The sequence below is a fragment of the Sinanaerobacter sp. ZZT-01 genome, assembly GCF_035621135.1.
Classification (GTDB): Bacteria; Bacillota; Clostridia; order Peptostreptococcales; family Anaerovoracaceae; genus IOR16.
The window spans coordinates 461,372-519,042 of sequence record NZ_CP141728.1 but is presented as its reverse complement, the minus strand read 5'-3'; the positions used below and the strand labels follow the sequence as shown (position 1 = coordinate 519,042).

Annotated in this window: 56 protein-coding genes, 2 pseudogenes and 1 riboswitch (2 of these 59 running past the window's edge); of the genes and pseudogenes, 44 read left to right on the top strand and 14 right to left on the bottom strand. The window is 44.7% G+C overall.

The window, feature by feature from the left end; all coding sequences use genetic code 11:
• The 12 genes from U5921_RS02490 to U5921_RS02435 form a co-directional block, all read left to right on the top strand.
• On the top strand, positions 1-919 hold the 3' portion of the coding sequence (locus tag U5921_RS02490) for a peptidoglycan DD-metalloendopeptidase family protein (RefSeq protein WP_417765067.1). The gene continues 512 nt to the left of window position 1, outside the view; the window shows 919 of its 1,431 coding nt (coding positions 513-1,431); the start codon falls outside the window, past its left edge; it ends in the stop codon at positions 917-919.
• 22 nt (positions 920-941) lie between these two features.
• Positions 942-1,712, top strand: a complete 771-nt coding sequence (locus U5921_RS02485) for a DUF6329 domain-containing protein (RefSeq protein ID WP_324824942.1) — start codon at positions 942-944, stop codon at positions 1,710-1,712.
• Positions 1,713-1,866: 154 nt separating this feature from the next.
• Positions 1,867-2,217 carry a DUF6103 family protein gene (locus U5921_RS02480; protein ID WP_283675501.1) on the top strand — a complete coding sequence of 117 codons (351 nt, stop codon included), beginning with the start codon at positions 1,867-1,869 and terminating at the stop codon, positions 2,215-2,217.
• Between the two features lie 30 nt (positions 2,218-2,247).
• Entirely contained in the window at positions 2,248-3,129 is an 882-nt protein-coding gene (locus tag U5921_RS02475; protein ID WP_283675500.1) for a ParM/StbA family protein, read from the top strand.
• A gap of 4 nt (positions 3,130-3,133) precedes the next feature.
• A complete protein-coding gene (locus U5921_RS02470) occupies positions 3,134-3,418 on the top strand; it encodes a plasmid segregation centromere-binding protein ParR (RefSeq protein WP_324824941.1) in 285 nt (94 codons plus the stop codon).
• A 145-nt stretch (positions 3,419-3,563) separates the two neighbouring features.
• A complete protein-coding gene (locus tag U5921_RS02465; RefSeq protein ID WP_283675498.1) occupies positions 3,564-3,743 on the top strand; it encodes a DUF6103 family protein in 180 nt (59 codons plus the stop codon).
• Positions 3,744-3,938: 195 nt separating this feature from the next.
• Entirely contained in the window at positions 3,939-4,961 is a 1,023-nt protein-coding gene (locus U5921_RS02460; protein ID WP_283675497.1) for a hypothetical protein, read from the top strand.
• A 384-nt stretch (positions 4,962-5,345) separates the two neighbouring features.
• Positions 5,346-5,768: a hypothetical protein gene (locus tag U5921_RS02455; RefSeq protein ID WP_024345918.1), complete on the top strand. Its 423-nt coding sequence runs from the start codon at positions 5,346-5,348 to the stop codon at positions 5,766-5,768.
• 2 nt (positions 5,769-5,770) lie between these two features.
• Positions 5,771-8,812 (top strand): MobP3 family relaxase, encoded by a 3,042-nt coding sequence (gene mobP3, locus U5921_RS02450; RefSeq protein WP_324824940.1) that lies wholly within the window; start codon positions 5,771-5,773, stop codon positions 8,810-8,812.
• Between the two features lie 176 nt (positions 8,813-8,988).
• Entirely contained in the window at positions 8,989-10,428 is a 1,440-nt protein-coding gene (locus U5921_RS02445; protein WP_324824939.1) for a DUF3991 domain-containing protein, read from the top strand.
• A 13-nt stretch (positions 10,429-10,441) separates the two neighbouring features.
• The gene (locus tag U5921_RS02440; protein ID WP_283675493.1) at positions 10,442-12,259 is read left to right on the top strand and encodes a VirD4-like conjugal transfer protein, CD1115 family; all 1,818 of its coding nucleotides are present in this window, start codon (positions 10,442-10,444) and stop codon (positions 12,257-12,259) included.
• A gap of 4 nt (positions 12,260-12,263) precedes the next feature.
• Positions 12,264-12,530: a helix-turn-helix domain-containing protein gene (locus U5921_RS02435; RefSeq protein ID WP_024345854.1), complete on the top strand. Its 267-nt coding sequence runs from the start codon at positions 12,264-12,266 to the stop codon at positions 12,528-12,530.
• 429 nt (positions 12,531-12,959) lie between these two features.
• On the opposite strand, the gene U5921_RS16180 is transcribed toward U5921_RS02435, so the two are convergent.
• From U5921_RS16180 to U5921_RS02420, 3 genes are all read right to left on the bottom strand, one after another.
• Entirely contained in the window at positions 12,960-13,133 is a 174-nt protein-coding gene (locus U5921_RS16180) for a YbaK/EbsC family protein (RefSeq protein WP_367401713.1), read from the bottom strand.
• A gap of 184 nt (positions 13,134-13,317) precedes the next feature.
• Positions 13,318-14,067: a hypothetical protein gene (locus tag U5921_RS02425; protein ID WP_024345853.1), complete on the bottom strand. Its 750-nt coding sequence runs from the start codon at positions 14,065-14,067 to the stop codon at positions 13,318-13,320.
• Between the two features lie 300 nt (positions 14,068-14,367).
• On the bottom strand, positions 14,368-15,249 hold the full coding sequence (locus U5921_RS02420; RefSeq protein WP_324824938.1) for a LysR family transcriptional regulator: 882 nt from the start codon (positions 15,247-15,249) through the stop codon (positions 14,368-14,370).
• Between the two features lie 185 nt (positions 15,250-15,434).
• Between U5921_RS02420 and U5921_RS02415 the strand changes: the two genes are divergently transcribed.
• The 26 genes and pseudogenes from U5921_RS02415 to U5921_RS02290 all read left to right on the top strand — a co-directional run bounded on the left by U5921_RS02415 (position 15,435) and on the right by U5921_RS02290 (position 40,470).
• A complete protein-coding gene (locus tag U5921_RS02415) occupies positions 15,435-16,013 on the top strand; it encodes a LysE family transporter (RefSeq protein WP_324824937.1) in 579 nt (192 codons plus the stop codon).
• A 101-nt stretch (positions 16,014-16,114) separates the two neighbouring features.
• Positions 16,115-17,143, top strand: coding sequence for an epoxyqueuosine reductase (locus U5921_RS02410; RefSeq protein ID WP_324824936.1), 1,029 nt, complete (start codon positions 16,115-16,117; stop codon positions 17,141-17,143).
• A 94-nt stretch (positions 17,144-17,237) separates the two neighbouring features.
• A complete protein-coding gene (gene asd, locus U5921_RS02405) occupies positions 17,238-18,323 on the top strand; it encodes an aspartate-semialdehyde dehydrogenase (protein WP_024345849.1) in 1,086 nt (361 codons plus the stop codon).
• Between the two features lie 17 nt (positions 18,324-18,340).
• A riboswitch (cyclic di-GMP riboswitch) is annotated at positions 18,341-18,430 on the top strand.
• A gap of 418 nt (positions 18,431-18,848) precedes the next feature.
• Positions 18,849-19,298 (top strand): sigma-70 family RNA polymerase sigma factor, encoded by a 450-nt coding sequence (locus U5921_RS02400; RefSeq protein ID WP_324824935.1) that lies wholly within the window; start codon positions 18,849-18,851, stop codon positions 19,296-19,298.
• A 563-nt stretch (positions 19,299-19,861) separates the two neighbouring features.
• Positions 19,862-20,248 carry a recombinase family protein gene (locus tag U5921_RS02395; protein ID WP_324824934.1) on the top strand — a complete coding sequence of 129 codons (387 nt, stop codon included), beginning with the start codon at positions 19,862-19,864 and terminating at the stop codon, positions 20,246-20,248.
• 30 nt (positions 20,249-20,278) lie between these two features.
• Entirely contained in the window at positions 20,279-20,506 is a 228-nt protein-coding gene (locus U5921_RS02390; protein ID WP_324824933.1) for a hypothetical protein, read from the top strand.
• A 33-nt stretch (positions 20,507-20,539) separates the two neighbouring features.
• On the top strand, positions 20,540-21,064 hold the full coding sequence (locus U5921_RS02385) for an LPD28 domain-containing protein (protein ID WP_324824932.1): 525 nt from the start codon (positions 20,540-20,542) through the stop codon (positions 21,062-21,064).
• A gap of 8 nt (positions 21,065-21,072) precedes the next feature.
• Complete coding sequence (locus tag U5921_RS02380; RefSeq protein ID WP_324824931.1) at positions 21,073-21,345, top strand: hypothetical protein; 273 nt, start codon at positions 21,073-21,075, stop codon at positions 21,343-21,345.
• Positions 21,342-21,545, top strand: a pseudogene (locus U5921_RS02375) (DUF4314 domain-containing protein); the annotation flags it as partial. The gene U5921_RS02380 and the pseudogene U5921_RS02375, both read left to right, overlap by 4 nt.
• A 42-nt stretch (positions 21,546-21,587) precedes the next feature.
• The gene (locus tag U5921_RS02370) at positions 21,588-22,079 is read left to right on the top strand and encodes a hypothetical protein (RefSeq protein WP_324826036.1); all 492 of its coding nucleotides are present in this window, start codon (positions 21,588-21,590) and stop codon (positions 22,077-22,079) included.
• Positions 22,079-22,846: a hypothetical protein gene (locus tag U5921_RS02365; protein WP_324824930.1), complete on the top strand. Its 768-nt coding sequence runs from the start codon at positions 22,079-22,081 to the stop codon at positions 22,844-22,846. Before U5921_RS02370 ends, U5921_RS02365 begins: the two co-directional genes overlap by 1 nt.
• 41 nt (positions 22,847-22,887) lie before the next feature.
• Positions 22,888-23,478: a hypothetical protein gene (locus U5921_RS02360; protein ID WP_324824929.1), complete on the top strand. Its 591-nt coding sequence runs from the start codon at positions 22,888-22,890 to the stop codon at positions 23,476-23,478.
• Between the two features lie 165 nt (positions 23,479-23,643).
• Positions 23,644-24,024: a resolvase gene (locus U5921_RS02355; RefSeq protein ID WP_324824928.1), complete on the top strand. Its 381-nt coding sequence runs from the start codon at positions 23,644-23,646 to the stop codon at positions 24,022-24,024.
• Positions 24,025-24,060: 36 nt separating this feature from the next.
• Positions 24,061-24,222 carry an SHOCT domain-containing protein gene (locus tag U5921_RS02350; RefSeq protein ID WP_195841212.1) on the top strand — a complete coding sequence of 54 codons (162 nt, stop codon included), beginning with the start codon at positions 24,061-24,063 and terminating at the stop codon, positions 24,220-24,222.
• Positions 24,223-24,300: 78 nt separating this feature from the next.
• Positions 24,301-25,908, top strand: coding sequence for a recombinase family protein (locus U5921_RS02345; protein ID WP_324824927.1), 1,608 nt, complete (start codon positions 24,301-24,303; stop codon positions 25,906-25,908).
• A gap of 4 nt (positions 25,909-25,912) precedes the next feature.
• Positions 25,913-26,818 carry a recombinase family protein gene (locus tag U5921_RS02340; protein WP_324824926.1) on the top strand — a complete coding sequence of 302 codons (906 nt, stop codon included), beginning with the start codon at positions 25,913-25,915 and terminating at the stop codon, positions 26,816-26,818.
• A 20-nt stretch (positions 26,819-26,838) separates the two neighbouring features.
• Entirely contained in the window at positions 26,839-28,482 is a 1,644-nt protein-coding gene (locus U5921_RS02335; protein WP_324824925.1) for a recombinase family protein, read from the top strand.
• A 164-nt stretch (positions 28,483-28,646) separates the two neighbouring features.
• Complete coding sequence (locus tag U5921_RS02330; RefSeq protein WP_324824924.1) at positions 28,647-29,105, top strand: helix-turn-helix transcriptional regulator; 459 nt, start codon at positions 28,647-28,649, stop codon at positions 29,103-29,105.
• Between the two features lie 86 nt (positions 29,106-29,191).
• Positions 29,192-30,088: a hypothetical protein gene (locus U5921_RS02325; protein WP_324824923.1), complete on the top strand. Its 897-nt coding sequence runs from the start codon at positions 29,192-29,194 to the stop codon at positions 30,086-30,088.
• 11 nt (positions 30,089-30,099) lie between these two features.
• Positions 30,100-31,242, top strand: coding sequence for an ATP-binding protein (locus U5921_RS02320; protein ID WP_324824922.1), 1,143 nt, complete (start codon positions 30,100-30,102; stop codon positions 31,240-31,242).
• A 73-nt stretch (positions 31,243-31,315) separates the two neighbouring features.
• The gene (locus tag U5921_RS02315) at positions 31,316-33,229 is read left to right on the top strand and encodes an ATP-dependent nuclease (RefSeq protein ID WP_324824921.1); all 1,914 of its coding nucleotides are present in this window, start codon (positions 31,316-31,318) and stop codon (positions 33,227-33,229) included.
• A 3-nt stretch (positions 33,230-33,232) separates the two neighbouring features.
• Entirely contained in the window at positions 33,233-35,161 is a 1,929-nt protein-coding gene (locus U5921_RS02310; protein ID WP_324824920.1) for a UvrD-helicase domain-containing protein, read from the top strand.
• Positions 35,162-35,253: 92 nt separating this feature from the next.
• Entirely contained in the window at positions 35,254-36,453 is a 1,200-nt protein-coding gene (locus U5921_RS02305; protein ID WP_324824919.1) for a hypothetical protein, read from the top strand.
• A 40-nt stretch (positions 36,454-36,493) separates the two neighbouring features.
• Positions 36,494-37,075, top strand: a complete 582-nt coding sequence (locus U5921_RS02300; protein WP_283675625.1) for a YecA family protein — start codon at positions 36,494-36,496, stop codon at positions 37,073-37,075.
• Between the two features lie 109 nt (positions 37,076-37,184).
• Positions 37,185-38,498, top strand: coding sequence for a hypothetical protein (locus U5921_RS02295; protein WP_283675624.1), 1,314 nt, complete (start codon positions 37,185-37,187; stop codon positions 38,496-38,498).
• 508 nt (positions 38,499-39,006) lie between these two features.
• Positions 39,007-40,470 carry a hypothetical protein gene (locus U5921_RS02290; RefSeq protein WP_324824918.1) on the top strand — a complete coding sequence of 488 codons (1,464 nt, stop codon included), beginning with the start codon at positions 39,007-39,009 and terminating at the stop codon, positions 40,468-40,470.
• A gap of 94 nt (positions 40,471-40,564) precedes the next feature.
• Here U5921_RS02290 and U5921_RS02285 read toward each other — a convergent pair whose 3' ends face one another.
• The 11 genes and pseudogenes from U5921_RS02285 to U5921_RS02235 form a co-directional block, all read right to left on the bottom strand.
• Positions 40,565-42,133 carry a recombinase family protein gene (locus tag U5921_RS02285; RefSeq protein ID WP_324824917.1) on the bottom strand — a complete coding sequence of 523 codons (1,569 nt, stop codon included), beginning with the start codon at positions 42,131-42,133 and terminating at the stop codon, positions 40,565-40,567.
• The gene (locus U5921_RS02280) at positions 42,120-42,551 is read right to left on the bottom strand and encodes a recombinase (RefSeq protein ID WP_324824916.1); all 432 of its coding nucleotides are present in this window, start codon (positions 42,549-42,551) and stop codon (positions 42,120-42,122) included. Before U5921_RS02280 ends, U5921_RS02285 begins: the two co-directional genes overlap by 14 nt.
• Positions 42,552-44,114, bottom strand: a complete 1,563-nt coding sequence (locus U5921_RS02275) for a recombinase family protein (protein ID WP_324824915.1) — start codon at positions 44,112-44,114, stop codon at positions 42,552-42,554. It lies immediately after the preceding gene.
• A 50-nt stretch (positions 44,115-44,164) separates the two neighbouring features.
• Complete coding sequence (locus tag U5921_RS02270; protein ID WP_324824914.1) at positions 44,165-44,386, bottom strand: SHOCT domain-containing protein; 222 nt, start codon at positions 44,384-44,386, stop codon at positions 44,165-44,167.
• 163 nt (positions 44,387-44,549) lie between these two features.
• Positions 44,550-45,695, bottom strand: a pseudogene (locus tag U5921_RS02265) (hypothetical protein); the annotation flags it as partial.
• A 64-nt stretch (positions 45,696-45,759) separates the two neighbouring features.
• Positions 45,760-45,945 (bottom strand): hypothetical protein, encoded by a 186-nt coding sequence (locus U5921_RS02260; RefSeq protein ID WP_092639084.1) that lies wholly within the window; start codon positions 45,943-45,945, stop codon positions 45,760-45,762.
• A 20-nt stretch (positions 45,946-45,965) separates the two neighbouring features.
• Complete coding sequence (locus tag U5921_RS02255) at positions 45,966-46,541, bottom strand: DUF2815 family protein (protein ID WP_324824913.1); 576 nt, start codon at positions 46,539-46,541, stop codon at positions 45,966-45,968.
• Positions 46,534-47,673: a DUF2800 domain-containing protein gene (locus U5921_RS02250; RefSeq protein ID WP_324824912.1), complete on the bottom strand. Its 1,140-nt coding sequence runs from the start codon at positions 47,671-47,673 to the stop codon at positions 46,534-46,536. The genes U5921_RS02255 and U5921_RS02250 overlap by 8 nt, the downstream gene beginning before the upstream one ends.
• A complete protein-coding gene (locus tag U5921_RS02245) occupies positions 47,663-47,977 on the bottom strand; it encodes a DNA ligase (RefSeq protein ID WP_324824910.1) in 315 nt (104 codons plus the stop codon). The genes U5921_RS02250 and U5921_RS02245 overlap by 11 nt, the downstream gene beginning before the upstream one ends.
• A complete protein-coding gene (locus U5921_RS02240) occupies positions 47,913-48,179 on the bottom strand; it encodes a hypothetical protein (RefSeq protein WP_324824909.1) in 267 nt (88 codons plus the stop codon). Before U5921_RS02240 ends, U5921_RS02245 begins: the two co-directional genes overlap by 65 nt.
• Before the next feature lie 93 nt (positions 48,180-48,272).
• Complete coding sequence (locus U5921_RS02235) at positions 48,273-48,776, bottom strand: bacterio-opsin activator (protein WP_324824908.1); 504 nt, start codon at positions 48,774-48,776, stop codon at positions 48,273-48,275.
• A 663-nt stretch (positions 48,777-49,439) separates the two neighbouring features.
• Here U5921_RS02235 and U5921_RS02230 point away from each other — a divergent pair.
• The 6 genes from U5921_RS02230 to U5921_RS02205 all read left to right on the top strand — a co-directional run.
• Positions 49,440-50,048 (top strand): NBR1-Ig-like domain-containing protein, encoded by a 609-nt coding sequence (locus U5921_RS02230; RefSeq protein ID WP_324824907.1) that lies wholly within the window; start codon positions 49,440-49,442, stop codon positions 50,046-50,048.
• Positions 50,049-50,276 (top strand): helix-turn-helix domain-containing protein, encoded by a 228-nt coding sequence (locus U5921_RS02225; RefSeq protein WP_169008394.1) that lies wholly within the window; start codon positions 50,049-50,051, stop codon positions 50,274-50,276.
• Between the two features lie 89 nt (positions 50,277-50,365).
• On the top strand, positions 50,366-51,982 hold the full coding sequence (locus U5921_RS02220; protein WP_324824905.1) for a class I SAM-dependent DNA methyltransferase: 1,617 nt from the start codon (positions 50,366-50,368) through the stop codon (positions 51,980-51,982).
• A complete protein-coding gene (locus U5921_RS02215) occupies positions 51,975-53,135 on the top strand; it encodes a restriction endonuclease subunit S (RefSeq protein ID WP_324824904.1) in 1,161 nt (386 codons plus the stop codon). Before U5921_RS02220 ends, U5921_RS02215 begins: the two co-directional genes overlap by 8 nt.
• Before the next feature lie 12 nt (positions 53,136-53,147).
• The gene (locus tag U5921_RS02210; RefSeq protein WP_324824903.1) at positions 53,148-56,366 is read left to right on the top strand and encodes a type I restriction endonuclease subunit R; all 3,219 of its coding nucleotides are present in this window, start codon (positions 53,148-53,150) and stop codon (positions 56,364-56,366) included.
• A gap of 19 nt (positions 56,367-56,385) precedes the next feature.
• Positions 56,386-57,671, top strand: partial view of a Hachiman antiphage defense system protein HamA gene (locus U5921_RS02205; protein ID WP_324824902.1) — the 5' portion only. It continues 208 nt past the right edge of the window; the window shows 1,286 of its 1,494 coding nt (coding positions 1-1,286); its start codon is at positions 56,386-56,388; its stop codon lies off the right edge, out of view.

Sequence of the window (57,671 nt, the reverse complement as noted above, 5' to 3'; positions counted from 1 at the left end):
CCGGGCATTGCATGGAACTGGCGCACCCGGTGAAGGCGATGGTTTTGACCAGTGGGCAGACTGGATGCCGGACCAGCTCTCTGGTCTGACCTATGATTTGCCTGTGGGTGAGACTGGAGCTGGGGCTGTTCAGCTTGCACTGTCCCGTCTGGGAGATCCCTATTCACAGGAGCGTCGTGGGCAGGGCGATTATACGGACTGCAGCTATTTGGTGCAGTGGGTATACCGCCAGTTGGGAGTTAAGCTCCCCGGTACCGCTGCCGAGCAAGGTAAATACTGTGTGAACAATGGACTTACCATTTCAAAGTCCAACCTGGCATCTGGTGATCTGGTGTTCTGGAGCCATAAGGTAAATGGACGTTATCTCAATATTACCCATGTCGGCATCTATGCAGGTGATGGCAAGGTAGTAGATGCCTCCTCCTCTCGAGGACAGGTGGTATACCGGAATTTGTTTGATGCAGATAAGCAGGTGCTGTATGCAAGACCCTATGTTGAAAATAAAGCTCAGGCATCTTCCTCTGGTTTGCACTCCCCGTTGGGAAACGGCTGGCGCTCCATGGTCACTTCGGAGTTTGGCGGAAGAACAGATCCCATCACCGGAGCATGGTCGGGACATTCCGGACTTGACCTGGGGGCGTCTAAGGGGACTCCAATCCGTGCAGCTGCCGCTGGAACCGTACAGACGGTTAGCTATGGCAGCACCGGATACGGATATTATTTGACCATTGACCATGGCGGAGGAGTGGTCACTCTGTACGGACATTGCTCGGACTTGCTTGTTACGCAAGGACAGACGGTAAAGGCCGGAGAAATTGTGGCGAAGGTGGGCTCAACCGGACGAAGCACCGGGAACCATCTGCATTTTGAGGTGCGGATAAACGGAACGGCCCAAAACCCAAGAAGCTATCTGCCATAGGCAGAAAAGAAAGGAGTACGCTATGTTGAAGCTACAGGCAATATTTGAACGAAAGGTATCAGAGTTCCCTTTAAGGGAGTGTGTGATTGAAAAGGCAGTGGAGCTTCCGGAAGCGGAATATACCCGTTTCCGTTCCGGATTGCTTCGGGACGCTCCCTTTATTTCAGAGAGTACCGATTCCATGTACATGGAGAAAAACGGAACATACCATTGTCTTCTGGTGTTGGGAGAAAACCAATCTGATGGTGTTCTTGTTGAAGCAGAGGGATTTGGCTATGCCAGGTATTCCAGTTATCTTCCGGGGGCAAGAGATTATCTGACCACCCAATTAAATGAGCTTGCGAACCAGATTATTCGGGAAGGTACTCAAAGCACCTCCAATGGCACATGGGCCATTTATTTTGATGAGATACAAGAGCAGCATGGTGTGAATCTAAAGGACAGCGATTACATCAGCACGATGCTGTGTGACCTTCTCTCGGTTCGGCAGGAAATGGCTGAAATTGAACCATTGGAGGACGGTCTCGACATGACCTTCTATCTGGATTACTGCCCAAATCTGGAGAATGACACTTTGAGTGAAGGGGATGCCGGAGATCAAACATTGCGCTTAAAGGAGCTGATCCGTGTACCTTTTGAAAACCTCCATCTTGTGCATCACGAGGTGGATATGGACCCTTCCACCATTGTGTATCTTGACTCTGCCACCTTGACAGAGGAAGGAAAACAGGCATGGGAGGATGTGCTGAATGCACAGGTACTTAGAGTGTTTCACGGAATTTATGGCATGTAGGCGGAGTGTGCGGGAGTATCCTCTCAGCGCCTGACTGAATTCGCCCGGATGCTTGCCGGGGATTGTCCCTGTGAGGATTATGACCGCTGGGTCAGAGAGCCGGAGGATACTCCCGGCATGGAACTGAAATTGTAAAAGAAGGAGGAATTAACCCATGAGTACAACCGAATTGAAGCTGTCCTTCCCAACGGAAAAGCTGGAAGCCCTCCGCTTTTTCATGGATAAAAAGGAGCTTACCATTGAACAGGAGCTGCAGGATTATCTGGATAAAACCTATGAAAAGGCAGTTCCGACGCAGGTGAGGGAATATGTGGAGAGCCGCATGGAGCAGACGCCCGCAACACAGGAACCACCGGGGGCTCCCGCAGTTAGAGAACGTCCGGTACGCCAAAGCCGCCGCCAGAGAGAGCTGGCTGCTGCTGAGCCTCAAATGGACGCTCCCCCTCAAGAAGAACCCTCGGAGGATTCGCCTCAGGAAAACCAGAGCATGAACATGAGTATGTAACAACAGAAAAAGAACAAGGAGGTGTTAGCCATGATTAAGCTTGGCATAGACAATGGAAATTACAATACAAAATCCTCGGAGGGGATGCTTTATGCCTCCGGCTTTGCGGTCAGCGACCGGGAATTCATTACACCGGAAATGCAGCTGTTCTATGAGGGCAGCTATTACGCGATTGGAGAACGTCGCCTGCGCTTTCAACAGGATAAAACCAGAGAGCAGGATGCGTTTATTCTTACCCTGCCGGCCATTGCGGAAGCCATGAAACGCGTGGGTGTGAGCAGTACCGACATTATGCTGGGTGTGGGGCTTCCCATTGACAGCTATGGTACACAAAAGGAGGCGTTCCACCGGTATTTTCTGCGGGAAGATGTCTCCTTTGTGTTTGAGGGCAGACCTTACCAGTGTCGTATTACAGACTGTAAGGTGTTCGCACAGGGACATGCGGCGTTGTGCCGCTATTATCCTCAGCTGAAGGAATACCGCAGTATTACCCTCGTTGATATCGGCGGATATACGGTGGATGTTCTTACCGTCCACAATTTCAGACTGGATAGAGCCAGCTGTGCCAGCCTTCGGATGGGAATCATCACCTTATACAGCCGCATTCAGGATACCCTTCAACGAAGCGGTATCCTGCTTTCAGACACCTTAATAACCGATGCTATCCAGGGCAATATTCAGCATACTGCCAGCAGGCAGATCGAAGAAGCTGTGGAGCAAGAGGTCTTGGCCTACTGCAAAGAGCTGTTTAATGCACTCCGGGAACGAGGGCTTGATCTGCGGCTCCCCACTGTGTTTGCGGGCGGTGGTGCTGAACTTCTGGAATCCCGGCTGCGCGGGGATGGACTCAATACTGTGGCGGTGCTGAACCGGTTTGCAAATGCAGACGGATACAAGCTTCTGCTGGGTTAGGAATATGCGCAAGCGTTACTATCTGTCCTTTGATATGGACGATCCCAGACACCGGGAGGCCGAGCGGCTGTTCACGCAGCAGGCCAGCCGCCAGCGCACAGAATTTGTGGTGTCCAGTATTCTCGCCTTAGAGCAAAATGTTCAGCTGGAACAGGTGGTGCGGCAGGCTGTTCGGGAAGAACTGAATCAGCTCCGGGTAACAGTCCCTTCTTCGACAAATGTCCCGGAGGCCGTTGTGCATCTGGAAGAGCTTCCTGACAGCCTGATCCACGCGTTGGAGGAATTGTAGCGGCTCCACTTCCCTGCCTAATACCTGTTGAGGAAAAAAATAACTTGCACCAATTTGGCGCAGTTTTTCGGTATGGGTGTAAACGGTATGCACCAACTTGGCTCACTTATTTATTCAATAATTCTATGAAAAGGAGATGTTATCTATGAAAACAGCGGTAATTTCTGTTTGTTACAGCACAGAAAGGCTGGAGGCCCTCCGGCAGTATCGAACTGAAGCAGAGCTGCAGGAAGGACTGGAATCGGTGCTTCCTGCACTTTATGAAAAGTATGTTCCCTCTGAAGTGCGGGAACGAATTGAAGCAGCGGTGGAAGGTGGCGCGTAGTGTGAGCGCTGCCTCTTTTTTTCTCTGAGGTTCGCGCTGCGAAAATCAGTGTGTGGATGGAAGGAGGATCAAAACGAAAAGGTCTTTCTATCCCGGATTGAGAGTATCTGTGAATTCGGCTCTTATGAATCCTCGCAGGGCGAAGAGCAGGTACCCGGCATGAATCTTAAACTCTAAAATGACAGGAGGATTGAAATGGGTGACGAATCAATCGAGCTTTGGCTCAATAAATACCAATATACCGCACTGTCGGATATCCTTTATGAAAAAGGCACTGATATAAAAGCTATCATGCAGGAAAAGCTGGTGGAGCTATATATACAAACCGTTCCCGAACAGGAGCGAATTGAAATTGAGAACCGGATCAATGCAGAACGCCTTGCTGCTGAGCAGCGCGCACAGGAGATGCGACGGTTTTCCGTATACCATGTGACAGAAAACGGCGACAGCCATTGCTTCGAATCGGATTATTGCCTGGAGCTGATGCAGCTGGCGTTGTTGGTACGCAGATACCAGCGCGGTGAGCTAAAATATCAGCCGGAGAGCTTTACAGCTCTGTTCCGGAATTCTGTTTCCATCAACGCCGTACAATTTGAAGAAAACGTAAAAAATCGGATGGACAATACCGGTCAGATCACCGGCGTGTTTGACATTGACTTTGACCGGCAAATGATTTCTGGAGTCAATATCATGGATGGTTGGAAGGCTTACTCCATGAAGGACACCGGCACTGCAGCCTATTACGCCTACCGTGCCAATTATCTTCCAGAGGATAAGCGCTGGCCTATTTTTCTTGAACATCTCGAAGGTCGTGAGCTGACACAGCCTGCTCCACTGATCACGGCAGGCTGCCGCAAGCTGGAGGAAGGTGATATCTCCTTTTCAGACGAGATCATGGAAACGGATGGGCGCCTCAATTTTTATGTCAATGTCCCCTTCAACGTGGACGAGATATTCGGAACCCATGTGGAAACAGCGAATAACGATGACTGGATCAATGTCTATGCCAACTATGATACCGTTCATGGACAGGTGTATGATACCTTGGGCATTGTCCTGAATCGTGGGAATGGCTCCTGCGAAGAACTGGCCTATCAGCTGGATGATCATGAAAAGGAGCTTTTGCTGAGCAAAATGCAGAACTATTGCCTGAAGCAGGAGGGTATGACACTGGAGGAATCCGAGCCGCTGACAGGCCCAGACACGCAGCAGATGTAGATACGCCACGTTACCGCCCGTGTGCCCCAGTGTCGCGTTCTTCCGGCTGGTGTGGCAGCGTTACACCATAAGGGTCTGTAGCCCCTTGTTGGAGCCGTGTGCGCACAAGCTTGACGGCTGGCGAAACAAGGAAAGTCGTGATGAACCATGGGGTCGAAAACGATGCGGGTTAAAGGAGCGGGGTCGTAAACGCCCCGCTCCGGCTCAAATCTCCCCGCAATGCGGGGAGAAAAACGGTTTTTCACCGGGGTCGTAATAACACCCAAGGAGTTGCCTCCGGGGTTGTAAGGGAAACAGAATACCGATAAAGGCGGGAAATAACGGCTTTTCATAGGGGTTGCGACAGGTGTTGCAGCTCTTTTTTGATAGAAACGGAGGTTTGTTATGTCAGAAGAAGAAAAAATCAAAAAAAAGTTCCCTTTGTGGATGTATCCGGAAACCAGACAGCTGGTGGCAGACTGGTACAAAAGAGATAACTGCCAGAGCCAGAGTGAATTCATTGAAAAGGCGATTAAATTCTACTGCGGCTATATCTCAGCAGAGGAAGGCGTCCGGTTCCTCCCTGCAGCAATTACTTCGGCCATGACCGGCATGGTGGATGGTCTGGAAAACCGCATGGCACGGCTTACCTTCAAGCTGGCGGTGGAAATGAGCATGATGATGAATATCCTTGCCGTCAATGCAGATTACGATGAAAACACGCTGCGCAAGCTCCGCGGCAAATGTGTGGAGGACGTGAAGCGGTCAGTGGGCTCCGTAACCTTTGAGGATGTAGTAAGCTTTCAGAAGCGGGAAAGGCGTGACTGATCATGCCGCGAATTATCTTTAAATGCCGTTACTTAAAAAATGCGGCGGCTCATGCGGAAAATCTGGTAACCTATGTTGCCACACGGGATGGTGTAGAAAAGCTTCCGGAGCGGATGCGAAACCGTCCTGTCACGGAAAAGCAAAAGCTGCTGGTATCGGATATTTTGGAGCAGTTTCCGGATTCCACCGGGCTGTTCGAGTATGAGGATTATCTGGCGAAGCCTACCATGGAAAACGCCTCTGAATTTATCTCCGCTGCCTTGGATCAGAATCTTGACCAGCTGGCACACAAGGAAGTCTATGTCAACTATATTGCTACCCGCCCTCATGCTGAACGACTGGATACCCATGGCCTTTTCTCCGATGAGGATATTCCGCTGGTATTGTCACAGACAGCGCAGGAGGTGGCGGAACATACCGGAAACATCTGGACGCCCATCATATCGTTGCGGCGGGAAGATGCCGCCCGGCTGGGGTATGACAATGCCGCCGCATGGATGGCGCTGCTGCGTAAGCAGCGGAATGTCTTTGCCCAGCAGATGAAAATCGAACCGGAGAACCTGCGGTGGTATGCTGCCTATCACGATGAGGGACATCACCCTCACTGCCATATGATTGTGTATTCGGTTGATCCCCGTGAGGGCTTTGTAACAAAGCCGGGCATTGAAGCCATGCGAAGCAGTCTGGCGCGGGAAATCTTTCAGCAGGATCTGCTCCAGATTTATGCAGAGCAGACAGAGCGTAGAAATGCACTGACATCGCAGAGTCGGGATGCCCTGCAGGTACTTCTGGTACAAATGCAGACCGGTGCCTGTGACAATCCCGTGCTGGAGGAACTACTTTCTCAGCTGGCAGAACGGCTTCGGCACACCACCGGTAAAAAGCAGTATGGCTATCTAAAAGCACCAGTTAAGGAACTGGTGAACCGGATCGTGGATGAACTGGCGAAGGAAGAACGTGTGGCAGCGGCTTACGCCCAATGGTACGAGCTTCGCAATGAGGTACTGCGTACTTACAGAGATGAGCTTCCGCCACCACTCCCTCTTTCTCAGCAAAAGGAATTTAAACAGATAAAGAATATGGTAATTGCGGAAGCAGTCCGGCTGGGCAATCAGGAGTTCACCTTTGAGGGGGATGATCAGGCGGAACCGCCTCTGGAGTATGAACCTATCATGGAGGAAACGTTCATTCCGGAGGATCTGGAAGTGATGCCAGATACGGAGCCTGACGAGGAATTGACTGGGGAAGCAGAAGACGATCGGTCCGAGCCTGACAACGATCATGACTTCGAATCGACCAACGTACATTCCGGCAGTACGGATACAGTGTCATCCAGCGGTGAACCACATATCGCATGGAACAGCCGCTATAAGCAGGCCCGAGCATTCCTATACGGCAGTGATCTTTTAGAGCCGGACTTTGAACAGGCCCTTGCCCTATTTCTGCTGGAAGCGGAAGACGGCAATGCCCTTGCCATGCATGATCTGGGAAGAATGTACACAGACGGTCTGGGTACAGAGATTGATGCAGATACTGCCTTTGTCTGGTACGGAAAGGCTCTTACCGCTTTTATGGCGATTGAAGCCAAAAAGGAACATCGGTATATAGAATATCGTATCGGTAAGCTTTATGCAGCGGGACTTGGCACGGAGCAGAACTACGCAGAAGCGGCAGACTGGTTTCAGCAAGCGGCTTCCAAGCGTCACAAATACGCCCAATATTCCCTTGGCGGTTTATATTACCGGGGCCAGGGTGTGGAGCATGATTTTCAGACGGCATTCAGCCTGTACCAACGCTCCGCTACTCAGGGAATGCCCTATGCGGATTATGAGCTGGCAAAGATGTATCGGGACGGAGTTGGAACAGCGCCAAACGCTGACGAAGCGGACCTGCACTTTGAGGCCGCCTTCCAGGGCTTTTTGCAGGTGGAACGGCAAAGTCGTGATGACAAGCTGCAATACCGCCTTGGACAGATGCTTTACACCGGAACCGGAACAGAAAAAGATGTGGACGAGGCTCTTCGCTATTTTGAAAAATCTGCCCGGCTGGGGAATGTCCACGCACAATATATGCTGGGGAAAATTTATCTGGATGCGGACAGCGGGCATTTTAACGCGGAGAAAGCCATCCTATGGCTCACAATATCAGCGGACAACGGCAATGCGCTGGCACAATATGCTCTCGGAAAGCTTTTCCGGGACGGAAATCATGTAGAAAAGGATATATCAAAAGCAATTGCGCTTTTTACACTGGCAGCAGAGCAGGATAATTCCTACGCCGCCTATGCGCTGGGAAAGCTCTATCTGCAGGGAGATGACACACCCAAGGATATGGATGCCGCATTAAAGTGGCTGACAAAATCTGCTGACCTTGGCAACCAATTTGCGCAGTATGCGCTTGGGAAGCTGTACCTGACTAGCGAGGATGTGCCAAAGAACATTTCCAAGGCGCTGGAACTGTTTCAAAAGTCAGCGGAGCAAGGCAATCAATATGCACAGTACCAGCTCGGTAAGCTTTATCTGAAAGGTGAGGATGTTCCAAAAAACATGGAAGATGCCATTCGTTGGCTGACCGCTGCCGCCGAACAGGAAAATCAATATGCGCAGTACCAGCTTGGGAAGCTGTATCTGCTTGGCGAAGATGTTACTAAGAATATAGAAGTTGCCATACGCTGGCTGACGGCTTCGGCGGAACAAGGTAACCAGTATGCGCAATACGCTCTCGGTAAACTTTATCTGCTGGGACGGGATACCCCCCATGACCGGGAGGCCGCTGTACGATGGCTCACCCTTTCTGCAGAACAGGGCAATTTATATGCACAGTTTTTTCTTGACCATCTGGATTCGTTCCGGGACCCTTCCCTATTTCTGGCTGTCACCCGGCTCTTACATCATGCCAGCCGGATATTTCAGGAGGAAGCCAGAAGACTGCCAGGTGCTCCCGGTATGCACACGGATAGCAAACTGCGCAGAAGGCTCCGGCAGAAAAAGATCGCCCAGGGCCATGCTCCGGACGATCACGAACAAAAATTTACAGCCTATTAAATGTGAAGGAGGTTTCCATGCGAAAACAATCTCATGGGCAGACGAAACAGCTGCCCTCCATACAGCAAAAACAATTGTATCCCAAGCCGTCCGTTCATCAGCGGGCGGCATTTTTTTGTGTCCGCCACGGGCACATGCGCTGCGGGAAACGCAAGCGATAAAGGAGGTGCTTCGGCATGGCATATGTATATTTTACTGATGAACAAAAGCAGCGGGCCAATGCAGTGGATCTGGTGGACTTCCTCCAGCGGCAAGGCGAGCAGTTGGTTCGATCCGGCCGGGAATATCGTTGGAAGCGGTATGACAGTGTTACTGTGCGGGGCAACGAATGGTTCCGTCATTCCCGCAAGGAGGGCGGCCGCGCCATTGACTTTATTCAGCAATTCTACGATATGAGCTTCCCCGATGCAGTCTCTTTTCTGCTTGGCGGGGAATCCGGTGTGGAATGGAACCAGACAGAGAAGAGCGCCCCTCCGCCCCGTAAAGAATTTGCACTGCCGGAGGAAAACCCGGACATGCGGAGGGTTTTCGCCTATCTCATCAAGCAGCGCTTCATCGACCGGGACGTCCTGTCCCATTTTGCACACAAAAAGCTCATCTATGAGGATAAGCAGTATCATAACGCCGTGTTTGTAGGGCTGGATGAGAATGCAGTTGCCAGGCACGCCCATAAACGAGGTACTTATACTCAGGGTGAACCTTACAAGGGAAATGTGGAGGGCAGTGATCCCTGTTATAGCTTCCACTGGATCGGGGAAAGTGACACCCTCTATGTCTTTGAAGCTCCGGTGGATATGCTGTCCTTCATTACCTTAAATAAGCAGGACTGGAAGCAGCACAGCTATGTGACGCTGGATGGCGTATCGGAGCATGCCCTGCTGCGCCAGTTGGAGCTGCACACACATCTGAAGAACCCGGTGCTGTGTCTGGACCATGACCCGGCAGGGATTGAAGCCACCGGCCGGCTCAAGGATATTCTCTGCGAGAAGAATTATTATGATCCTGCCCATATGGACATTTCCGTTCTCAAATCGGAGTTTAAGGACTGGAATGAGGACTTAAAGGCTCTTCATGGCATCGAGCCTATTCCGGCACAAGAGCATCCGAAGCTGATGCTTTTGCCGCGGGTGTGTTCGGGAGTGCTGGAGGTTTGTCGAATGCAGTCAATGAATCAGGAGGCGAATGCCCGCCTGCTGAATGAATGTGAACAGCTGGCTCCCCTGTTACGCTCAGATAATCCCCAGCGAAACATATTAGAGGAACAATGCCGCCAGACAGTGGCTTGTGCCTTAATAGCCATTCAGAATACCTGCAGGCAGATGGAAATTCCGGTATCCATGGAGCGTGTAGCAGGCTGGCTGCAGGCGGAATACAAGCCTCATGAGGATAGGGGCTGGCTGCGCTCCAAAGCGGAGGATATTCGAATTGCCGTGAGGGATGTGTCCAGCCGCATCCGTACTCCTGGAATCCGCACGGTAGACGAACAGAAGCTTTTTATGCGTTCCTGCCTTACACTGGCGCTTAGCTGTATGAAAGCGCAAATGTTCATCGTGCTGGAAGCGCAGGAGCAAGCGCCCAGGCAGGAGCAAACTGTAAATTTTACCATGACGATGTGAAGGAGGGATGACTGTGCAAACGTCGCAGCTTGTAACGCTGCTTGCTGCCGGACTGACCATGTTTGGTGTGATCGGCTTTTTATCACTGCTTGCTCACTATTATACTTTAAACGGTATCAAGTCAAAAACCGTAGGTGATGGTCAGCATGGTACAGCAAGATGGGCAACCAAAAAGGAAATACAGACAGTATACACGGCAGTCCGGTATGAGCCGGAAAAATGGCGGAAGGGAGAAAACCTCCCGACGGCACAAGGGTTAATTGTGGGCTGGCAAAAGGCGTCCCTATTCGATAAAACTGCTCCCCACGGCTATGCGTTAGTGGATGACGATGATGTCCACTGCCTGATGATCGGTGCTGCAGGTGTTGGCAAGACGGCTAATTTTCTCTATCCTAACCTGGAGTATGCCTGCGCTTCCGGCATGAGCTTTATCACAACCGATACCAAGGGTGACCTTTACCGTAACTATGCGGGTATTGCAAAGGATTACTACGGCTACCAGGTGTCAGTCATTGACCTAAGAAATCCCACCCGCTCAGACGGAAACAATCTGCTTCATCTGGTAAACCGCTATATGGATTTATACCTTGCCCATCCGGAGAGTCTGGCATATAAGGCCAGAGCGGAGAAGTATGCGAAAATAACCGCTAAGACCATCATCAGCTCGGGAGGCTTTGACAGCTCTGCCGCTGGACAGAATGCCTTCTTTTATGATGCCGCTGAAGGACTATTAACCTCTGTAATCCTTCTGATTGCGGAATACTGCGAGCCCAAAGAGCGGCACATCGTGTCTGTGTTCAAGCTCATTCAAGATCTGTTAGCGCCCAGCGGTGTCAAGGGACGAACACTGTTCCAGATGCTGCTGGCACACCTGCCGGACGATCATAAAACAAAGTGGTTTGCCGGCGCCGCTCTAAACAGCGCAGAGCAGGCCATGCAGAGTGTCCTGTCCACAGCACTGTCCCGGCTTAACGCATTCCTGGACTCAGAGCTGGAGCAGATACTGTGCTTTGATACCGCTATTGATGCAGAAAAGTTCTGTAAGCAGAAAAGCGCTGTTTTCCTTGTTATGCCAGAGGAAGATAACACGAAATATTTTATCATCAGCTTAATTGTTCAGCAGCTCTACCGTGAAATTCTTTCGGTAGCAGATGAGTATGGAGGTAAGCTCCCGAACCGTATCATGATGTTTTTGGATGAGATTGGAACCATACCTAAAATTGAGTCTGCAGAGATGATGTTCTCAGCCAGCCGTTCCCGCCGTGTGTCCATTGTTGCCATCATCCAGAGCTTTGCCCAGTTAGAGAAAAACTACGGAAAAGAGGGCGCCGCCATCATCATAGATAACTGTCAGGATACCGTGTTCGGAGGCTTTGCCCCCAACAGTGAATCGGCGCAGATTTTGTCAAAGGCTCTCGGCAGTCAGACCGTTATGAGCGGTTCCGTCAGCCGGGGAAAGAACGACCCCAGCCAGTCCCTGCAGATGATCGAAAGACCGCTAATGACACCAGATGAGCTGAAATCTATGCCCAAAGGAAGATTCGTTGTAACAAAGACAGGAACCTGTCCTATGCGAACCCGGCTAAAGTTATTCCTTGAATGGGGTATTACTTTCGGAAAAATTTTTGAAATTGCAGAGCAGTCTGCACGAAAGGTGGAATATGCTGACCGTCGCAAGGTGGAGGAAGAAATTATCCGGCGCAATGCTTCCTTTGAACCGGAGCCGGAGGAAACAGAGTATACATCGCCTCCTTCGGCAGGAATGGCACATACTCCGGCTCCCTCCATTAATCTGGAACCCATGGAGCAGAAGCAAAGGCCAGGGAGGTGAACCTGTGGCTTATTTTACATCAGTATACAACTCAGAGCTGCCGCATCGGGCAAAATCCGTCTATATGTATTTGCATGACAGGGCTGATAGGGATGGTAAATGTTATCCGGCTATTGGTACCATTGCCAGGGAACTGAACTTATCCCGCAGCACAGTAAAACGAGCCCTTACCGACTTGGAAATACAAGGTTATCTTCGCAAGGAACAGCGGTGGAGGGAAAATGGTGGCAAGAGCAGCAATCTCTATTTTTTGATTGCCCAGACGCAGTAATAAGAAAAAGGCAGACTGTTCCGCCAAGGAGCAGGTCTGCCTTTTGGGTGGACTGTGGCAGGGGTCACGATGAACCATGAAGGTTAAGCCCCCCACTCTAAAAGATCTAAACTCCAGAAAAAAACATAGGAGTTATATGGATAATTGCTGAGTGAAGCGTTGCATCTATGCAGGATAAAGAACATCGCAGGAAGGTGGCTTGAGTGATTGCTTGTTTTTCTGAAAGTTCAGTTTGTTAATTTCTGAAGCAGAAACGGGTAGACGTAGTTACGGCATTATAAAACTTTGCATACATGCACTCATTCGATTGCATGTCCGTATTGAAATATCTCATCCGGAGATAGCTCAATGACATGACATGGGCTTGCGCAAGCCGGAAACAAAGTATCATATTGCCTGACTGAGATATCAATATAAACAGAAACAGCATCAGGAATAGCGAAGGTAGATACGCTGCCCAATCCCCGCATTGCCTGCCATAACCAACATCATACACCAATCTTCTTTGCGCAGAGTCAGGGTTTTTGCTATTCTTGAAGGTGCAACGCCAATGGTTTGTGCCGCTTCCTCGACTGTGGCGCAAGAATCACTGAATTCTTTGATTCGGTCACTTATACCAAGATTAAAAAATATTCTTTTACAATTTAAACTGTCATAACAACCTCCGTAGATTTATGATTTTAATATTTTACCGCAAGGCAGTTGCAGCAGCAAAAGTCTGCAGATTTGTTCGGCGTAGCTAGAAAGCCTGGGTGGAATAAAAACAGAAGAGGATAACGCCATTTGGCTATTCAGCAAAAGGTGGTTCATTTGCTATGGCACGAAGAATATCTCCCGCGACATCTACTTGCTCCTCAGTTCCGGATATACCAATCCAGCAGCAGCCCTCGGCACCTTTAATTCCTCCCGCTGCAATGAGTTCTGCAGAAACGCCGGTTAATAATTTGATCGCTTCTAATTCTGTAATAATGGTACCGCTAACTGGCAACATCCGTAAACCAGTGGAAGTCGGATCATTTAATTTGGCAGCGATTTCCCCGATGTTTCCGAATATCCGTTTTTCCAAGCCTACCGGAATAACCAGTTCTGTGCGCCTTCCGACAACAGCGGGCAGTATTGCTGCGCTGGTACCAAGGGCAGGATTACCAATTTGAATACCTGCCAGTTTTCTCTCAGGATCTACAGCATTGGCACCTTTTAAAATGATGTCATGCTGCCCTAAGAACGAAGCGACATCAAAAATTGTCTTCCCTTTTTGCCAAATTCCTTTTTCAATAACAATATCGGATTCGGAGTAATTTCCAGCTGTCGCTTTTTTATCAGGGCCCAAGTTAATGCCTCGCATAAACGACGCTTTTGAAAAATCTCCCGCTTGTCCAATTCCAGACAGAAGCTCTTCTGCAATGTACCCGTTGGTACTCCCTGAAATGATGACAATCGTGTGGTTCTCCAGTGCATCCTTGATTTGCGGTAACGACACGACAGCCTTAGCAATCAGTCGTTTACCTGCGGGTATTGTGAGCATATACTGTTTCATATCTTAATCTCCTTTATGTTTTTTCTAATAAGGATTTCCATCGTAATATTTTTATCGAAGCTTTGACTTAAAAACTTAGCTAAATATTGCTACAATTTGTTTTTAATGTTTATTGCAAATAAAATCCTTGTCAGTTAATTTTTCATTCTATCTTAGGTTGATATATTTGTTGTTTTTCTCAGTAATGGATTTATCTACAGGTAACGATCAGTTCATCATATTTCAATTCTGTAATAATTAAGCAGGAATAGCTAGTCATATCAACAGCAAGAGTAGGGGTGTTAATAAATTATTTAATGGCTATTTTGTAATGCATAAATCTATAAATGCTTGCATAAGTGGACTAATCCATTTGTTCTTATGATAACCGCATACAGCAGAGATTTGTGCACCGGATAAATCTGTTGGGATTTCCACCAATTCACCGCTGTCAAGTTCTTCTTGAACGGAAAATCTGGGGAGAAAGGATATGCCTACAGTGCTCTTAACTAAATTTTTAATTGTAGGAATACTCCATAATTCAATTGTGTGGTCAAGAAGAATAGATTTTTCACATATGTACCGTTCAAAAATCTGCCTAAAAATACAATTAGGTTCATTGATGATGAAAGATACAGGAATTTGTTGGTCAGGAGTGATAAAATCCGGATAGATTTCCTTTGTTTCAGGAGAAGCAACTAATATGACTGGAAATATTCCCATTGGCTGGGTTATTAAATTAGAACCATACCCACCTACGTCTTCATAAAATACCCCTATATCAAGAGTTCCATTTATAAGCTCGTCGCGAATGTCATAGCAGTTCATGGAGCGAAGGAATAGACGTGCACTAGGAGCTTGCTGATGAAATTCCTTGAGAATTGACGGCATTTTATAACATAACTGTGTTTCTGCAATTCCTATATGTAAATCGCCTTGACATTCTGCTAAGTCATTTTCAAAGTAACGCATTCTATTGATAGATGTAAGAACATCATCTACATATGGTAAAAGCTGCTTTCCAGCTTTCGTCAATACCATACGGCGACCGATTTTTTCAAAAAGTTTTGTTGATAATTCTTGCTCCATCTGTCCCATCTGAAACGTAATAGTAGACTGCGTATAATTAAGTTTTGCTGCTGCTTTTATGAAGCTACCTTCCTCCACAATTGTCTTAAATGTATTAAGATATTTGAAATCCAAAATCATCACCTCACTAATTATTCAAAAATACTGAACTCTAAATTCGAATATTTCAATTTGAATGAACTTTATTTAAATGTTATCATAGCACTATGAGGACATAAATGCAATAGCGTATTTATGAATTTAAATGTCTTGAAATGCTGTATACATACAGTAAATTTCACCTTTGGAGGGTACATATTATGAATTTTTCAGCTTTTTTTTCTTACACATTTTTAACAGCCTATACGCCTGGCCCCAATAACATTATGTCTATGACAAATGCTGGGCGCGACGGATTCAAACGCTCTATTCCGTTTTTTGGTGGAATTTTTTCTGGGTTCGTTATAGTAATGTCAGCCTGTGCTGCCTTTTCTACGTTGTTGTACGAGTATATTCCTTCCATTAAGCCGGCAATGATTTATATAGGAGCGGCTTACATTCTTTATTTAGCGTGGACAGTATGGAGGGACAAGCCACATAAAAGTAACGGCATAACACATGCTAATTCTTTTTTATCGGGAATGCTCCTCCAATTTGTTAATATAAAAATCATTCTGTATGGAATTACTGCAATGTCTTCATACGTTTTGCCACATTACCACGATATAGCTACAATTGGGATGTTTGCATTACTGCTTGCAGTGATTGGCACCTCTGGCTGTCTTTGCTGGGCTGTTTTTGGTGCGGTTTTTGAAAACTTATTTAACAAATATCGAAAAGCTATCAATGCAATTATGGCCTTATTGTTAGTATATTGTGCCATTTCATTATTTTTATAAAAACAGGAGACATTGCGTTATAGCAAATGAGGTAATGCTTCGAAGATACCATCGATTTGTTTAATGGGTGAGACAGCGGTCAAGGAAGGTATGAATCTAGGATGGAGATAGCACAGTTAATACGCCAAAAGGCTCTTAAGCTTGGTTATGAAAAATGCGGCATTATTCCCGTTGGTATGATGTCTGAATATGAAAACAAATTAAATGAGCGAACACAAAAGATACCGGAGTCACAGCCCTTCTATCAAGGGCAGCAGCGCCTTGTAAAATTTAAAGAGGAGTTTCCTTGGGCTAAATCTGTTGTGGTCTTGACGGTACCATATTCGAAATATCATGTTCCAGAATCAATGAGTGGGAATATTGCAAAAAAGTATTTATTAGATACCCGCATTGATGAAAATACAAAAGAATATCAAAATAGTGTGGAATTGGAGCAATATATAAGAAATCTTGGAATGAGAACTTCCACCAACCGAAAGTTCGGTTTAGTTGGGCTGCGCTGGGCAGCTATGCAGGCCGGACTTGGTATTATCAGGAGAAATAATTTTTTCTACACCGAATCTGGCTCGTATATTAGTATCGAAGCATTTTTGACTGACTATGAAATGAAACTGGTTGAAGAGCAGAAACTTTCACCTTGCCCCAATAACTGTGACCGCTGTATTAAGGCTTGTCCTACCGAATCGCTGTGCGGAGCGTATATGATGAATCCATTGAAATGTGTTTCTTTTTTAACGACCTTTGGAGGAAGAGATCTTTTAAAAGAGTCTTTAGCCACACAATTTGGGGAGTGGATTTACGGCTGCGATGTTTGTCAAGATGTATGCCCGATGAATCGTGGAAAATGGATAGGAAAAGAGAATTTTCCTCAATTAGAAGCGCTGTCAGACATTTTAACTGCAGAAAACATTTTAAAAATGGATGAGAAAACCTACAAAGAGAAAATTCAACCCAAATTTTTTTACCTTACTCCAGATGAGTTATGGAAGTGGCAAGTAAACGTACTAAACTATATGAATAATTATTTTGATAAAAAATATAAGTCCTCTATTATAGAATCCTGTAATAGCAATTATTCCAAAGTACGGGAAATGGCAACCGCCATATGCATCAAAAGAGGACTTAAATAGAATTATTAGAATTTATTATAAATGTAATTGTATAAACTATTTTCATTTCATAAAAATTAATAATGTGTTAATGCGTTTATAGGAGGGAACTATTATGGCTGATAAAATACGAGTTGGTATATTAGGTGCTACTGGTACCGTGGGACAAAGATTTGTATCTTTGCTTTCTAATCATCCATGGTTTGAAATTTCTGCGCTAGCTGCCAGTGAACGATCTGCTGGAAAAACGTATCAGGAAGCTTTGAGAGGACGTTGGAGCATGGACACACCTCTATCGGAGCGGTTAAAATCTATGAATATCTATAATATTTATGATATAGATTGTATTTCCAATCAGGTGGATTTTGTGTTCAGTGCTGTTAGTATGCCAAAGGAAGAAATTAAAGTAATTGAAGAAGAATATGCAAAACATGAAACACCTGTTGTTTCTAATAACAGCGCTCATAGATGGACGGCAGATGTGCCGATGATTTTACCGGAAGTTAATCCGCATCATTGTGAATTAATTATAAAACAGAGAGAGCGACTAGGCACACAGCGGGGATTTATTGTTGTAAAACCAAATTGCTCTATTCAAAGTTATACCCCTGTATTAACAGCATGGAGAGAATTTGAACCATTTGAAGCGGTGGTGACGACATATCAGGCAATTTCCGGGGCGGGTAAAAATTTTAATACGTGGCCTGAAATGATTGAGAATATAAATCCGTTTATCCCAGGTGAAGAAGAAAAAAGCGAACAAGAGCCTTTGCGGATATGGGGCGGTATTGAAAACGGATTAATTGTGCCAGCAAGGGAGCCGAGAATTACTTGTCAGTGTATTCGCGTTCCTGTTTTGTATGGACATACTGCTGCAGTATTTCTTAAATTTCGCAATAAACCAACAAAGGAGCAATTAATTAATAAGCTCTTGGAATTCAAGGGTGAGCCGCAACTCATGAATTTGCCCAGCGCACCAAAACAGTTTATTCAATACCTCTATGACGAGAATCGACCGCAAATTAATTTAGATGTAAACTACGAAAATGGTATGGGAATAAGCGTTGGAAGAATCCGCCCAGATAGTATATACGACTGGAAATTCGTTGGACTTTCCCATAACACCTTACGTGGTGCAGCTGGGGGCTCTGTTTTATGTGCTGAACTACTTACGATGAAAGGCCTCATTGGAAAGCATTGAGATAAAAATAACTTGAATACAATTTAGGGCAAACCCATTGAAAGATGGGGGCGCAAAGCCACAGGGTCTAAGGTGCTTTCAAGTACTATGATAGCCTGGCTGCCAAAAACCGCGCAGGAGCCTGCCCTCTTTATTGGGCAGGCTCTTGCTCATTTTATCGGCTTTTGACGGAATATTGGTGTATCGGGATACAGGGCTTTTGCCGCTCTCCATAATAAAGGAGGACACTGTATGACCCCATGTCCCTTTTGTTTCGGGAGGTCAAACTCATGACAACTCTTTCCGGACACAGCACCCGATATTCACACAATTTCATATCCGGAAACCTATAAAGTCAGTATTTTGCTTACAGCAACGTACTGACTTTTTTCTTTCGACAAGAAAACAGATACAACGACGGAATTTTCCAAAAATCAGATACCGAACTGATACCTTAAATGTAAGTAAGATAAAACCACACTGCCGCTCCCCGCCGCTTGTTCTTCATTCATTGATTTTAAACATCATGAAATGGAGGACAAGCCTATGGCTATACATAAAAGGAGAATTAATTACCGGGCAAAATATCCGGATGTAAGTGAATCGATCATTGAAGTGCTTGAAAAAAGCGACCGTAAGATGGAATACCAACAGTACGATCTGAAAGTGGAGCGCTATCAGATAGATTATACTCGGCTATCTGCCACATGGATTCCCAGCAGAGAGGATTCCTATGAGCGTTTGACTGATGAAAATCGACAGTTTGCATCAGAGGAAGAAAGCGTGGAGGATGCCGCCATCAAGGCCGTATTGATTGAAAAAATGTTATCCAGCCTGAAACTACTCACGCCAGAAGAACAGGAACTGATCACAGAACTGTTTTTCAATGGAAAAAGCGAAGAAGCCTATGCGAAGCAAATTGGGATTTCGCAGAAAGGAGTTAACAAGCGAAAACATAAAATTCTGGACAAGATTAAAAAAATAATGAAAATTTAAAAGTTTTTGGTTCTAAACCCCCTTACTGGGCGTGGAAGTAAGTGAGGGGGTTTTTCTATTTTCCCTTTTGCTCCTTGAAAATTTCATATCCGGCAGCATCAATACATGATCTGTCCAGCCGTGTGAAAAGCGGCAGCGACCTTGACGGGCGCGCCAAAACTGCCTGCGGATTGGATAAGGTGGTATATATACCGCCTTATCCGTCCGTCGAACCGATGGCATCGAAGGTGACGAGCGAGAACGCCCGGTCATAAAACAGCTTGTGGTGAGCTGTATCGCAATGAAATGGACAGTGCTAACGCTACTTCCGCCCAGCCACAGACATCGCAATGGGGACGGCTCGCAGAGATCCTGGGAGAGGTGAAATTCCTATGAGGCCCGCTTAACCGGCAGGTCGTTGCTGTTGCCGCCCTAGCTTCGGGAAGTAGTGTCAAATAGAAGCGTAGAACCAAAATGAAGAACAAGCAAAATATCTCATTTTAGAGACCATGCGGCGGGACAATTCTGCCCCGCCGCATTCCTGTGAAATGAAATCAATCAAACTTTAAAGGAGGTTTTTGATAATGGAACAGAAAAAAAGAGCATGGCTGTATTGCCGCATCGATGCACCGGAGGATACGCATGGCACATTAAAGGAACAGCAAAAGGAGCTTTGGGACTATGCCGAGCAGCTTGGATTAGAGGTTGCCGGTGTATCCCAGGATCTTGGAAGCGGTTTAATTCTTGACCGACCTGGATTTAACGTCCTGAAAACTGCCGCCGCAGAAGGGCGAATGGATATGGTGCTGGTAAAAAGCCTATCTAGTATCGGACGAAGTATGGAACAGACATTGGAGCTTTCTAAGCAGATCAATCAGATGGGGATCACCCTATGCTCCCCTCTTGAAGGAGAAATCCAACTTTCATCTGATACACTGCTTTCCCCGGAACCGTTTTTACATCTGAGCTAGGGCATTCATACGATGCTCTGGATGCTACTCATGAAAGAAATCATTGTCACCGATACAGTAGATAGAAAAATACTAAACACGATTGGTGAATTTATCGACCGCTGTCCGAATCAGGAGCTCCTGCAACAGATTCTGCCGCACTTGGTTCCGATACAGAGGGGAGAGACTGAGTCACAGGAGATTCCCGTTGCGAAAGATGCAGAGGTAGAGGAATACTTCGAAATGCGTGATGGGCCAAAGATGGGGCTTGAGCTATGATACCCTTAATGTCATTTGTCTGGAGGTAACCAAATGAGCGTAAACGCCAGAAAAGAGCAATATGAACATGTCGAATTATTCGGGAAGCCAGCGCTTTTCACTGATTCCCGGATTGATCGGAGTACGGTACCAGAGGGCTTTCACTGCTACGATCTTCGGGGGTCTGACTATGATCCCGGAAAGCCTATTATAGTGGAGGATCATGTTGTTGTAAATCATGCCGGTTCAGTACTCACATCAGAACCGGTTAACATGCCAAGGGAGGGGCGCCGCAGACTGAACGGAAAGCTGAATTTTCTTGGTGAATGTTTGAATCTTGAAGGCTTCTGTGAAGTACACGCAATCACCCTTGCACCGGAAACCTGCAGATATGCCCTGCGTCCTGCATTAGCAGAGGAAGCAGGGAATTTTTTACACTTCCCAAGGAGCAGGATACCATGCTTGGAACAGTGGGCCATCTGCGCATCGATTTTGGCGGCAATGGACATGAGTTCTGGCACACCTGGTGGCCGCGTGATTATGAAAAATATCATGGTTCCGCTTTTGAAATGGAGTTAAAGGCGGTCGTGGATGGACTGTGGGAAAAGGGGCCTCTTGAAAGTCTGGGAGCAATGTCGCAGTACTGTGCTGCACATGGCGGTGAGATTGCAGGAGGCTGGCGTCAGAATTATGGATACATCGTAGAAACAGAGAACTACCGTTACTGTTTACGTTGTAATCCTGCCCCCGGAGATTATCAGGCATACTTGACTGTTTTTGATCTGCGGGTACAGCAGCTGAATATGACCAAGAATGACATGCCCGATCAGGACATGGGGATGGGAGGAATAAAGCTATGAGCTATAATCCGTCACTTATAAAATTTATGAGGGAGAAATACCCGCCCGGAACACGAATCCGGCTTGAAAGTATGAATGATCCCTTTGCGCCGGTTCCGCGCGGTACGGAGGGCACGGTTGATCTTGTTGACGATGCTTGTGGGATACACATGAAATGGGACAACGGCCGTACCCTGGCGCTAATTCCTGGGGAAGACAGTTTTACGGTTATTCCTCAGCCATTTCACACGCTCAAGCTTTATATGCCGTTGGCAGTTAATCTTTATGAGCGTGATGAATACGGAAGTTTGGACGATGACCCCATAGAGCTTGGCGGCCGTGAGGTTCTGGAGTACGAAGACAGCATCTTTTCTGCTATTCTTCGTGAACGAAGGCCAGACGAATCGGAGCGGGGACTTATGCAGTACTATGGAAAAAACGACTCCCTGAACCAGAAAGTACAGTCCTATGTGTTTACTGTGGAGAAGGTAAACGACAGTCTCATGGGTATGGCAGAATGCCGTATTCAAGGTGAGCTGACTGACAACGAGCTTGAGATGCTGAAGGACACCATCAGTGGTCAGGCTTCCGATGGCTTTGGGGAAGGCTTTGAACAGCGTTACATTAAAATTCCAGATGGTGAGATTTGTGTCAGCCTTTGGAGCAGTGAAAAAAGCTGGAAAATCCAGACGCAGGATGAGCTGGAACAGCAGGGTCAACAGATGGGCGGAATGACGATGGGAGGGATGAGCTAATGCCAAATCATGTAACCAATATTTTACGGGTATCCGGTGATCCCGCACAGGTGAAGTCCATGTTTGAAGCCATTCAAAGTGATGAAATCGGCCTTGGCAGTATTGACTTTAATAAAGTTCTTCCTATGCCACCCTCTCTGGATATGGATTATGGCAGCCGGGCAGAGCGTGGGATGAAGCTTTATCGGGACTTTACTGCTGAAAGTACTGCGCTTGCAATGGCAAATGTGGTAAAACCGGATGCTGACCATGAAAACCGTGTCGCTGCGTTAGTAAAAAAATATGAAGCACTGACCAAAGACGATCCCCAGCTGCTGAAGCTGGGAGAACAGTGCTGCAACAATATAAAAAACTATGGTCACCCCTCATGGTATCAGTGGTCAGTTGCCAATTGGGGAACCAAATGGAATAGCTATGGCTACGATAAGCTGGCAACTCCGAGGGAGTTTGATGGTGAGCATATCGAGTTTCAAACAGCATGGAGCCGTGCGGAGCCTGTCATCAGTACGCTTGCCAAGCAGTATCCTGAGCTTACCTTCGAGTATCTGTGGGCGGACGAGGACTTTGGACATAACACAGGAAAAAAAGAGTTCCAAAACGGAGAGGAAATATTCAGCGATATTCCCCGCGGTGGATCAAAGGAGGCTCTTGAGCTGGCAGCGGAGGTACACGGCATGGATTTGTCGGAGATGGGCTACCAGTATAATGAGAAATCCGGTACATACGAGTACCACAGTCAAAGCGAGTCAATGGAAATGGAATTGTAGTCTTATAAACCCTTTTAAACTAATTGGAGGTGTATTAGAGAATGGAAAACCCGGATTTACAGGCAGTCTATATAGAACGGCTGAATGCACTGCTGCCCACGTTGGATTTTAAGGAGCTGGATCATTCCTGCAATATTCAGGACAATATGTATGCCAAGGAAGCCCTGAAGAAAATGCACGATTTATTTGTAGAAGTTTACGGAACAGATGATCTGGATTACGGCGGTTATGAGTTTGTCGATGTGCCGGCTGTTATAGTAGGACGTAACACAGGGCATATGGGACTTGGAATCGTGACGCTTGACCTGCAATCCTCCGGGGAGCATTGCGGTACCTTTTTTCTAACGCTAAAGGGTATCATTGATCATGGATTTGATGAAATGAAGCCTGCAGATTCCAAATATCTGACTGATGTTTATGTTCCCTACAATTACTGGTACACCGTATATATCCAGCGTGATCATCATGTGGATTTTGATCATGTTCCCCAAAAGGTGGTGGAAATGCTGGAAGCCTGTCAGCCTGGGCAACAGGAAAAGATGACACAGGAAGCTTCGGAGCAGCAGGGTAATGCGCAAACCTCCGACTCTGAACAAGGCAATACGTGTGAATCGCCTTCAATGGAAATGTAGAGTGCGTATCCCCTCTTTTCTTTACTTGAAGTGGATTATTAATTTTATAAACCTGTGTGAACAGCGTATTGTTTTATCTTAGAAACTATGCGGCAGAACCGGATTTCCATTTTTCTGCCGCATCCTTGTGAGATAAATCATCAATTAAGAAAAAGGAGGAACTGTATGAGTAATCATTCTTTAAACGATTTACTGGAAAAGGATTTGGTGGTGGGCGGTGTCTGCAATAGCAATGGCTCAAACAAAACCTATTATTTTGAAAACACACCGGAAAATATTGCGAGCTTTATTATGGAGCATCAGGAAAGTACGAATCAGCTGCTTCTGACCAGTCTGTCAGACCGTCTTATTTTAAGTACCCTTGGAAGCAGCATCAGCTATTGTCCCAATCAGAAACTGCTGCAGAAGGTACAAAAGGAGCTGTGTTCACTGCAGAAAGGAGAAAGCTCACCGGCTCCCATGGTGGTTGCTAGTGAGAAAGAATATCAAAGACTTTTATATGAAGAGGATCAGAGAGTAACGGCTGCTGAGCTGAGGATGCTTTAGGTAAGGAGCCGATAGGTAGGAACAGGAGGAAATGCTATGGAAAACAAAAAGGAAGCAAGAGAAATGCAGTATAAGCTATCGGTAAAATTGCTGGATATTATGGTGAATAGTGGCTTTTTACTGCCAGAGGAATATGAAAAAATTGATGCACTGAACCGGGAAACATTTTCTCCGGAGCTGGCAAAAGTATATGCGTAAAAACACTAGCTATATATGAAAAGGTGTGGTAATGTGTGTTGCTGACAGGAGAAGAATCTTCTGGGAAAGGAGAAGCATATGGACAAGAGGATAGTAAAAAAGGTAATAAAAATTGAGCCTGTTAGCACCATCTCAAACATGGAAAAGCCACTTGTGAAGCGAGTATGTGCCTATTGCCGGGTGAGTACAGGATCAGCAGAGCAAATCAGTTCCTTTGAGTCTCAGGTGGAATATTATGAGCGGCTCATTCAGGAAAAGGACAACTGGGTATGTGTCGGTATTTATGCGGATCAGGCGCGAAGCGGTACGAAAACCAGTGGACGTGATCAATTCCGACAGATGATGCAGGACTGCAGATTAGGCAAAATCGATCTGATCCTTACGAAGTCCGTCACCCGCTTCGCCAGAAATACCGTAGACAGCATCAAGGCGATTCGGGAGCTGAAGCGTTTAGGTATCGAGATCTATTTCGAAAAAGAGAGGATCAGCACCCTGTCTGAGAAAAGCGAACAGCTGCTGACAATCCTAAGCTCCATAGCACAGGGTGAAGCCGAGAGTATCTCGACCAATTCCAGATGGTCCGTGCAATATCGTTTTCAGAATGGAACCTTTATCATCAGCTCCCCTGCTTACGGGTACATAAACGATGAGAATGGAGAGCTTATCATCCAGCCGGAAGAAGCCAAAATTGTCCGTAGAATTTTTGATCAGTACCTTGGTGGAAAAGGCTCCTACGCTATAGCAAGGGAACTGCGGAAAGCGGGAATTCCTACTATACGAGGATCGAAGGGCTGGCAGGACGGTGTGGTCAAGGAAATATTGCAGAACCCAGTGTATGCAGGTGACCTGCTCTTCCAAAAAACCTACACGACTGAGGGGGTTCCCTTTACCAAGAAGCATAATCGCGGTGAGATGCCGCAGGTTATGATTACGGATAACCATGAACCTATTATCAGCAGAGAAGAAGAACAGGCGGTTCGAGAGCTATACGCATACCGCAGACAGAAGCAATGTGTGGAGAATGTCGAGGTCTACCAGAATCGATATGCATTCAGCAGTCGGATTATCTGCGGGGAATGCGGCTCCATATTTAGGAGGCAGAAGATATACATCGGAAAGCCTTATGAAAAAGTACAATGGTGCTGTCATCAGCATATTGAGGATATCTCGAAATGCAGTCAGAAATCAATTCGGGAAGATTGTATTAAACAATCCTTCAGAACCCTGTGGAACAAGCTGGCCAGTAACTATGAAGATATCCTTTATCCCCTTTTGGCGATATTAAAAGCGGTGCCGGACGATCCGGAGCAGGTACAGGAATTGCTGGAGCTGGAGAATAAAATACGGGAATTAAAACAGCAGAGTCATATGTTGCAAAAAGTCCTTACGGGCGGCGACATTGGCTCTGTTGTTTTTATAGAGAAACGAGGTCTTATAGACACGGAGCTGGAAAAGGCATACCGCCGACAGCAGCTTCTCAAGGAGCAAAAATTATTTGATGAGCAAATCAGCCAGACAGAGTATCTGATGGCGGTTTTCAGAAACCGACCCGCCATACTAGACGATTATAACGAGGAGCTCTTCCGAATGATTATTGAAACGGTGACAGCTTACCCCGGACAGCGGTTGGTCTTTAAACTGAAGAACGGACTGGAGCTGGAAGAAACCTACGGAAAGGAGCTGTAAGCAGATGCAACGACATATGCCTCTTGGATACCGGATCGTAGATGGTAAGGCTGATATCGTACCGGCAGCCGCTCAAATAGTAAAAGCAGTTTTTCAGGCATATCTGGGCGGAACCTCTACCTATCAGATTGCAAAAGACTTAACGAAACAAGGAGTCTTAAATGCCAGTCACAAGCCCTCTTGGAACCACGGTTCGGTGGGAAAAATATTGGAAAATAGAAAATACATTGGAGATGAGTTTTATCCTCCACTGATCGAAAGTGAAATTTTCGAGCAGGTACAAAACCGCAGACAGGAAACAGTAAAAAGCCTTGGCAGACACGTACAACCAAACAGCTTCCGGAATCAAACACAATTCAGTGGAACACTGTACTGCGGTATCTGCGGACAGCCTTACCGGAGATATGTGGAACACTGCAATCAACCCAGTGAGAATGTGAAATGGAAGTGCAAGCATTATATCAAGTCCAACCGGGTATCCTGCCTAAACATTTTTCTAACCGATGAACAAATCGAAAGTGCTTTTATGGATGTCATCAACCAAATCATAGCGACACCCGCTATGCTGGCACAAAGGCGCTCGATAAAAACACCTGCTCCCTGCCCTGTCGGAGAAAAGCTGACCCGACAAATAAAGGAGACTCTCAATGCCGGCCAGTATACGGTAAACGAAATAAAAGAGCTTGCTTTTAAACGAGCTGCGGAACAATATCGGGTATCGGTTATTGATGACAGCGCTTACCGGACAGACCAGATAAAAGCCGCTATCTTAGGCAAAGAAAAGCAGATGGATTTTGATGAAAGACTTTTTCAGCAGGTAATCCGGAAAATCACAGTAAACCCGGATGGCAGGCTCCAGTTTGAACTGCTTAACTATCTGCTTCTTGATAAGAACATCGAAGAAAATTAGCGAGTAGGAGGAAAACATAGATGCAAGCAGTAAAGAAGAATATTTCGATTATACCTGCAACACGAGGATACGACAGAACAATTCGTCCACAAATGAAAGCCATGCGGGTTGCGGCTTACTGCCGCGTCAGCACCCTGCAGGAACAGCAGGAAACCAGCTACGATGCACAGGTAAACTACTATAGAGAAAAAATCGAGAATAATCCTAGCTGGAAGTTGGCAGGAATTTATGCGGATGACGGAAAAAGCGCAACCTCAACGAAAAACAGAAGTAACTTCCAAGCCATGATTGAGGACTGCATGGCTGGTAAAATTGATATGGTCATCACCAAATCCATCAGCCGCTTCGCCCGAAACACCGTAGATTCACTGATGAATATTCGAAAGCTAAAGGAAAAGAACATCGCGGTATTCTTTGAGAAAGAGGGCATCAATACGCTGGATGGCAGCGGTGAACTTCTGGTTACCATCTTAAGTAGCCAGGCACAAGAGGAAAGCCGCAATATCAGCGAGAACTGCCATTGGGGAATCGTTCGAAAATTTGAAAGCGGTAAGGTAATTGTCAATCATAGCAAGTTTTTAGGCTACACAAAGGATAAAGACGGAAATCTTGTCATCATACCAGAGGAAGCGGATCTGGTGCGCAGGATTTTCCGTCTTTTTTTAGAGGGAAACAGTAGTTATAAAATTAAACGGATACTGGAAGCCGATGGTATCCTCACAGTCACTGGAAAGACGGTATGGCAGGCAACGGTCATTGACAAAATGCTTAGCAACGAAAAATATATGGGCGATGCCCTGATGCAGAAAACCTATACAGTGGATTTTCTGACGAAGAAAAAGGTGATAAATAAAAGTATCGTACCGCAGTACTACATAGAGGACAACCATGAAGCGATTATCCCAAAGGAGTTGTACCAGCGAGTGCAAGAGGAAAAGGCGCGCAGAGGTGCAATATACCGACCTGCATCTAAAAAAGTGGATGCACCGTCTATCAAAGGTAAGTACAGCGCTAAATATGTGCTGTCCGACATCATGGTATGCGCAGAATGCGGTCAGCCCTACCGCAGGCAGGTATGGTCCAAGTACGGCATGAAAAAAGCCGTGTGGCGCTGTGACAACCGCCTCAAGCACGGTTCCAAGCGGTGCAAACATTCCCCCACCCTGAAAGAAGACAGCCTTCATGAAGCCATTATGACCGCAATTAATAACGTGGTAGAGGACCAGGGAGAATTTGTGCAGGCATTCCGAGAAAATGTAATCCGCATCATTGGAAGCTACTCGGCACAGGCAGAGCCTACGGAATACGATGAACAAATCGAACAGCTTCAGCAGGAAATGATGAAACTCATTGAGGACAGCGCTAAAGCCGAGTGTGCAGATGATACCTTCGATAAAGAATACCGTATCATCGCAGATGAAATCAAGGAGCTAAGGAAGAAAAAGACAAAGGTGCTTCAAGAACGACATCTGGCAGAATCCTATGAACAGCGTCTGCAGGAGATGAGTAGCTACACGAAAAAAATTAACTACCTAAAACGGGAATTCGACGATGACCTTGTCCGCAGACTGCTTCAAACAATCCGGGTAATCAGTGAGAGCAAAATAGAAATTCAATTTAAATCGGGCATCGTCATCCGGCAAGATGTCCTGTGTGATGATTAAATGACGGCAGGAGCCGAAAGACCAACGGTTCCTGCCAGTATATAAAGTACTGATAAGAATAAAATCCTCAGACAGTGGGCTGAGGGTTTTATTGTTGGCAGCGCTATTCTATCGCACCTTGACATCATATCGGAACACCGATATAATGGAAACAGGTGATGAAAATGACAATACAACAGCTTATGCAGGACATGAATATGTCCCGCTATCGTTTATCAAAAATCAGCGGGATTCCATGGGCGACTCTCGCAGACATATATTCGGGAAAAACACATCTCGACCGATGCGGAGCGGGAACACTTTCCAAGCTATCCAAGGCTCTTGGTCTTTCCATTGAGGGACTGCTGGAACTGGAATCTGAACCTACAGAAACCGCACCGGATGGTAAGCCCAACAAAAAGACCTATCTGGAAACCGGATTATCCAGCAGCATTCAAAAGGCAATCAAGGATTACCTGCAAGGTGAAAAAGAACAGGTTCTGCATCTTGATTGTCTGTCGGATGAATTATATGGAGCCATTAATGCTGACCTTTGGTCAGGTATAATTACAGAGGAACAGGCCGGCTATCTGCGTGAAAAATATCTTGGACTAGGTGGAAAGGAGGATGGAATACATGATTGATTTTACATCCTGTGAAGTGAATAAATTCAGAATCCACACCAAGATAACTTTGAGCAACTGGTTTTGTTATATAGGAGGGGTGTCTTATGCCAATATTAAAGAATATGGAAATACCAAAACCACAAAATTGGCAGGACTTTGAGCGATTAGTCGAGAGCTATTTAAGGATGAAATGGCCTAATTGCATGATTGCTTTATTTGGGAGTGGCGGGCAAACTCAGCATGGAGTGGATGTCTATTTGCGGGACAAAAATGCCTCTTTTGTTGGAGTTCAATGCAAAAAAGTGGAAAGATTAACTTATACCCAAATTCAACAGGAAATTGACAAAGCAAAGGAATTCACCCCCTCGTTGACACATTATATTATTGCTACATCTATGAAGAAAAGTGCCCAACTACAGGAAAAAGTGAATGTTCTAAATTTACAGCATTTTGAAAAAGGGTTATTTTCAGTAGATATTCTTTTTTGGGAAGATATCATTGCATTGATTGTATCAGATGAAAAAGTATTTGTTCAGCATTATCCCCAGCTTTCACCAGACAATGGAAGATCGGATAACTGCACTACCGTGCATGCTGCAAACATTAAGGATTCTGTCATAGGGAATAACATTACAATTAATACCTCTAAGAACCAAAATATCAAGAAAGCTCCGATTCAAGGCACTATTGGCAGTAATACATATATGAAAAATTATGTGAAACATTTAATTGATAGATATCATGAATTCAAGAAGGCCACTGAAAACATGGACAGGAGCCCAATGAATTATGCCTTGCTTTACAAAGCGATAAAGAGAGAAATCGGTTTTAAGTGGGATGAAACTCCTAATGAACGTTTTGAAGATCTATGTGAGTTCCTACAAAAAAGGATTGATAATACCATAGTGGGAAAGAAACAGAAATCACAGGGGATCAAAAATTACAGTACATATGATGAATTCCAGGTTAAGACACGCGGAGCAGTGAGGAAACAAACTTAAGGAGATGGTCTATGAATATACAAGATTTAACCGAGCAGGTTGCCAAATTGATTTCCTTAAAACAAGAAGGAGACCATTGGGATTTTAAACGGGAATGGTATATCAACAAGGCGGATCTTCTGCATGATATTATTTGTATGGCAAATAATTTATCAAGTCAAGACGGCTTGATTATTATCGGTGTTGATGAAGAAAGAGATTATGAGATACAAGAAATGGTAGATGATTCTAACCGGAAGAAAACACAAGATTTAGTATCTTTTTTGCGTGACAAGAAATTCGCCGGTGGAATCAGACCCACTGTTACAGTCCAATCAATTCTTTTATCTGAAAAATCTATTGATGTAATAGTCATACATAATGATCGCAATACTCCGTATTATTTGACGGAACAATATCAGGGAGTTTATGCAAATAACATATATGTTCGCATTATGGATACCAATACGCCGAAAAACTCTTCGGCTGACATTAATATTATTGAAACTCTTTGGAAGAAGCGTTTTGGAATAGATGCGACAGCACTTGAACGTGTCATTCTGTATTTGCAAAGTCCATCAGATTGGGTTGACTCGGCTGATGAATCCAGAAGGTATTATAAGTACGCACCGGAATTTGTAATAGAACGGGTCTCGGCTGCAGATGACAGGGACGGTTATGAGTTCTATCTGTTTGGGCAATATGATAGTCGTCCTCACTGGTATGATATCAATCTCTATTATCATCAAACATTATTAGATTCTTTGGGAGGAGCAGCATTAGATGGAGGCCGATATTTCACGGCTACTCCTAAAATAGAAGGGCTATCTTTAGACGGAAATAGAATGGATTGGGATATTAGTTACAAGTATCTCATTAAAGAGTCAATAGAGTATATCGTTCATAAATTTTATATTACTGATGACATGGATGAGGAACAAACATCAAGGAGACGTTTCTTAGAGTGCATACTTATCTTTGAATCAGAGATTGAGAAGGTAAGATTTGATAAATTTGTGAAAGAAAATTATGCTAACTATAATGCTGATGATTTTGAAGGTATGCTTCCACATTTTCCTAATATAGAGGGATATGTAATGAGTGCTTTTAAAAAAGATTATTTAAATGCACTTATTTTGAAAAAAATGTTAGATGACTTTAGGGCCACTTTTTGATGAATTGATCCTTAATTATTTGATTATATTATGGCTTATATATGCAGAATATAGAAAACTGGGAGGTGCAACTATGTATTTGTCTTCATTACGAATAAAAAATTTTCGATGTTTTAATGATGATGAGCACATCATTAATTTTAATCCAGGTTTAACTGTTTTGGTAGGAGAAAATGACTCAGGTAAATCGGCTATAATGGACGCTATCAGAATTGTACTTGGAACAACAGATTTCGGCTGGATTCGTATAGAAACAAATGACTTTTTTAATGAGGACATCTCTCGAGAAATTAGTATTAGTTGTAAATTCACTAGTTTGACCCCAGATGAGCAAGCCTACTTCTTGGAATGCTTGACATATGAAAAGAAAGGAGCAGTAAATACGCCTTGTTTGTATTTGCACTGGAAATGTAAATATTTATTATCATTTAAACCACCCAGGCCAGTTTCTTCATTTTCTACAGGTAAGGATGGTAATGGCCCTGCCCCATCCTCGGAAGCTCGTGAGCTGCTACGTATTACATATTTAAGAGCCCTGCGTGATGCTTATAGTGATATGCAAGCCGGAAGGCATTCACGTTTATCTCAGATTGTCCAAAACATACCGGGTTTAAATCAAGGAAAAAGTGAGTTTCAAGACGGAATGGATATACATGAATTGTCATTGGTAGGTATTACAAACTTATCAAACAATTTGTTGGCAGCTCATCCCTCTCTTAAGTCAATAAATGATGATATGACAGAAATATTAGGTAAGCAAATGCTCCTAAAAAAAGATATCATCAAAACAAGATTTGAGGTGGCAGGTTCCAATAGCAATGATCTTCAAAAGACATTGGCTCTTTTAGAAAAACTTGACTTGGCGGTCGATAAAAATGCAAGTGCTATGCAAGGTAAAGTTGGATTGGGCACGAGTAATATTATGAGTATGGCATGTGAACTACTTTTACATAAAGAAGCTGAAACGGAAAAGAAATCATCGTTCCTACTTATTGAGGAGCCGGAAGCTCATGTGCATGCCCAGCGGCAACTAAAGTTAATTCAGTCTCTTGAAAATGAAGCAGAAAGCAAGCAACAACAGATAATTATTACAACACATTCACCATTGTTAGCTTCTGTGGTAAAAATAGATAATATTGTAATGGTAAAAGAAGGGCAAGTGCTTCCATTGGCAAAAGGTCATACAATGTTGGATGATGATGATTATAGGTATTTGGAAAAGTATTTGGATGCTACAAAAGCCAACTTGTTTTTTGCACGAAGTGTAATTATTGTAGAAGGGCCTGGAGAAGCTCTGTTACTTCCCACCATAGCCAAATTATTAGGATGTAGCTTTACGGATTTCGGAACTTCATTAGTTGATGTTAGAAGTACAGGTCTGCGTCGCTATGCAAGAATATTCCAACGTTCCAATATTGATGATACTTGGGGCATTAAAGTTGCCTGTGTTACTGATAGAGATGTTATGCCGAACTGTGCTCCTGGTATTTGTATTGACGAAAAGTATACGCTAGATCCGTCAACATGGCCGAAAAAGGAAGACCGTAATTGGAGAGCAGAAGCGGATTTTACGTTGGAAGAAGCGACCTCTCATCTTAAGAATATAAAGCAAAAAGCAGATGGACAACAGGTTGTAACATACATTGCAGATCACTGGACTTTGGAGTATGACTTGGCTTTTGCAGGCTTAAGTCATAGTAAAATGCAAGAGGCTTTAATTAGGGCATTAGTTAAAGTAAGCTACGCTAAGCAAAATTGGGATAAAAAAACAGATGATATTAAGACAGCAATCAAAGCATTACCTACGTTAGAGGATAGGTCCTCTTATTTCTATAAATATTTTGCGAAGAAGACCGCATCTAAAGCGGATTTTGCACAACAGTTTGCATTTGAACTTGAAGATGCTTTCACAGGAAATGTAAGTGAGTTAAAATCTATGTTGCCAAGTTATCTAGTGGATGCAATAGAATACGTTGCAGGGGAATAAATCATGGGAATTGAAAGGTTGGAGCAAATCAAAATTACTGATGACGATATTACTTGGGTTGAGTCCATTATGGGATTTCGCTTTAATAATGATAGAGTCAACATAATTAAAAACTTAGAATCAATAGATGTCCAGGCGTTTCCGGGAAGCGGAAAAACGACCACGCTCATTGCAAAATTAGCAATTTTAGCAAGAAAATGGCCATACAATAATTCAGGTATATGTGTTCTGTCACATACAAATGTTGCGCGTGAAGAAATTGAAGAGCGATTAGGAAATACAGATATTGGAAGAAAGCTTTTGGCGTACCCGCACTTTATTGGGACGCTTCATTCCTTTTTTGATACATTTGTTGCATTGCCTTGGATTCGATCAAAAGGCTTTTGCATGAATATGATTGACTCAGATGTTGTAAGAAAATCTCGCTGGTATATGCTCCCTCGTGGCACAAGAGTGTATTTAGAGAAGAACTATAGAGACTCACAAATTTGTAGCTACAATGGGAATATAGGACGTATAGACTGGGACAAACAGGGTGAAACACGTCAGAAAATTTTAGAAGCAATACAGAAGTCTCAAAGTGATGGAAACTTTACATTTGATGAGATGTTGCTATATGCAAAGCAAGCGTTTGATGAATGTGATTCTCTACCTGTTGGACTGCAGCAGCGATTTCCGATAATTTTTATTGACGAAGCACAAGATACTAATTCATTTCAATGGGAGCTAATTCATAAGGCATTTCCGGAAGCAAGCGGCATGACGATTCGACAGGGATTTGGTGATAGCAACCAAGCAATTTATAATTATGTTAATGAGATCGTTGAACAACCTGCGTTCCCACGTCCATCACCACTGTTGTTGAGTGAGAGTAAAAGATTTGATAATAGAATAGCACATTTAGCAAATACTGTAGCTATTTCTGCGGAACAAATGAAAGGTACAGAAAATGATTTTTCCGGGAAACAAAGTAGCCATACACTTTATTTATTCTCAAAAGATAAGGTTGGACAAGTCATTGAGGAGTTTGCACAACTTTTGTTAGATACTTTTTCTGATGAAGAATTGTTGAAAAATAAGAAACGTGGATGCCATGTTATTGGAATGGTTCATGTGAAGAAAGACGAAACTACAGAAAAACAATTTCCCAAAGGCATATATGACTATTGGCCGAATTATGAAGCTAGAAGAGCAAGCAAAAGTATAAATCCAAATAGCCTTATAGAATATTTTAGAATGGGACGCTTTGAATTTGAAAAAAACAATGAATTATGCGCCCAAATAGAATGGATTGCAAAAGGTATCCGAAGACTTATCAACAAGGCAAAAGGTCAAAATTTAATAGCAGCAACCAATAATCCTTTTTTATCAATTATAAAACAATTTCCTGAAGAAAAACAGTTGGAGATACGAAAGGATTTTTATGTATTGTCTTCTGCTGATATTTCGAAAGAGGAAGAGTGGCAAAGTATAGTTAGCATTTTGAAAGATATTTTAAAAGGACTTGATTTGACAATAAGTGAAAAAGTTAAGGAATTTATAGCATGGACAAATGAAGACTATTTCAGTTGTACTACCCAAGAAGCAATACCACAAGTGATACCAAATCATTATGTTTTTGAGGATAAAATAAGTCAACGTTGCGTTGACTTGGAGTTCGGCAGTATTCATTCAGTAAAAGGAAGAACACATTTGGCTACTTTGGTATTAGAAACCTATTCAAAAGCTCACAACATGAAAGCTATACTTAAATATCTATGCAATAAGCCACCCAAATCTGTGGGGTCAAATCATAGTCGCTTAAAGTGCCAGTATGTAGCTATGACGCGTGCGAAAGCTTTATTATGTCTTGCAATGCCAATAGAGTTTGTTGATGATAAGACACAAAAATCATTGCAAGATACAGGTTGGACGATAAAAGTTGTAGACTAAAGCTGTAAAAATAAAGCTCTTGAGGGTTTTATTAGAACAATTCAGGCGAATATGAAAGTAATGGCGTATCGGGCTGTTGGTGAGGTGAAAATATGGATTCAGAGAAGTGGTTATGGCCTTCAGAAAATATGGATTTTGAAAAAGTAGATAATGCTGAGTATCAAGTTGAAGTAAAATGGAGTAAGAAACCATTTTGGGATTATAAAAATCTATCGTATCAATTCTATAATTGCGGCTTTCAGGTCTTTAATAACGTTATTGAAAGTGGTCACGATAATGTTAAGTCTGATATGTGGTTTCTAACTGGAATTTTTATGATCAGGCAAAGTATGGAGTTGGGACTAAAGGCGCTATTATGCAGAACATGTACAAAGAAATCTGAAATGCAATCTGCTTTTGAAAAATGTTGCCATAATTTATCTGCACTTTGGGCAGAGTATTATTCTTATAATAAAGAGAATTATTTAACACAAGAAGAAAAGCAATGGTTGGAAGAATACTTCATTTCTCTAGAATTAGTAGATGCACAATCAGATATGTTTCGTTTTCCATTTGAGGACGATTTTCTTTCTAAATACAGGAATAAGTTTATTGATAATGTAGATGTAGCAAATAATTTACTCCAGGCATTTGCCCTTATTAAAAAGTGTATAGAATGTGGTATAGTAAGTCCGGATGATAGTTTTGATAATAATCTTAAGCCAGAGTTCTTTATTATGGCGTCACATGGAATCGGCAATTGTTATTTGTGGCAGAGTTTGACCGATGAAGGATTTCATGTGAAGATAACAGGTTATATTGCGGTTTCAGATTTCATTTTTAAAAATAAAGAGCTACATAATGAAGAGAAGCTATATCCATTGATGTTTACGTTAAGAAATGCATTAGAACTGTGCTTGAAGAGACTTTTTTACAGCAGGGTTGAAAAAGGTGTATCAAAGCATGATTTTTTTTCAAAAAGGAAGAGTCACCTAATAAAAAAAGATCTGTGGAAGAATGTAAAACCGGTTATTTTATATTATGCTAATGAACAGGGACAAGATACGGATATAATCGATATTGTAGAAAAGCAGTTAGATGTAATTAGTAGAATTGATAAAAATGGAGATAACTTTAGGTACCCAACATCCTATAGCTTGGAATATAGAATTAATAATAGACTGTTTGACTTGAAGAATATATACGAATTTATGCGGGCATTGTTAAATTTTTTTGAGGGCTGTGATTCAATGTTAGATGCTATAGCGGATTATGAATCAGAAATGCATTCTTATTACAGTGGCTATTATTAAAAACATTTTGTCGGTTAAAACGTTGATAGGAGATTATCGAATGGGTAAAATAGCTACTCCACAAATTATTACAGAGCAGATTATGGAGCTGTGTCAATCTATATCTGAATATCAACCTATATATGTTCCAGTAAAAGCAAGTTCAAATAGTCGTTTTAATGAGTGCTTTCCGAACGTCGCTGAATATGTTAAAGAATATGGTGGTCAAAGCGTATTCGGTAGATGCATTTGGCAAAGAGCAAACGTTTTAATCGAAGCAGAAGCACATGCTGTGTGGAAGTCTCCAAATGGTAATTTAATAGACATTACTCCTCACATCAATGATGAAAAGTCGATCTTGTTTTTAATCGAACCCCAGATGGTGTATGGAGGTAATATAATACCCAGTATCCGAAAAGAATTGACTTCATCCCCGTTAGTGGCAGAATTTATTTCTCTCTTTAATGAACGTGACCAAATAGCTGCAGAGTCCAATGGTAATACATACACATTAACAACCACGATGTTTAAAAGAATGTATGAAATAGAGGTGTTATTGAATCAGAAGGTTGGTCGTAATGATCCATGTCCATGCCAATCTGGAATTAAGTATAAAAAATGCTGTGGTCAGTATAAAGCATAAAGAAGTGATTGTTCACATGGACAATAGTTATGTATTATGAAGATGCAAATAATATAGTGCTTAATATTGATTTAGAAAAAATACTACTCCAGAAAGGAGGGGATGAAAAATGGTATTGTCAGAAAAACTGAAGAGTCTCATACAGAGTATTGCTACAACGCCAGAGTTCTGGAAAATCAATTATTACTTACGGTCAATGAAAAAAGCGCCCCACGGCGGTGTTTTTAGTATTAGATATCCTAATACATTTCTAAAATATTACTCGGTACCTACATATCTGTTTTTTACACCTAATGCCGAAATCCCGGCTCCTGTGTTGGATGCAGCTGATAAATTTCGTGTGATGATTAATGCTGCAGATGTTGATGCTGAAGAATTATTGCGGTATTGTCTAAGTATTGACCCTGATGATCTAGGGAATCCTCATAATGGGAGTCGGATGTATATAGCCACTTGCGGTAAGATAATAACTTATGCCGGTCGCAACAAGATGGAGCATATGGTCGCTGCTTCTAACGCCATCGAAGGGAAAATAAGCTATTTGGGCAACTTCCATATTGATGAGGAACGCCTTGTTTTTCTCTTTATTTTCACGCTTATGGAAAGCTTTGCTCACAGGATTCATGATATAGATGAGATCGTAAATTATGAAAAACTGATATTGCCTATTGATAAATATGGCCTGAGTGATGTGACAGATGCGGAATTTGAACGGCAAGGGTTCAGGGTGAATGATAAATACTATCTTTACAATATTTTCCTTGATACATCGATAGGGGGTCCTGTATCCGATGTGCCTAAAACTATTGAGATAATTCAGAGAATAAAGCCACCTGTGCAGATACTTACACGGTGCGACGAAAATCTCGCAGTACCCTATTCACGAATGGTTAGCACGGCTACAGTGGATTTTCAAAAATGGCGTGGCATTACACTAAACTTCGATAATATCACTGAGCAGATGAAGAGCGGCAAAGAAACTATAGTACATTTCGATCCTCAAACGCTACATAAAATCTTTGTTTACATCAAGCGCGGAGCTGATGAAACTGGGGCAGAGTTCTACCATGTGAATGTCGAACAACTCTGGAATCCTGATATATTTGTAGACGCTGAGCAAGTAATCATGACTAATTATATTCACGGGACATACTATCCGGCGAGTGAGACATTTGAGCATATAGACTTTTCTGTAAACCAGTACGGCAGAGAAATCTTTGAAGCTAAATATCGCGATGCAGAAAAGTTGACCGGTGTTTCCATCGGAGTATACGGAAATATGCATTACAAGATATGGTGCGCCAGGGGCAGCAATCTCGTACCTACGGTGTGGGCTGACCTTGTATGCGCATCACTTGATGTGCCATTCCGAAATATTTTCATGGAGACAATTGGCGGTACTTATACAGAGGATTTAATTTAAACATTTTTATACGCGAAGGTTGTATTTTTTTATGTATGCATTAATTATTCTATTGCCTACGCCAAGGAAAAAATGCGCCTTTCTAAAATCGGATTCACAGCATCTACACACGTTGAGACGGTAGTATTGATGTCAAGGGTGGATAAGTGAGTGTATGAAAAGTCCAGTAAACAAGGGCTTTTCGAGGATTAAGAGTAAAAATCGGATGTGTGAAAATCGCAAAAATATCGCTTCATGGAAACAAGTCAAAAGGCATGATTTTGAACGTGACAGAGCGATTTAGATGTCGGCACTTGGCGAGTGGTCAGGTTAGATGTCAGCGGTTCGTGTGTGGTCGATTGGGATGTTTTTTGATTTTTCCGAGGTTGTGTGGTCAGGTTGGATGTAGACAAAAGAATAGATTGTATTAAAACGGTAATATTCATTTGTTTTATGACAAAGTACGAAAACCTGAAATGTGAATGAGAGCGGCCTCTACTCATGAAAATAACTTATAGGAGAAAATAATATGGATATAAAATCATTTGATCCATCCACTATAATTTCAACAGTATTTCCCCAGATTCCTGAAGAACCGCCGCTAACCAAGGAACAACTCTGCACAAATTTGACTAATATAATCGAGCCCAATATTGCAAACGGAGATTTGGATGCAGAGATGTTTGTCTCTAATTATGTATACATATCCCAATTGGTAATTGCGGATTTGTGCGAAATAAATGGAAGGCTTGTTGAAATACGAAATCTTGATAGAACAGTTCCACCTAACGAGGATTATACTCATCGCAAACTACGATATTTTTCAGAGCTGAATAAAAAAGCTCGTGATGAAATCATAGCCTTTCTAAGCCAAGGGCTACTTGAGTTTCTCTTGGAAAACAAGACAATAAATTTTGTTGCACGCCAAAATGACCAATTATTAAAATTAAGATTACAGGGATGTTATGAATATGGCTTTTTCAAAAAGTATTATGATTACAACTACGATTTTTCAACAGAAGCTAAAGTCCGATTTATCCCAGGTGTGACCGTTAGTAATCTTTTAGAAAGCATTGAAAAATACATTAAATTAAAAATTCAAAACTTTTCCGAATATCAGGCTGAATTATCTCGAATGGTAAATGAAAATGATGTACTATCTTACTTGTGTAGTCGCATTGAAGTTCATAATGTTATGAACAGGCGTTTAGAAGTCTTTGATACAATGAAAACTTTATATGCTGATCATAAATGGCAGTCCTTTATATCTCTTGCAGTGCTACAGATTGAAGGCCTATTTTACGATTGTTGTAAAGTTCTAAATAGTAATACACTTAGTGGAACTGCTGGAACTTTGGTTGAAAAAGTGGACAAGTCTTTCAAAGATAATCATATTATAATGCTTTCTGTTTATCCGTATTATATGTTTGATATACCAGTATTAAGAAATGAAATTGCCCATACAGGACTTACTGATCGACCAAACTTGGAACATTTGGCGAATGAACTTATCCTTGATTTAAATACGATGATTTCATGGATTTATCAGCTCTCACATGAAAAATATACAATAATATCAATGATTTCAGATGCAGTTGACAGAATAAACTCGGCTGCCCAAGAAAATTCACCCACTGTGTTATTAGGAGAAATGCTCTCTTGCATGGGGATAGCAAACTTTGATTATCTTAATTTTTTAAAGAACCCTGCACTCTTTTATGACGAAATAAAATATATGAAAACTCCAGAAGGATATTGGGAGCAGATTGCTCAAAAAATAAATAACATAATAAAGACAAAAGAGTTCTGGGAAGAGATAGAAAGCCATATTGATGCTACAGAGGTATTCGACCCTCAAAAACCATTTAATATGGTTGTATTAGCAGACAAACTAAAAAACACTTTTATTTCAATTTTAGATAAAGATAGTCCTGAAAAAATAGCTTGCCAGAAAGTAGCTTCAAAGATACAACAATGCAAAATTAATACTTAACTAATTTTCTTTTTCCCATATAATTTTGATCCAGCAAAGTGAAACAAGGCACCCTACGTTCATTTTCGTAGAGTGCCTTGCTTGTTTTTTACCATTATTCTTCCACATCTACCGTCACACCGGATTTGAATTCCACGGTGAATTTGTTCTCATAGACGGTGACCTTTTCAATCAGCCGCCGGACAAGCGGCTCGTCGTATTCCGTAATGGCGGTGGGCTGTTTCCGCAGAAAGTCGCCCATATCGGTGATGCGTTTTTTAAATTCATCACGGCCGACGTTATCGAGCTGTACTTTCTGTTTTTCCTCGCGCAGGCGGTAAATCTCGTCGGCGACATCCTCGTAATCGGCCTTGGAGCTGGCGAGCTTCAAAAGCTCGGTTTGGAGTTCCTCGAGCCGCTTGTCGATAGTGGCCAGTGTCTGGTCGTTCTCATGGATTATGGCCGTCTCGATATTATTCTGAAGGGTGACCAGGAATGCGTTCTTGTCGCACAAAGCTTGGTTGATAGCGGTAACCAGAATCTGCTCAATTTGGCTTTCCGGAACCGTGCGAGCATCGCAGAACAAGCCGGTGTTTTCCAAGCGGCTGACGCACCGCCATACTACAGATTTCTTGCCACGGTTGTTCCAGTGAACCCGTCGGAACACCTCGCCGCAGTTGCCGCAGATAATCATCTGAGCGAAGCAGTGGTTGCTGCTGAAGGTTCTGTTTTTCCCATTTGGGCTCGTGTGAACGATTCGACGTCGGATAAGTTCCTCCTGTACCTGCATGAAAATTTCACGCGGGATGATTGCCTCATGGCTGTTTTCCACATAGTATTGCGGGACAAGTCCGTTATTTTTAACTCGCTTTTTCGTGAGGAAGTCAACTGTGTAGGTTTTCTGCAGAAGGGCATCCCCGATGTATTTCTCATTCCGCAAAATCTGGTTCACGTTGCTGGTATGCCATTTTCCTTTACCGGCTCCGTTCAGAATACCGTCCGCTTCCAGACCACGGGCAATTTTGAGCATGCTGGCTCCCTCAAGATATTCCCGGTAAATGCGTTTTACGATCTCAGCTTCTTCCGGCACTATTACAAGATGCTTATTCTCATCCTTTGTATACCCGAGAAACCGAGCACAGTTTATCTGAATTTCGCCCTGCTGGTAGCGGTATTGCAGGCCCAGCTTGACGTTTTGGCTCAAAGACTGGCTCTCTTGCTGGGCAAGCGATGCCATGATGGTGAGCATAACCTCGCCCTTGGAATCCATAGAGTTGATATTTTCCTTTTCAAAAAATACTGGAATATTCTTGTCCTTGAGCTGTCGGATATATTTGAGACAGTCCAGCGTGTTTCGGGCAAACCGGCTGATGGACTTGGTAATAACCATGTCGATATTGCCCGCCATGCACTCGTCAATCATGCGGTTGAATTCCTCGCGCTTTTGGGTGTTGGTTCCTGAGATGCCGTCATCCGCATAGATGCCAGCTAATTCCCAGTCTGGGTGACCATTAATGTAAGCGGTGTAGTGTTCAATCTGTGCGTCATAACTGGTCGCCTGCTCGTCGCTGTCTGTGGAAACGCGGCAGTAGGCAGCAACGCGGAGCTTCGGTTTTTCTTCGTCCTTGCTCTTTCGGGTATGCTTCCTTGCCGGAATTACGGTTACGTTCTTACTGACCTCCATCTACATTCACCTCCGTTTCTATTAGGCTGTAAGCGTATTCCGCCTGCTGAAATGGGTCGTCAGACTGATCTGTGCCTTCGCTGATGCGGAAGGCGGTGGGATAGACGACCTCTTTTTTTACTTTTGGTTCTCGGACTCGGCCGAGTTTTTCTGCCCGTCTGATACGCTCTGCTTCAGCAGCCGTAAATGTGTCCAGGTCGATAATCGCCGGGTAATATTCGTCACCGAGATAGCGCTTATTCTGGAGCATCCTGCTGATGCCCGCGTGAAATGCTATAATTTCAGCTTTTTTTGCTGCTGCTGCCAAAGAATCGCCGGTCAGATAGGACTGAAACAGGTTTTTTACCTGCTCGGCGGCTTGTTCATCAATCACGGCTTTTCCGTTTGTAATCCGGTAACCGTATGGAATGTGGCCCATTTATCTCACCAACCTTTCTTTCAGCGTAATACCGCATTTTAATTCGAACCCGATTTCTGTTCGGGAATACACAAGAATCCGCTCCACGAAACGAGTAAACAGTTCTCCGTCAAAGCCCTTCAGCATTGCCGCCTTTGTGGCGTATTGCAGGAGCTCGCTGACCTCATGCAGGTTTATATTGTCACTGTTTATGAAGCGGGATATGGATTCTTTCTGGCGCTGTATGCGCTCGGCTTCCTGCAGAAGTTCATTGTTCCCCTTATTGTAAACGGCAGGTTCAAGGTAGCCACGGGTCTGTAGTGTAACTAGCACCTTTCGCTGTTCCGCGTTTTCTTCGAGCTTTTTATCGAGGGCGTGTAGCTTTGTCACACTGTCTTCGGAGTTGATACCGCGAAGGCCCATTAACAAGGGCCTTAAAACGGTTTGATGACCGAATATGAGCTTGTTCATCATAGTAACAAACGCATATTTAAAATGAGACTCTGGAATATATTTCATGGAACATTTCTTGGTATCCGCTATATGATTGGTACAGCACCAGGCAATATTATGCCTACCGGTGGAGTGGATGCGACGTTTGAATTTGCCGCCGCACTGACCGCAGATGATTTTGCCTGAAAACGGATATCGGTTTTGGTACTTATCCTGATATTTTTCAACGCCTTTTTCTTTGCCGTGCTGTTCGATGATAGCCTGCGCGGCATCGAAATCCTCATGGCTGATAATCGCATCATGATGATTTTTAATCAGGAACTGGTCTTTTTCACCGTAATTGTAGTGGCGGTTGAAGTGCGTATCGGTGTAGGTCTTTTGAAAAATGGCATCGCCGGTGTATTTTTCATTACCGAGCATCCCGCGAATGGTTGTCGCCGTCCAGCGACCGCCTTTCTTGGATGGCACATCGAGGCGGTTCAGCTCATTTGCAATTTTGCCGGTACCATTGCCAGAAAGAATCTCAGAAAAGATAAAACGGACGATAGCTGCCTGTGTTTCATTCACGACCAGCTTTCCATCAGCAGTATCGTAGCCATAGGGCGGATAGGAAATCTTGAAGGTCCCATTTTGAAACCTACGCTTAACCGACCACTTGCTGTTTTCCGCAATAGAGACCGACTCACTTTCGGCCAGTCCACTCAGGATTGACAGCATGAGTTCACTTTCCATTGACCCGGTGTTGATATTTTCCTTCTCGAAGTAAATGAAAATGCCGAGGTCAAGCAGCTTTCTGACCAGCTCCAGACAGTCGGTCGTATTTCTTGCAAACCGGCTAATGGACTTTGTTACGATGAAGTCAATTTTCTTATTCTCACAGTCGGCAATCATACGAAGCAGCTCCGGCCGCTTCTCCTTTTTCGTACCGGTGATGCCCTCGTCATAATAAAGGCCGGCAAAATCCCAGTCAGGATTTGATTTGATGTAGGATTCGTAGTGCTTTATCTGTGTGTCGAGACTGACCAGCTGATCGTCACTATCGGTGGACACACGGCAGTAAGCAGCAACCCGCAGTTTGGGACGCTCTGTAAAATCAGACGTATTTTCAGTGATTTTCGTTACTTTTTTCAACTTTTCACCTCCTTGTCAGTGTGACATATTACCTCTGAATTTCAGTAATATCAACGGTTTTCGGGCATAATCTGTGCCAGAGCTGGTGAGAAAGATTTGCGGTTTAATGTGGTTATCTTGTTGAATTCCGACAAGGAAATAAGTCCGTTTTGAAACATGAAAGAGAGTATCCGCTGTGCCCTTACATAATCTACTTCTCGCTGCAATTGCTCCTGCGGAACAGGTTTCTTTTCATAATTGATTTCTGGTATTACGCCAGTAATAGTGGCCATGTATTTTACCTCCAGTCTGAGAACCTCTGTCCTCACAACTCACTGGAAGATTTCAGGCTGTTTGGACGAAAAAAGAGCAAAAAAATAATGCCTACCAGAGAGAAAATCTCCAATAGGCATTACTGCAATGTGTATATGGTTACTCGCTATACTTGACAAAAGCACCGGTTCTTGGTACAAATGCTGTGCGGATAAGCTGCGACAGCGTGTCCGGCACATCCTCGTAGAGCATTTCTAGCGCATCAAAGTCGCCGCAGCGAACAAGGGCGCGTGCTTCGGATAAATCTTCCAGATGATTTTGCGGCAGGTTTTGCATCTGTATGAGCCTGCCTGCCCAGCGTCCTGTGCGATTGGCTCCATAAAACTGAAACATCCCACGGGCGCGGCTATCAGAGCAGACCGCTTTTTCCATCGCCTGATATTTTCGTACCGATGATTTGGCAAGTTGCTGACGGAGGGAGAGAACATCTGAGAGCTCCGGTGGTGCTGTTTTCAAAAGCTCAACCACGGCCTTTTTGCCGAGCGTTTCGGTCTCCATGCCGTTGTCAGCAAGCCACTGCTTCATTTGCTGAACCGAATTTGGGTTGTCTAGCTCGGTCAGCAATTTCAAGGCAGTGGTGAGCTCAGAACGGGAGCGACCGTCCATAGCAATGGCCTCCTGCACCAGTGTCATATCAAGAGTCACACCTCGGTCGTTTATCTCTTGGTCAAGGCGATATTCATCCCAGACGCTGTCCGACACCGCAAACTTGGCAAGCTTTTCTTGAATAGACATCTCCGCTTCAACATCGCGGGCGTTATATTTTTTGAACGCCGACCACTTGTCCGGCGCGTGGTACGGGTAATTTCGGGAGCGCTGACCGTTGGATTTCGTCGGAGCACAAGGCTGGCAGAAGTATTTAATGAGGTCTTTGCCCTCGGTGAGCTTCTGCTTATCCAGCTTGAGCACCGAACCGACACCTTCCAGCGAAAGTGGCAGTCCCATTGTAGCCGCCCATATCATCGAGCACTTCCATGAAACAGGTTCGAGATACTCGCCGGTCGACAGTCCAAGAAAGCGAGACAGGCAGACCCGCTCGAAGTTGGCGTTGAAGGCCCATTTGGTCACCGTTTCATCCGTGAGCGCATCTATCACTTCTGACGGTATTTTCTCGCCGCAGGCAAGGTCAACAACCTGAACAGAGCCACTATCTACAGAATAGCCGAACAGAAGAATCTCAAAGTCCAGCGCTTCAGCATAGCGGTACACTCCGCTCTTGGCGAGGTTGGCGCTGCTATAGGTTTCAATATCTATACTGAGTGTTTTCATAATCAACCGTCCTTTATTGAGAAGAGGGCGGCAAAGAATGTCTCTGCCGCCCTCATAGATACTGTTACTTGCTGATTTCCTTCATGCGCAGCTCATGGTATTCCTTATCACGGACGGCCTGTGCTTTTTCACGCTTCTCACGCTTGCGGTCATACACTGCGCTCTGAATCGCATTAATCAGGAATACAATGCTGAAACAGAGCCAGATAGCAATAAGGACGGTCAACAAGATGGTTTGTAAGGTTGTCATAGCTTTTCACCCTTCCTTTCTCAGTTCAGAAAATCGTCGTCATCGTCGGTTGCGAAATCGGACTCAGCACTGGTCTTGCCGCCGAGAGGCTCGCCGTCGCGTACCTTCTGCAGGTTGTTCAAACCACATGCGATTCCCTTGTTTCCATTGCTATTGAAGGCATAAAAACTGATGCTTGCCCTGCCGTACACGCCGGAGTAAACCTCGGAGCGGGTAAGAATGGGATTGCGGTCAGCATCGACAATACCGGGAGCAGTGGCAGAGTTCGCGTTGATGAAGTAAGCGTTGGCATAAGCGGGATCGTCAGGTCGCTCAGAATCTCCGTCCCTGAGAGGGATTTTGAGTGCTGCCAGCGGTGGCACAGACTTGCCGTTGCCTTTGAGCTTAGACTCGCCGTCGTGGTAGGCTGCTTCAATAGCGGACCTGATCTTGGCGACGGCCTTTGTATCAGACTTGGGAACGATAAGACTGACAGAAAACTTTGGCGTACCTCCATTGATACTCTTGGCCTCCCAGACGTTTGCATAGCTCCAGCGGGTGTCAGGGCCGGTGATAACCTTCATCGGGTTGTTTACTTTGTTGGTGTTGTTATTCATAATCGTTTTCCTCCATAAAATCATTTTTAGCTGTGTTCATGGCCGGGCGCTTATCGCTCTCCGGCACGAGCGTGGGTTTACCTTGCGGCTTTTCAATGTAGGCCGCGAGAAGTTCATCAAAGCGGGATTTTCCGAGCAGCTTCTGCATGGCAGTGACGCCCAGCACCTTGTGTTCATAGGGATCAAAGCCTGCGTCGGTGACTGTACCAGCGACCGCTGCTTCGTTTGTGTATCTGCGGTTGGAGCGACCTTCGACCAGCTTATAGCCGGTCCAGTCTTTGCCGCTGATTGCCTGCTGCAATGCGTATTCCTTGATGTCCGCCGCCCAAGCGACAAGGTCATCGACCTTTGAGAGGATACCTTCAATGTCCTCATCTGTAAGCAGCGGCGGCAGTTTGAAGTCATAACGGGCAAGCTCCATATTTGCGTCGGCTCTGGCACGGCAGTCGTGCTTTGCCTTACAGAAGCCGCACCATTCGCCGCAGAGGAAGTTTCCATCACCAGCGAAAGCAAGGTCGGCTGTTGGTTTTAGTACCTCGTCTGCCCAGCGGTAAAGCTCATCTTTCGAGAGCTCGTATGTGCTGACGTTATCGCGGCGTGGCTGATAAATGGTCATGCTAACGGTATCAATGTCGTAGATCCGGTCGAACAATTCCAGAGCGCCGAGGGCGTAACACTGCATTTGCGGGTTTTCCGTTGCATCGACCATAATTCCCCGACCGTGCTTGTAGTCGATGATTTTCAAGGTGCCGTCTGCAATGATAAGGCAATCTGCGGTACCGAAGCCGGACGCTACCCAGCGGGAGAAGTCTACACGCTGCTCGATCATAACAACAGGATCGGAGCAGGTTTGCTTAGCAACTTCCACCTGTTCGAGAACATAGGTGGCATAGCCGGTGGCGCAGTCAGTCATTTCCTCATTGAACCAGGTGAGGTTTTCAGTTGGGTCTTCAGCCTCCATACCCAGCGCCCGGCGAAGCTTATACTCACAGAGCGTATGGGCGTCGGTGCCTTCGGCGGCGTAATCGCTGCCTTTGTCATCGTAACTCTCACAGAGCCGTGCCGATGGCGGGCAACGGAGCCAGCGTTCGGAGCTAGATGCGGAGAGTAAGGCATGTCCTTTAGGTGGCATCGGTCAGTCCCTCCACATCGGCAAGCAGTGCTTTGTAGTTAGCTGGGTCGATACCAGACAGCTTGTCGGCACCGTACTTCTGGAGCAGCGAGCGAATCTGAGCGGTGAAACCGGCACGGGACTTGTTCGCAAGAACTGCTCTGACCGCTTCCAGCGTAAGTACAAGCTCGGCGGGAATTGTTTCTTCAGGTACAGTTTCGTCGCCGCTGAACTGTTTTGCCAGCCAATTGGCGGCTTCGTTAATAACGGCAGCGGCACTGCGCAGGTCCTCGATGGTTGCGGCCATTTCGCTCATTTTGCTCATCTGTTTTTCCTCCTTCCGTAGATTGACTCTGTGTGGACAGCAAGGTCAGTTTTCTTGCCAGTCGCATGGACACGACGCTGATTGCGGTGAGAACATCGACGAGTTCTTCGTCCGCAGTGCAGCTGTGGGATTTTGTTTGGGCCTGATACATTCGTTTCACCTCCGTTCTGAAAGCCGGATGTGTATCGCTTTCACAACTCACTGGAACGAAAAGGCCCATTTGGACGAAAAGCAGAAAAACTTTTATGAAAAAATCTCCGACCACCGTATTAGGGCGGCCGGAGATCATGCCTAATTAGATGATGTCGCCGTACTCCTCACGGAGCAGAGTTTTAACTTTTTCGAGACGCGACCTGAAGGTGCTGCGGGGCATTCCAAGAATGTCTGCAATGTCACGGTCCGAGATACCCTCCATGCGAAGCTCACCTATGCGACGGGCTTCTGGAAAGAGCTCGTCCAGCCGCTTGAACAGCTTGTCCAGCATAATTTTGTCTGTTACGATTGATTCAATATCCGCGCTGGGGTCCTCACGCTTGTCCCCCATGAGCTCCTGCTCGTATTCAAGCGACCATACGTTTCCGGGAGCATGATACGGACATTCAAGGCAACAGCCGTCGCAGCGCCACAGCTTGCTTTTCGGGCACATGCACTGACCGCGTTTCTGTGCTTCCTTCTGAGTACGCCAGATGGGACGGTAATATTCATAGTAGAATTCCTTAGCCACCGGGACGAACTGGTGGGTACTGGGGATGTAGACCTTGTACTCACGGTGTGGGTTCTGATTTGCTTGGTTTGACATAAAAATTCCTCCGTTTGTCGTTTTCTCGAAACGGAGGAATCTGCAGAGCTGACCGGAAACTAGGCGTAATAGCCCGACCGCAGTCCTTACGGATAACTCCGTTTCGGATTGCAGCTTTCTGTTCAGTAGTCAGCTGTTCGTTATTTTGTTGTTCGCCCCGTTGCACTGAACCATCCGGGATCAGCGGATGTACTTCGAGGCGATTTCGGATAACAGATCGTGCTTTCCTTTCCTTGCAAAGTGGATTTATGACTTTTTACAAACAATTACGACTTGTTAGATTGAATTTTGGCTGGAATTGTGATATAATGGAAAAGTCAAAATCCACATTTAGGCTTAGATAAGCAATGCCCTGCCATCTGTAATAAGAATAGCAGGGCGCAAAGGGACTAAAAATCGGTTTTCCAAGGGACTAAAGGGACTAATCAAGGGACTTTCACGGAGGTGATTACAATCAACTTCTCCCAGTATTGCAAAAACATATATCCTTACTGTCAGCAGATATCCAGTCAAGGTTTGTTTGTGAGCAAGTTGTTTATAACCGGTGGGAGTTCGTATTTCTCTGCATCGATCACTACTGACAAGGAATATCAAAAGAAACTTTACAATGGCTCGAAGCCACTAACACAGAATCTAAAGGATTCTTTCCCTGCAAATATTCAGTTGGACGCGTTGGTTGGTCTGTTTGAAAAGCATTTGAAGGATGATCGGGTTCGCCAAGCGATGACAGCATTTGCAATACCGGTTTCGCTCGAACCAGCGAGGGGCACCTTTTCTGTAGCTCTTGCACTTCAGTTCTGTTGCTTTATAAAAAATGAAGATAGCGATGTAGACGATATAGTGGCAATGGAATATCAAAAGCTTCTCAATGAGCCTGTCGATGAAAAGCCTCAGTCTTTAGCTCCGTTATATCCGGGTGATAGTGCCTATGTTCTTGAATTTTTACCGGCGAGGATATATTCAAAGAAGTGTTATGATCGGTTTGATCACACATGGGTAATCCGCAACACTGGTAGTCAGACATGGCGAGATCGGAAATTTGTTTTTGTTAACCATGCCGTTGTAAGACCAAGAACTGATACAAACTGTATCGATATACCAGATGTGGCTCCGGGCAAAGAGTTAAAAATAACCACGAGCTTTGACACCCGTGGTTTTGAAGGACATTATGAATGCTTTTGGGAGATGCAGGACAGTGAAGGCAACGATTGTTTTCCAAATAATAAAAGATTATTCAATGTCACTATAGATACCGAGTTTGAGGTTATATAAATGGAGGTTAATAATGTGAGCGACAACAACATTGAAAAATGGTCTACTTTGAAAGAAGTGCAAGATTATCTCGGCGTAGGCCGCGAGACCATTCTGCAATGGATTGCCAAGAGAAATATGCCAGCATATAAGGTCGGGCGACTGTGGAAATTCAAGCTGTCCGAAGTTGATGACTGGATTCGTTCCGGTGGTGCTGCAGATAATTCCGACTTAACGGACACTGATTAAGTCCGATTTATCGTACACGCGACAGAGTAGAATTATAATGGGTTGATGTCAGAAAATGTATCTGAAGACCCGGAAATGAGGAGAAAACAATGGCTAAAGCAAAAAAAGAAGCAAAAGAACAGCCTGTTGAGCAGGTGCTTTGGGCTGCTGCGGACAAGCTGCGTAAAAATATGGATGCTGCGGAATATAAGCATATTGTTCTTGGACTTATATTTCTTAAATATATTTCGGACAACTTTTATGAGTTGTACCACAAACTGGAGGCAGGCGAAGGCGACTATGCCGGAGCTGACCCGGACGATCCATATGAGTACCGGGCAGAGAGTGTCTTCTATGTGCCGCCGCAGGCTCGGTGGGACTACCTGTGCGGAAGAGCAAAACTCGCCACCATCGGCAAAGATGTGGACGACGCGATGGATGCAATTGAAAAGGACAACCCTTCACTGAAGGGCGTTTTGCCAAAAGAATATGCCAAGGAGAAACTTGACAAGCAATCTCTTGGCGGGCTGATTGATATTATCAGCACCATCGCTCTCGGGGACAGTGTGTCTCGATCCGACGATGTATTGGGCAGGGTTTACGAATATTTTCTCGGTCAGTTTGCTCTTGCAGAAGGCAAGAAGGGCGGACAATTCTATACACCACGCTGCGTTGTTCAGTTACTTGTGGAAATGCTTGAACCATATGAAGGTCGCGTTCTGGACCCATGCTGCGGTTCCGGAGGTATGTTTGTTCAGAGTGAAAAGTTCATTGAGGCGCATGCCGATCACTATAATGGGAAAGCAAAAGAAATTGATAAGTTATTTGATAAAGTCGTATCAGTTTATGGGCAAGAAAGCAATCAGACCACTTGGCGCCTATGCAAGATGAACCTGGCGTTGCGAGGAATCGACAGCTCCAACGTGAAGTGGAACAATGAAGGTTCTTTCCTTAACGATGCACATCCGGACCTGAAAGCTGACTTTGTTATCGCTAACCCACCGTTTAATGACAGTGATTGGTCTGGCGACCTACTTCGCACGGATGGCCGCTGGCAATATAGCCGCGAAACACCCCCACCTGCGGGCAATGCAAACTATGCATGGATACAGCACTTTATATATCACCTAACCCCAAAAGGCTCTGCAGGATTTGTGCTGGCGAAAGGTTCGCTATCTACAAAAACCAATGGCGAAGATAAAATCCGTAAAGCTTTGATTGACGCAGGACTTGTAGATTGCATCGTTAATCTACCTACGAAATTGTTTTTAAATACACAAATCCCTGCTTGCTTATGGTTCCTTTCTCGTGCCAAGGAAAGCGACCCCAAGCATCCTCGCCACAACAAGATTCTGTTCATCGACGCCCGAAACATGGGCAAGTTGATAAGCCGTAAGACCAGAGAACTCACAAACGGCTCTGAAAATCCAGATGAGAACGATATCGGAATGATTGCCGCTACTTATCATGCTTGGAAGGCTGGAGTAGGGTACGAAGATGTTCCGGGCTTCTGCAAGTCTGCACTTGTTTCGGATGTGGTTACCTCAGATTATGTTCTCACACCGGGACGTTACATCGGCTTGCCGGATGACGAGGATGACTTTGACTTTACTGAACGTGTCCAAACATTGACTACAGAATTGAAAACACAGATGGCCGAGGGAATTGCTCTTGATGAGCGGATTCGCACTAATCTTTCTAAAGTGGGGGTAAATGCGAATGAGTGAATGGACTGATTACAGGCTCTCAGAGTTCATGGACTTTAATCCAACGACTCCTTTGAGGAAAAATACCGAGTGCAAGAAGGTTGCTATGGAAAATCTCGGGATTAACAGTAGAAAGGTATTAGGTTGGGAAATCGCCAGATTTAATGGTGGCGCAAAGTTTATGAACGGAGACACGCTGGTGGCAAGGATAACTCCATGCCTTGAAAACGGGAAGATAGGCTTTGTTGATTTTCTTGACGATGGTGAAGTAGCCTTTGGCTCGACAGAATTTATAGTTCTTCGTAAGAAAGCTGGAATCTCAACTCAACAGTTTGTTTATTACTTCGCCTATTGGAACGAGTTCAGAGATTTAGCAGTACAGCTTATGACAGGTACTTCTGGGCGTCAGCGTGTAGAAACCGATGTATTGAAGCAAAGAGTTTTTCGGTTTCCTGACATCCCAACGCAACAAACCATTGCTGAAGTACTGGCATCGCTTGACGATAAAATCGATTTGCTGACACGGCAAAACACAACCCTCGAAGCCTTGACGCAGACATATTTCCGCCAATGGTTCTTGGAGGAGAACGAGAACGACCCTATTCCCGTTTCGGATATTGCTACACTCGAAAACAACAGCGTAAACCCCGGGAGGAAACCGTTAGAGCCGTTCTATCACTACAGCATTCCGGCCTTCGATACCGCCCAAACGCCTGCGGTTGAACTCGGTAAAGCGATATTGAGTAACAAGTTCTGCGTGTTACCAAACACCATACTTGTTTCCAAGCTGAACCCTGTAACACCGCGAATTTGGCGCATAGGGGAGAAAGTGCAGCCGAACAGTGTATGCTCCACGGAGTTTCAGGTGTTAAGGCCGAAGGATATGCGCCACTATTTGTTCCTGTACTGTCTCATGAAATCAAAAGACGTAGTTTCCAGTTTTGCAATGAGCGCAACAGGTACAAGCGGAAGTCACCAGAGGATAAGACCAGAGTACATTCTCGAAGTAGAAACACCTGCTCCTGATGATGAAAAGCTCGCTCTCTTTAATGAAGTCTGTGCTCCAATGATGGAGCGGGTCATGAAGAATCAGAAGCAAATTCTTACCCTGCAGAAACTCCGCGACACGCTTTTACCAAAGCTACTCAGCGGAGAAGTGCGGGTGAAGCAATAGGAGGTAATGTTTATGCCTAAACTGTGTGAATCCGCAGTAGAAGAAATGACCATCGAGGAACTGCAAAGCCTCGGTTATAACTACATATCCGGCGTAGACCTCGCGCCTGACGCTCTGAATCCCGAGCGCAATAGTTATGGGGATGTTCTCCTTATGGGGCGGCTACAAGCTAAAATGTCCAAGCTGAACCCGACGATCCCTTCCGACGTTATTCAGGGTGCGGCTCGGAAGCTTTCCAGGATAGCTACTTCAAATATGCTCGCCGACAACGAAGAATTTCACAGAATGCTTGTGAATGGTGTATCCGTTGAATATCGCAAGGGCAGTGACATCAAAGGTGATTTTGTCCATGTCGTCGACTTCGAAAACCCGCTGAACAACGAGTTCCTCGTAGTTAATCAATACACCATCGTCCAAAATAATAACAACAAGCGCCCTGATGTGCTTCTTTTCATTAACGGCATTCCGCTTGTTATTTTTGAACTGAAGAACCCCGCTGATGAGAATGCAACCTGCCACAAAGCGTTTGACCAGTTGCAAGCGTATAAGTTGGCAATTCCCGGACTTTTCACTTATAACGAAATATGCATTATCTCCGATGGGTTGGAAGCAAAGGCGGGATCACTGACCGCGTCTTATTCCCGTTTCAGCGCATGGAAAACAAAGGACGGCATCAAAGAAGCCACCAAGTTCGATGACGAACTTTCCACGCTGATTCACGGGCTTTGTGCTCCCGCGACGTTAATTGACTACATACAAAGTTTCGTAACTTACGAAAAGACTCAAACTGAGGATAAAGTCACTCACATTGTCAAGGTTGAGACTGTTAAAAAAATTGCGGCTTACCACCAGTATTATGCTGTGAATAAAGCCGTGGAGCAGACGATCCGCGCCAGTGGATATTCTGGCACTCCCGGCATGGTGCTTCATGAAGATCCAGAGAATTATGGACTGCCCTCCGCTCAAAACCAACCAAGGGGTGACCATAAAGCGGGCGTGGTTTGGCACACGCAAGGAGCTGGGAAGTCTCTGTCGATGGTTTTCTACACAGGTAAAATCGTCCGCACTTTGAATAACCCGACCATATTGGTTATCAATGATCGTAATGATCTCGACGATCAGCTGTTTGACACTTTCGCAGGCAACAGTGACCTCTTGCGCCAACCGCCGAAACAAGCGGACTCCTGCGAAGAACTGAAAACCCTTTTGAAAGTTGCATCCGGCGGTATCGTCTTTACGACCATACAGAAGTTTATTCCAGATAACAATGCATCGGTTTATGAACTGCTGTCTGCACGTGAAAACATAGTAGTTATCGCTGACGAAGCACACCGTACCCAGTATGGATTCAATGCTAAACTCCGCGACATCAAGGAAAACGGCGAAGTAGTCGGACAGAGGATTGCTTATGGTTTTGCAAAATATATTCGCGATGCGCTTCCAAACGCCACGTTTATTGGATTCACCGGAACACCCGTTGAGAAGCAGGACGCAAACACACCTGCTGTCTTTGGTAACTATATTGATATCTATGACATCGCACAGGCGGTTGAGGACAACGTAACCGTCCGCATCTTCTACGAGAGCCGTCTTGCAAAAGTGAACCTTACCGAGGAAGGCAAACGACTCGTGGAGCAGTTTGACGCGGAACTAGACGAGGTTGGAGAAGCTGATGAAGCCACGGCTGCTAAAATAAAATGGGCGAAATTGGAAGCTATCGTCGGTAACGAAGGTAGAATTCAAATCCTTGCCAATGACATCGTGACCCATTTTGAGGAGAGGCAAAAGGTATTCGAGGGGAAAGCCCTGGTTGTTGCTATGAGCCGCCGTATTGCAGTTGCCCTCTACGATGCAATAATCAAACTTCGCCCTGAATGGCACAGCGATGATTTAGACAAAGGTGTTATCAAGGTCGTGATGACTTCGAGCAGTTCAGACGGTGCTGCTATACAGAAGCATCATACGACAAAGGCACAGAGAAAAGCACTCGCTCTTCGTTTGAAAGACGAGAACGATCCATTAAAAATTGTCATCGTGCGGGATATGTGGCTCACAGGTTTTGATGCTCCATGCCTAAACACGATGTATATAGATAAACCGATGAAAGACCACAACCTCATGCAAGCAATCGCCCGTGTCAACCGCGTGTTCAAGGATAAGCCGGGCGGTCTAATTGTAGACTACATAGGCATTGCCACAAACTTAAAAAAGGCTCTCGGCTTTTATGCAGAGAGCGGTGGCAAGGGCGTTCCCGCCGAAACGCATCAAAAAGCTGTTGAAATAATGCTTGAGAAAATAGAAGTTGTGCGCGGGATACTTCATGGCTTTGATTATTCAACATTCTTCTCAAGTGTAGTCAAGGATAAACTGTCGCTGATACTGCAAGCGGAAGACTTCATCCTTGGAGTGGATGACGGGAAGAACCGATATGTTCGTGAAGTTTCGCTGTTAGGACAGGCATATGCTCTCGCCAAGCCCGACCCAGCCACCTTTGATAACGCTGAAGAGATAGCGTTTTTCCAAGCGGTCAAGGCAAGGCTTACAAAATTTGAGGCTGGCAGCAATGGGAAAGACGAGAATTATGATTCGGTCATACGGAATATTGTAAACTCTGCCATTGCCTCTGATCAAGTTGTGGACATCTTCAGCGCAGCGGGACTTGAGAAACCTGAACTCTCAATTCTTTCTGAGGAATTTCTGAAAGAAATCGAGGGAATGAAATATAAGAATGTTGCCATTGAACTACTAAAAAAACTATTATCCGACGAGATAAAAATACGTTCCAAGCACAACCTTGCAAAATCAAAAACTTTAATGGAAATGTTGGACGGCGCGATAAAGAAATATCAGAACAACCTTTTGACCACTGCTGAAATAATCGAAGAACTTATTCGTATCGCTCGTGAAATCAACGCAGCCGATAAGCGCGGTCAGAATATGGGCCTCTCAGAAGATGAGCTTGCTTTCTATGACGCACTTGAAACTAACAACAGCGCGGTAAAGGTTCTGGGTGACGACCAATTACGGGCAATCGCGCGCGAAATAGCTGATAAAGTCAGAAAGAATGCGACTATCGACTTCGCTATTAAGGAAACAGCCCGTGCCCGCATTATGGTCATCGTACGCAGAATACTGAACAAATATGGCTATCCACCCGATAAACAACCCGCTGCAATAGAGCTTGTGATGAAGCAAGCGGAAAATCTGGCTGACGTTTGGACAGCTCAATAAATTCAAAGGAGTAAAAACGATGTCATTATTTATCTCGTATAATAGAGAACAAAAAGACTTTGCGGATAGAATAGAATCCTCTGCACGCACCGTTTGTCCTGTCATGCGCGATACAAATGACATCGCTCCATGGGGCAGCATTGAGGAGTTCATGAACCGAATTCGTCAGGCAGATTATGCAGTGCTTTTAATATCGGACGAGTATTTGAAGTCCATCAACTGTATGTATGAGGCCTGCCAGCTATACAAAGATGTTAACTGGGAATACCGCACTATGTATGTTGTGCTTGGAAATGCTGATATTTATGTTTATACAGTGGCGAATCACGAGCGTTACATCAGGTACTGGAAGGACAGGAAAACTGTTCTTGAAGATCAGGCTAAGAGCTTGCCCGTTGAAAGCATAGATAGTATTACATCTGAAATAAAACGCGTAAGCGAAATCCTCCTTATGCTCGGCGATTTTTTGAAAACTATCCGTGACACAAACAATACGAAACCGGAAAATACGATAGACGCAATAATTAGTTTTATTACGACCACTCCTGCACCTAAAGAAACGCATTTAGAAGATGATTCTTGCGAAGCGCTATCCAAAACATTGAAGGGAGATGCCTTCGATAACATTTTCAAAGAGGTCACCCACTCGGAGCGTCTCAACTTGCGAAACCCTCATGCCTTGCGCCTTTTTCACTTGGACGTTGTAAATTACGGGTTTTCTCAAAAGGAACTCCTGAAATTCCTCCGAAAAAATATCGGCAGGTATGTATACTCCAGAGCCAAGCTGGAACAGTTCAAATTGGACGATGATGTTGAGGGCGTGCGTGACGAAGCTCTCCGCATCATGCGTCAGACAGGGCGTCCCGATGAAAAAGGCACAGGAAACGAGCTGGGTGAAATGCTGCTTTATGCTTTTTTGGAGGAGAAGCTCGACGCTCCGAAGTTACTGAGCAAGGTCGAGCTTTCCACCGGTGCGAAACAGTACAATAGCCAGTGCGACAGCATCCATATGCATTTTGTCAACAATGCCGATGGAATAGCCTACTATCAGATGGTGTTCGGCACCTCCAGTGTGATTGGTGATTTGAAGGGTGCCATTGACGCAGCATTTGAAGGAGTTGTCAAAATTGAGAATCGCGGCGATGATGAGGTTGAGCTGGTGGAACACACTTTTCTTAATCAGAATGTACCTGCCCGTGATGTCGATTTTATCCGCAGCATCTTGATTCCTTCGCCGGACGGCAATACGACATACGATACCGCATATGGCATTTTCCTCGGATACTCGCTTGGGCTTGAACCTGG

Bases quoted from the DNA above. Each gene is read 5' to 3' on its own strand.
- U5921_RS02485 (WP_324824942.1), top strand. From the start codon at position 942: ATGTTGAAGCTACAGGCAATATTTGAACGAAAGGTATCAGAGTTCCCT.
- U5921_RS02480 (WP_283675501.1), top strand. From the start codon at position 1,867: ATGAGTACAACCGAATTGAAGCTGTCCTTCCCAACGGAAAAGCTGGAA.
- U5921_RS02475 (WP_283675500.1), top strand. From the start codon at position 2,248: ATGATTAAGCTTGGCATAGACAATGGAAATTACAATACAAAATCCTCG.
- U5921_RS02470 (WP_324824941.1), top strand. From the start codon at position 3,134: ATGCGCAAGCGTTACTATCTGTCCTTTGATATGGACGATCCCAGACAC.
- U5921_RS02465 (WP_283675498.1), top strand. From the start codon at position 3,564: ATGAAAACAGCGGTAATTTCTGTTTGTTACAGCACAGAAAGGCTGGAG.
- U5921_RS02460 (WP_283675497.1), top strand. From the start codon at position 3,939: ATGGGTGACGAATCAATCGAGCTTTGGCTCAATAAATACCAATATACC.
- U5921_RS02455 (WP_024345918.1), top strand. From the start codon at position 5,346: ATGTCAGAAGAAGAAAAAATCAAAAAAAAGTTCCCTTTGTGGATGTAT.
- mobP3 (WP_324824940.1), top strand. From the start codon at position 5,771: ATGCCGCGAATTATCTTTAAATGCCGTTACTTAAAAAATGCGGCGGCT.
- U5921_RS02445 (WP_324824939.1), top strand. From the start codon at position 8,989: ATGGCATATGTATATTTTACTGATGAACAAAAGCAGCGGGCCAATGCA.
- U5921_RS02425 (WP_024345853.1), bottom strand. From the start codon at position 14,067: ATGAAACAGTATATGCTCACAATACCCGCAGGTAAACGACTGATTGCT.
- U5921_RS02415 (WP_324824937.1), top strand. From the start codon at position 15,435: ATGAATTTTTCAGCTTTTTTTTCTTACACATTTTTAACAGCCTATACG.
- U5921_RS02410 (WP_324824936.1), top strand. From the start codon at position 16,115: ATGGAGATAGCACAGTTAATACGCCAAAAGGCTCTTAAGCTTGGTTAT.
- asd (WP_024345849.1), top strand. From the start codon at position 17,238: ATGGCTGATAAAATACGAGTTGGTATATTAGGTGCTACTGGTACCGTG.
- U5921_RS02400 (WP_324824935.1), top strand. From the start codon at position 18,849: ATGGCTATACATAAAAGGAGAATTAATTACCGGGCAAAATATCCGGAT.
- U5921_RS02395 (WP_324824934.1), top strand. From the start codon at position 19,862: ATGGAACAGAAAAAAAGAGCATGGCTGTATTGCCGCATCGATGCACCG.
- U5921_RS02390 (WP_324824933.1), top strand. From the start codon at position 20,279: ATGAAAGAAATCATTGTCACCGATACAGTAGATAGAAAAATACTAAAC.
- U5921_RS02385 (WP_324824932.1), top strand. From the start codon at position 20,540: ATGAGCGTAAACGCCAGAAAAGAGCAATATGAACATGTCGAATTATTC.
- U5921_RS02370 (WP_324826036.1), top strand. From the start codon at position 21,588: ATGCCGTTGGCAGTTAATCTTTATGAGCGTGATGAATACGGAAGTTTG.
- U5921_RS02365 (WP_324824930.1), top strand. From the start codon at position 22,079: ATGCCAAATCATGTAACCAATATTTTACGGGTATCCGGTGATCCCGCA.
- U5921_RS02360 (WP_324824929.1), top strand. From the start codon at position 22,888: ATGGAAAACCCGGATTTACAGGCAGTCTATATAGAACGGCTGAATGCA.
- U5921_RS02355 (WP_324824928.1), top strand. From the start codon at position 23,644: ATGAGTAATCATTCTTTAAACGATTTACTGGAAAAGGATTTGGTGGTG.
- U5921_RS02350 (WP_195841212.1), top strand. From the start codon at position 24,061: ATGGAAAACAAAAAGGAAGCAAGAGAAATGCAGTATAAGCTATCGGTA.
- U5921_RS02345 (WP_324824927.1), top strand. From the start codon at position 24,301: ATGGACAAGAGGATAGTAAAAAAGGTAATAAAAATTGAGCCTGTTAGC.
- U5921_RS02340 (WP_324824926.1), top strand. From the start codon at position 25,913: ATGCAACGACATATGCCTCTTGGATACCGGATCGTAGATGGTAAGGCT.
- U5921_RS02335 (WP_324824925.1), top strand. From the start codon at position 26,839: ATGCAAGCAGTAAAGAAGAATATTTCGATTATACCTGCAACACGAGGA.
- U5921_RS02330 (WP_324824924.1), top strand. From the start codon at position 28,647: ATGACAATACAACAGCTTATGCAGGACATGAATATGTCCCGCTATCGT.
- U5921_RS02325 (WP_324824923.1), top strand. From the start codon at position 29,192: ATGCCAATATTAAAGAATATGGAAATACCAAAACCACAAAATTGGCAG.
- U5921_RS02320 (WP_324824922.1), top strand. From the start codon at position 30,100: ATGAATATACAAGATTTAACCGAGCAGGTTGCCAAATTGATTTCCTTA.
- U5921_RS02315 (WP_324824921.1), top strand. From the start codon at position 31,316: ATGTATTTGTCTTCATTACGAATAAAAAATTTTCGATGTTTTAATGAT.
- U5921_RS02310 (WP_324824920.1), top strand. From the start codon at position 33,233: ATGGGAATTGAAAGGTTGGAGCAAATCAAAATTACTGATGACGATATT.
- U5921_RS02305 (WP_324824919.1), top strand. From the start codon at position 35,254: ATGGATTCAGAGAAGTGGTTATGGCCTTCAGAAAATATGGATTTTGAA.
- U5921_RS02300 (WP_283675625.1), top strand. From the start codon at position 36,494: ATGGGTAAAATAGCTACTCCACAAATTATTACAGAGCAGATTATGGAG.
- U5921_RS02295 (WP_283675624.1), top strand. From the start codon at position 37,185: ATGGTATTGTCAGAAAAACTGAAGAGTCTCATACAGAGTATTGCTACA.
- U5921_RS02290 (WP_324824918.1), top strand. From the start codon at position 39,007: ATGGATATAAAATCATTTGATCCATCCACTATAATTTCAACAGTATTT.
- U5921_RS02285 (WP_324824917.1), bottom strand. From the start codon at position 42,133: ATGGAGGTCAGTAAGAACGTAACCGTAATTCCGGCAAGGAAGCATACC.
- U5921_RS02280 (WP_324824916.1), bottom strand. From the start codon at position 42,551: ATGGGCCACATTCCATACGGTTACCGGATTACAAACGGAAAAGCCGTG.
- U5921_RS02270 (WP_324824914.1), bottom strand. From the start codon at position 44,386: ATGGCCACTATTACTGGCGTAATACCAGAAATCAATTATGAAAAGAAA.
- U5921_RS02260 (WP_092639084.1), bottom strand. From the start codon at position 45,945: ATGACAACCTTACAAACCATCTTGTTGACCGTCCTTATTGCTATCTGG.
- U5921_RS02255 (WP_324824913.1), bottom strand. From the start codon at position 46,541: ATGAATAACAACACCAACAAAGTAAACAACCCGATGAAGGTTATCACC.
- U5921_RS02250 (WP_324824912.1), bottom strand. From the start codon at position 47,673: ATGCCACCTAAAGGACATGCCTTACTCTCCGCATCTAGCTCCGAACGC.
- U5921_RS02245 (WP_324824910.1), bottom strand. From the start codon at position 47,977: ATGAGCAAAATGAGCGAAATGGCCGCAACCATCGAGGACCTGCGCAGT.
- U5921_RS02235 (WP_324824908.1), bottom strand. From the start codon at position 48,776: ATGTCAAACCAAGCAAATCAGAACCCACACCGTGAGTACAAGGTCTAC.
- U5921_RS02225 (WP_169008394.1), top strand. From the start codon at position 50,049: ATGGAGGTTAATAATGTGAGCGACAACAACATTGAAAAATGGTCTACT.
- U5921_RS02220 (WP_324824905.1), top strand. From the start codon at position 50,366: ATGGCTAAAGCAAAAAAAGAAGCAAAAGAACAGCCTGTTGAGCAGGTG.
- U5921_RS02215 (WP_324824904.1), top strand. From the start codon at position 51,975: ATGAGTGAATGGACTGATTACAGGCTCTCAGAGTTCATGGACTTTAAT.
- U5921_RS02210 (WP_324824903.1), top strand. From the start codon at position 53,148: ATGCCTAAACTGTGTGAATCCGCAGTAGAAGAAATGACCATCGAGGAA.